The sequence below is a fragment of the Aeromonas sp. BIGb0405 genome (genome assembly GCF_024807335.1).
GTDB classification, from domain to species: Bacteria; Pseudomonadota; Gammaproteobacteria; order Enterobacterales; family Aeromonadaceae; genus Aeromonas; species Aeromonas rivuli.
Genome location: NZ_JANUEP010000002.1, coordinates 691,414 through 749,084, shown reverse-complemented (window position 1 = coordinate 749,084; position 57,671 = coordinate 691,414). Strand labels below are relative to the sequence as shown.

The 57,671-nt window shown below is 60.8% G+C and carries 50 protein-coding genes (1 of these 50 running past the window's edge); 28 read left to right on the top strand and 22 right to left on the bottom strand.

Annotated features, from left to right (window positions below; genetic code table 11):
* From malF to yejK, 3 genes are all read right to left on the bottom strand, one after another.
* Positions 1-608 carry the 5' portion of a maltose ABC transporter permease MalF gene (gene malF, locus M2366_RS08215; RefSeq protein WP_259269414.1) on the bottom strand. It extends 1,042 nt beyond the left edge of the window, so the window shows 608 of its 1,650 coding nt (coding positions 1-608); the start codon lies at positions 606-608; its stop codon lies off the left edge, out of view.
* Between the two features lie 66 nt (positions 609-674).
* A complete protein-coding gene (gene malE / locus M2366_RS08210; protein ID WP_042043462.1) occupies positions 675-1,856 on the bottom strand; it encodes a maltose/maltodextrin ABC transporter substrate-binding protein MalE in 1,182 nt (393 codons plus the stop codon).
* 396 nt (positions 1,857-2,252) lie between these two features.
* Positions 2,253-3,299 carry a nucleoid-associated protein YejK gene (gene yejK, locus M2366_RS08205; protein ID WP_259269413.1) on the bottom strand — a complete coding sequence of 349 codons (1,047 nt, stop codon included), beginning with the start codon at positions 3,297-3,299 and terminating at the stop codon, positions 2,253-2,255.
* 73 nt (positions 3,300-3,372) lie between these two features.
* Here yejK and M2366_RS08200 point away from each other — a divergent pair, with 73 nt between their 5' ends.
* The 10 genes from M2366_RS08200 (at position 3,373) to hdfR (ending at position 16,637) form a co-directional block, all read left to right on the top strand.
* Positions 3,373-3,600: a DUF1414 domain-containing protein gene (locus M2366_RS08200; protein ID WP_005901622.1), complete on the top strand. Its 228-nt coding sequence runs from the start codon at positions 3,373-3,375 to the stop codon at positions 3,598-3,600.
* A gap of 43 nt (positions 3,601-3,643) precedes the next feature.
* Complete coding sequence (locus tag M2366_RS08195; protein WP_259269412.1) at positions 3,644-5,494, top strand: DUF3413 domain-containing protein; 1,851 nt, start codon at positions 3,644-3,646, stop codon at positions 5,492-5,494.
* A gap of 294 nt (positions 5,495-5,788) precedes the next feature.
* Positions 5,789-7,954, top strand: coding sequence for a TonB-dependent hemoglobin/transferrin/lactoferrin family receptor (locus M2366_RS08190; RefSeq protein ID WP_259269411.1), 2,166 nt, complete (start codon positions 5,789-5,791; stop codon positions 7,952-7,954).
* Positions 7,954-9,978: a prolyl oligopeptidase family serine peptidase gene (locus tag M2366_RS08185; RefSeq protein WP_259269410.1), complete on the top strand. Its 2,025-nt coding sequence runs from the start codon at positions 7,954-7,956 to the stop codon at positions 9,976-9,978. Before M2366_RS08190 ends, M2366_RS08185 begins: the two co-directional genes overlap by 1 nt.
* Positions 9,979-10,013: 35 nt before the next feature.
* Complete coding sequence (locus M2366_RS08180) at positions 10,014-12,428, top strand: proprotein convertase P-domain-containing protein (RefSeq protein WP_259269409.1); 2,415 nt, start codon at positions 10,014-10,016, stop codon at positions 12,426-12,428.
* Between the two features lie 52 nt (positions 12,429-12,480).
* Positions 12,481-13,851 (top strand): DUF1566 domain-containing protein, encoded by a 1,371-nt coding sequence (locus M2366_RS08175; protein ID WP_259269408.1) that lies wholly within the window; start codon positions 12,481-12,483, stop codon positions 13,849-13,851.
* The gene (locus M2366_RS08170) at positions 13,848-14,405 is read left to right on the top strand and encodes a DUF1566 domain-containing protein (RefSeq protein ID WP_042043452.1); all 558 of its coding nucleotides are present in this window, start codon (positions 13,848-13,850) and stop codon (positions 14,403-14,405) included. The genes M2366_RS08175 and M2366_RS08170 overlap by 4 nt, the downstream gene beginning before the upstream one ends.
* 210 nt (positions 14,406-14,615) lie before the next feature.
* Positions 14,616-15,098, top strand: coding sequence for a serine protease inhibitor ecotin (gene eco, locus M2366_RS08165; RefSeq protein WP_005901610.1), 483 nt, complete (start codon positions 14,616-14,618; stop codon positions 15,096-15,098).
* Between the two features lie 289 nt (positions 15,099-15,387).
* On the top strand, positions 15,388-15,762 hold the full coding sequence (gene maoP / locus M2366_RS08160) for a DUF413 domain-containing protein (protein ID WP_259269407.1): 375 nt from the start codon (positions 15,388-15,390) through the stop codon (positions 15,760-15,762).
* Positions 15,762-16,637, top strand: a complete 876-nt coding sequence (hdfR, locus tag M2366_RS08155; protein ID WP_042043447.1) for an HTH-type transcriptional regulator HdfR — start codon at positions 15,762-15,764, stop codon at positions 16,635-16,637. The genes maoP and hdfR overlap by 1 nt, the downstream gene beginning before the upstream one ends.
* 75 nt (positions 16,638-16,712) lie before the next feature.
* On the opposite strand, the gene tyrA is transcribed toward hdfR, so the two are convergent.
* From tyrA to glpT, 6 genes are all read right to left on the bottom strand, one after another.
* The gene (gene tyrA, locus M2366_RS08150) at positions 16,713-17,840 is read right to left on the bottom strand and encodes a bifunctional chorismate mutase/prephenate dehydrogenase (RefSeq protein ID WP_259269406.1); all 1,128 of its coding nucleotides are present in this window, start codon (positions 17,838-17,840) and stop codon (positions 16,713-16,715) included.
* 71 nt (positions 17,841-17,911) lie between these two features.
* Positions 17,912-18,985, bottom strand: coding sequence for a 3-deoxy-7-phosphoheptulonate synthase (locus M2366_RS08145; protein WP_042043445.1), 1,074 nt, complete (start codon positions 18,983-18,985; stop codon positions 17,912-17,914).
* A 432-nt stretch (positions 18,986-19,417) separates the two neighbouring features.
* On the bottom strand, positions 19,418-20,500 hold the full coding sequence (gene glpQ, locus M2366_RS08140) for a glycerophosphodiester phosphodiesterase (RefSeq protein ID WP_259269405.1): 1,083 nt from the start codon (positions 20,498-20,500) through the stop codon (positions 19,418-19,420).
* Between the two features lie 212 nt (positions 20,501-20,712).
* Positions 20,713-22,200: a glycerol-3-phosphate dehydrogenase gene (gene glpD / locus M2366_RS08135; protein WP_042043442.1), complete on the bottom strand. Its 1,488-nt coding sequence runs from the start codon at positions 22,198-22,200 to the stop codon at positions 20,713-20,715.
* A gap of 563 nt (positions 22,201-22,763) precedes the next feature.
* Positions 22,764-23,522 (bottom strand): DeoR/GlpR family transcriptional regulator, encoded by a 759-nt coding sequence (locus tag M2366_RS08130; protein WP_005901758.1) that lies wholly within the window; start codon positions 23,520-23,522, stop codon positions 22,764-22,766.
* A 101-nt stretch (positions 23,523-23,623) separates the two neighbouring features.
* Positions 23,624-24,979, bottom strand: a complete 1,356-nt coding sequence (gene glpT, locus M2366_RS08125) for a glycerol-3-phosphate transporter (protein WP_042043440.1) — start codon at positions 24,977-24,979, stop codon at positions 23,624-23,626.
* Positions 24,980-25,465: 486 nt separating this feature from the next.
* On the opposite strand from glpT, the gene M2366_RS08120 reads away from it, so the two are divergent.
* Entirely contained in the window at positions 25,466-26,314 is an 849-nt protein-coding gene (locus tag M2366_RS08120; RefSeq protein WP_042043439.1) for an MIP/aquaporin family protein, read from the top strand.
* Positions 26,315-26,344: 30 nt separating this feature from the next.
* On the top strand, positions 26,345-27,847 hold the full coding sequence (gene glpK, locus M2366_RS08115; RefSeq protein WP_042043437.1) for a glycerol kinase GlpK: 1,503 nt from the start codon (positions 26,345-26,347) through the stop codon (positions 27,845-27,847).
* A 275-nt stretch (positions 27,848-28,122) separates the two neighbouring features.
* Here glpK and M2366_RS08110 read toward each other — a convergent pair whose 3' ends face one another.
* A complete protein-coding gene (locus tag M2366_RS08110; RefSeq protein WP_259269404.1) occupies positions 28,123-29,025 on the bottom strand; it encodes a LysR substrate-binding domain-containing protein in 903 nt (300 codons plus the stop codon).
* Between the two features lie 275 nt (positions 29,026-29,300).
* Here M2366_RS08110 and M2366_RS08105 point away from each other — a divergent pair, with 275 nt between their 5' ends.
* The 6 genes from M2366_RS08105 (at position 29,301) to M2366_RS08080 (ending at position 33,573) form a co-directional block, all read left to right on the top strand.
* Entirely contained in the window at positions 29,301-29,648 is a 348-nt protein-coding gene (locus M2366_RS08105; protein WP_042043435.1) for a GFA family protein, read from the top strand.
* Between the two features lie 204 nt (positions 29,649-29,852).
* Positions 29,853-30,245, top strand: coding sequence for a DUF6404 family protein (locus M2366_RS08100; RefSeq protein ID WP_259269403.1), 393 nt, complete (start codon positions 29,853-29,855; stop codon positions 30,243-30,245).
* Positions 30,246-30,285: 40 nt separating this feature from the next.
* Complete coding sequence (locus M2366_RS08095) at positions 30,286-30,651, top strand: VOC family protein (RefSeq protein ID WP_259269402.1); 366 nt, start codon at positions 30,286-30,288, stop codon at positions 30,649-30,651.
* A 172-nt stretch (positions 30,652-30,823) separates the two neighbouring features.
* Positions 30,824-31,117, top strand: coding sequence for a putative quinol monooxygenase (locus tag M2366_RS08090; RefSeq protein WP_259269401.1), 294 nt, complete (start codon positions 30,824-30,826; stop codon positions 31,115-31,117).
* 108 nt (positions 31,118-31,225) lie between these two features.
* Positions 31,226-32,029, top strand: coding sequence for a 2,5-didehydrogluconate reductase DkgB (gene dkgB, locus M2366_RS08085; RefSeq protein WP_259269400.1), 804 nt, complete (start codon positions 31,226-31,228; stop codon positions 32,027-32,029).
* A gap of 371 nt (positions 32,030-32,400) precedes the next feature.
* Positions 32,401-33,573 carry an MFS transporter gene (locus M2366_RS08080; protein WP_259269399.1) on the top strand — a complete coding sequence of 391 codons (1,173 nt, stop codon included), beginning with the start codon at positions 32,401-32,403 and terminating at the stop codon, positions 33,571-33,573.
* Positions 33,574-33,634: 61 nt separating this feature from the next.
* Here the strand turns inward: M2366_RS08080 and cydX are convergent, their stop codons facing one another.
* From cydX to M2366_RS08065, 3 genes are read right to left on the bottom strand one after another with little or no spacing between them, the layout of a single operon-like run.
* Positions 33,635-33,748 carry a cytochrome bd-I oxidase subunit CydX gene (gene cydX, locus M2366_RS08075; protein WP_259269398.1) on the bottom strand — a complete coding sequence of 38 codons (114 nt, stop codon included), beginning with the start codon at positions 33,746-33,748 and terminating at the stop codon, positions 33,635-33,637.
* Positions 33,749-33,776: 28 nt separating this feature from the next.
* Entirely contained in the window at positions 33,777-34,904 is a 1,128-nt protein-coding gene (gene cydB / locus M2366_RS08070; RefSeq protein ID WP_259269397.1) for a cytochrome d ubiquinol oxidase subunit II, read from the bottom strand.
* Positions 34,904-36,475, bottom strand: coding sequence for a cytochrome ubiquinol oxidase subunit I (locus M2366_RS08065; RefSeq protein ID WP_259269396.1), 1,572 nt, complete (start codon positions 36,473-36,475; stop codon positions 34,904-34,906). The genes cydB and M2366_RS08065 overlap by 1 nt, the downstream gene beginning before the upstream one ends.
* A gap of 120 nt (positions 36,476-36,595) precedes the next feature.
* Between M2366_RS08065 and M2366_RS08060 the strand changes: the two genes are divergently transcribed.
* A complete protein-coding gene (locus M2366_RS08060; protein WP_259269395.1) occupies positions 36,596-38,023 on the top strand; it encodes a PLP-dependent aminotransferase family protein in 1,428 nt (475 codons plus the stop codon).
* Between the two features lie 43 nt (positions 38,024-38,066).
* On the opposite strand, the gene M2366_RS08055 is transcribed toward M2366_RS08060, so the two are convergent.
* Together M2366_RS08055 and M2366_RS08050 are read right to left on the bottom strand one after the other, a co-directional pair.
* Complete coding sequence (locus tag M2366_RS08055) at positions 38,067-38,525, bottom strand: GNAT family N-acetyltransferase (RefSeq protein WP_259269458.1); 459 nt, start codon at positions 38,523-38,525, stop codon at positions 38,067-38,069.
* A 187-nt stretch (positions 38,526-38,712) separates the two neighbouring features.
* The gene (locus tag M2366_RS08050; RefSeq protein WP_224430768.1) at positions 38,713-39,363 is read right to left on the bottom strand and encodes a tellurite resistance TerB family protein; all 651 of its coding nucleotides are present in this window, start codon (positions 39,361-39,363) and stop codon (positions 38,713-38,715) included.
* Positions 39,364-39,425: 62 nt separating this feature from the next.
* Here M2366_RS08050 and M2366_RS08045 point away from each other — a divergent pair, with 62 nt between their 5' ends.
* The 4 genes from M2366_RS08045 to M2366_RS08030 all read left to right on the top strand — a co-directional run bounded on the left by M2366_RS08045 (position 39,426) and on the right by M2366_RS08030 (position 41,546).
* Positions 39,426-40,271: a DMT family transporter gene (locus M2366_RS08045; protein ID WP_259269394.1), complete on the top strand. Its 846-nt coding sequence runs from the start codon at positions 39,426-39,428 to the stop codon at positions 40,269-40,271.
* A gap of 47 nt (positions 40,272-40,318) precedes the next feature.
* On the top strand, positions 40,319-40,786 hold the full coding sequence (locus tag M2366_RS08040) for an acyl-CoA thioesterase (protein ID WP_042043416.1): 468 nt from the start codon (positions 40,319-40,321) through the stop codon (positions 40,784-40,786).
* A gap of 82 nt (positions 40,787-40,868) precedes the next feature.
* Positions 40,869-41,024 carry a pleiotropic regulatory protein RsmS gene (rsmS, locus tag M2366_RS08035; protein WP_224430770.1) on the top strand — a complete coding sequence of 52 codons (156 nt, stop codon included), beginning with the start codon at positions 40,869-40,871 and terminating at the stop codon, positions 41,022-41,024.
* A gap of 54 nt (positions 41,025-41,078) precedes the next feature.
* Positions 41,079-41,546 carry a GyrI-like domain-containing protein gene (locus M2366_RS08030; RefSeq protein ID WP_224430771.1) on the top strand — a complete coding sequence of 156 codons (468 nt, stop codon included), beginning with the start codon at positions 41,079-41,081 and terminating at the stop codon, positions 41,544-41,546.
* A 3-nt stretch (positions 41,547-41,549) separates the two neighbouring features.
* Here the strand turns inward: M2366_RS08030 and M2366_RS08025 are convergent, their stop codons facing one another.
* Positions 41,550-42,401 carry a LysR family transcriptional regulator gene (locus M2366_RS08025; RefSeq protein ID WP_259269393.1) on the bottom strand — a complete coding sequence of 284 codons (852 nt, stop codon included), beginning with the start codon at positions 42,399-42,401 and terminating at the stop codon, positions 41,550-41,552.
* A 106-nt stretch (positions 42,402-42,507) separates the two neighbouring features.
* On the opposite strand from M2366_RS08025, the gene M2366_RS08020 reads away from it, so the two are divergent.
* Together M2366_RS08020 and M2366_RS08015 are read left to right on the top strand one after the other, a co-directional pair.
* A complete protein-coding gene (locus tag M2366_RS08020; RefSeq protein WP_259269392.1) occupies positions 42,508-42,984 on the top strand; it encodes a nucleoside deaminase in 477 nt (158 codons plus the stop codon).
* The gene (locus M2366_RS08015) at positions 42,977-44,221 is read left to right on the top strand and encodes a cyanate transporter (protein WP_259269391.1); all 1,245 of its coding nucleotides are present in this window, start codon (positions 42,977-42,979) and stop codon (positions 44,219-44,221) included. The genes M2366_RS08020 and M2366_RS08015 overlap by 8 nt, the downstream gene beginning before the upstream one ends.
* 43 nt (positions 44,222-44,264) lie before the next feature.
* Here the strand turns inward: M2366_RS08015 and rluF are convergent, their stop codons facing one another.
* Positions 44,265-45,275, bottom strand: a complete 1,011-nt coding sequence (gene rluF / locus M2366_RS08010) for a 23S rRNA pseudouridine(2604) synthase RluF (RefSeq protein ID WP_259269390.1) — start codon at positions 45,273-45,275, stop codon at positions 44,265-44,267.
* Positions 45,276-45,919: 644 nt separating this feature from the next.
* Between rluF and gdhA the strand changes: the two genes are divergently transcribed.
* A complete protein-coding gene (gene gdhA / locus M2366_RS08005) occupies positions 45,920-47,281 on the top strand; it encodes an NADP-specific glutamate dehydrogenase (RefSeq protein WP_259269389.1) in 1,362 nt (453 codons plus the stop codon).
* 364 nt (positions 47,282-47,645) lie between these two features.
* The gene (locus M2366_RS08000) at positions 47,646-50,789 is read left to right on the top strand and encodes a DUF3427 domain-containing protein (protein ID WP_259269388.1); all 3,144 of its coding nucleotides are present in this window, start codon (positions 47,646-47,648) and stop codon (positions 50,787-50,789) included.
* A 200-nt stretch (positions 50,790-50,989) separates the two neighbouring features.
* Here the strand turns inward: M2366_RS08000 and M2366_RS07995 are convergent, their stop codons facing one another.
* The 4 genes from M2366_RS07995 to M2366_RS07980 all read right to left on the bottom strand — a co-directional run bounded on the left by M2366_RS07995 (position 50,990) and on the right by M2366_RS07980 (position 52,840).
* A complete protein-coding gene (locus M2366_RS07995; RefSeq protein ID WP_259269387.1) occupies positions 50,990-51,238 on the bottom strand; it encodes a DUF1272 domain-containing protein in 249 nt (82 codons plus the stop codon).
* Positions 51,239-51,368: 130 nt separating this feature from the next.
* The gene (locus M2366_RS07990) at positions 51,369-51,911 is read right to left on the bottom strand and encodes a DUF4823 domain-containing protein (RefSeq protein ID WP_259269386.1); all 543 of its coding nucleotides are present in this window, start codon (positions 51,909-51,911) and stop codon (positions 51,369-51,371) included.
* Positions 51,912-51,947: 36 nt separating this feature from the next.
* Entirely contained in the window at positions 51,948-52,253 is a 306-nt protein-coding gene (locus M2366_RS07985) for a hypothetical protein (RefSeq protein ID WP_224430779.1), read from the bottom strand.
* 206 nt (positions 52,254-52,459) lie between these two features.
* Positions 52,460-52,840 (bottom strand): VOC family protein, encoded by a 381-nt coding sequence (locus M2366_RS07980; RefSeq protein ID WP_042043402.1) that lies wholly within the window; start codon positions 52,838-52,840, stop codon positions 52,460-52,462.
* Between the two features lie 435 nt (positions 52,841-53,275).
* Here M2366_RS07980 and M2366_RS07975 point away from each other — a divergent pair, with 435 nt between their 5' ends.
* Complete coding sequence (locus M2366_RS07975; RefSeq protein WP_259269385.1) at positions 53,276-55,342, top strand: bifunctional diguanylate cyclase/phosphodiesterase; 2,067 nt, start codon at positions 53,276-53,278, stop codon at positions 55,340-55,342.
* Positions 55,343-55,487: 145 nt separating this feature from the next.
* Here M2366_RS07975 and speA read toward each other — a convergent pair whose 3' ends face one another.
* Positions 55,488-57,392, bottom strand: coding sequence for a biosynthetic arginine decarboxylase (gene speA / locus M2366_RS07970; RefSeq protein WP_259269384.1), 1,905 nt, complete (start codon positions 57,390-57,392; stop codon positions 55,488-55,490).
* Positions 57,393-57,671 lie beyond the last annotated feature (279 nt).

Genomic DNA, 57,671 nt, shown 5'->3' with positions numbered 1-57,671 from the left:
TGGGTCTTGTGGGCGATGATCTCGCGGATCGGCGCTGCCGGCAGGCCAGGCTCCCCTTCGAGGGGGGTCAGTGTGACCTGTTGCTCGGCACCGTTCACCGGGCCTTGCCCCGCGGCCAGGCTACGCGCCTTGTTGTCCATCAGCGTCATCTGCGGGCTGACAAAATGGCGACCATCCTGGGTGAGCAGCAGCTGATACTGGTTGTTCTCACCCTTGAGCAGCGTGAAATCAAACTCGCCACCGGCGACCTTGTAGCTCTTCTTGAGATGGTAATTGCGCGCCTGCTCGACCGAGAGCAAGTTCGCGCCTGAATAGTTGGTAAACGCTATCCCTATGGTGTAAGCCAGCGGGAATATGATGAAGACCACCATGCCTGCCACACCCGGGAAGATGTAACGGTGTGCATAGGTCTTCTTGTTCATGAAGACATAGAGGCCAACGGAGACCACCAGCAGATCGAGCAAGGCAAACACCCACTCGCCACTGGCATACATCATCACGGCCGCATAGCCGTTGAGCACGGCAATCAGCGCCGCCATGGTCCACTTAAGCCAGGTGTGCTTGTCATTGGGACCGGCATAGGATTCGAGAGAAGGTACTACTTCCATGCCAATTAACCTTATTACGCCAAGGAAAGAAGAGGTGGGAGGCCCGCGGGCCTCCCTGGTAGATACTTACTGAACGATACGCTTGGCAGCGGTATCCAGGGCTTCGTCAACGCCTTGACGACCGGACGTCACGTTCTTGAGGGCAGTTTCAAAGGAAGACCAGAAACGGCTCATCTCGGGCACGGACGGCATCGGCTCACCATTCTGGGCGTTCATCATGGTGGCTTTGATGTTGGCATCAGACTCCAGGGTCTTCTGGAAGGACTTGAGTGCCACGGCGCCGAGGGGCTTGTCAGCATTCACTGCGGCCAGACCCTTGTCGGTCAGCAGGTAGTTCTCCAGGAACTCGACGGCCAGATCCTTGTTCGGGCTGGCGGCGTTGATGGTGGCACCCAGTACGCCAACGAAGGCCTTGGCCGGTTTGCCGTTCAGGGTGGGCAGCGGCGCAACGCCATACTTGATGCCGCTCTTGTCCAGGTTGCTCCAGGCCCAGGGACCATTGATCATCATGGCCACTTCACCCTTGTTGAATTTCGCATCCATGACGCCGTAGTCGATGCCCTTCTCCAGGTGACCGGACTTGATCATGTCGGCGATGTAGCCCACCCCCGCCTTGGCACCCGCGTTGTTCACGCCGGTATCCTTGACGTCATATCCGGTCGCGGTCTTCTTGAAGGCATAACCCCCATTGGCAGCCACCAGCGGGTAGCTGAAGTAAGGAGTGTCGTAGGCCCACATGATGGCGCGCTTGCCATCCTTCTTGAGGGTCTCGTCGATCTTGGCGATCTCTTCGAAGGTCTTGGGCGGCTCTGGCAGCAGGTCTTTGTTATAGATCAGGCTCACGGCTTCGACAGCGACCGGATAACCGTAGGTCTTGCCATCAACAGACATGGCATCCCAGGCAAACTGTTCGAACTTGGCTTTCTCGTCGGCATTCGGGGTCACGGGCACCAGCAGACCTGACTTGACCCATTCGCCGTAGCGGTCATGGGCCCACAGGAAGATGTCCGGACCGTTGCCGGTCGCGGCCGCTTGCTGGAATTTCACCTCAACCTGATCCGGGTGAGCCACTGTCACCTTGATGCCGGTTTCGGCTTCAAATTTCTTACCCACTTCGGCCAGACCGTTATATCCCTTGTCACCGTTGATCCAGATCGTCAGCTGACCCTCATCAATGGCGGCGGTGGCAGTGCAAGCCACACCCAGGGTAGCCAAACCAATCAGAGAGGAGAGTAATGTCTTTTTCATGAGCCTTTCCTTGTTGTTGTTCCGCGCTGCAAGAGCATTGTGTGCGGGATGAATATTATCCCAAGCCTCAGATGCCTCACATGACGCAACTCGCATTTTTGAAATGCAATTACGTATTTCCTTCCGGAAAGTTCTGAAAACATTTTCTTGTTTCAGGGGGTTATCGCATTTTATGGCCATTATTTCTGACCATTGGAGAAATTAAGTTACCTTACTGAAACATAATTACATAAATGAAAGGGTTTTCACTCTCATGAAAACCCTTTCATCGTTGATTCATTGTTTAATTTGCTAACTAAAGCACTTGGTCAGTTTCTTGCCTCCCCCGCCCGCCAAATAAAAAGGCACCGCAGCGAACTGCGGTGCCTTTTTACCAGAAACCCGGGCTGGATCACATTATGACGACCGGGTCAGCTGATCCTTCAAATTGGGCGGCACGCCGCGGATAGTCAGGGTATCGGTTTGGGGATCATAGAAGACCCGGCTGCCCAGCAGCTTCTGTTCAAAACTCAGGGTCAGACCGCCACCGGAGCCGACGAACTTGGTCAGCCCCCGCAGGGTGGATCTGTCTGGCGGGAAGCGATCCTCCAACTCATATTCCTTGCCAATAAAGCTATAGAAATCGAGGTCGTTATCGCCGGGTAATTCCGCCGAGAGTTCACGGATCTCGATCTCTTCACCGGCACTGGCCTGTTCGGTGCAATATTTGAAGACCTGCTTCTTGTAATCGTTGCGCTCTTGCGGCTCAAGCTGCTGAGTGGCGCAATAATCCTCTACCGCCTGCAATAGCCCTTTATTTTGCAGCTTGGCATCCATGCCTTCACGGGCACCTAATAAGTCGAGGAAGAAATCCCCCAACTTGCGGCCAACCCGCCCCTTGCTGAAGGTGATATACCGACGCGACTCGGGCTGAGTCTTCCATTCGGTGAGATCGATACGCGCCACCAGATTGAGTTTGCCGATATCCAGATACTGGATATGGCTGAGCTCGAGGGCTTCACTCACCGTCACGCTCTCCTTGCCCTCCAGCAGGGCGACCAACAGATAGTCGACCCCCACATAGTTGTATTTGGCAAACAGCAGCACCCCTTGTTCATCCAGAGCATGGTCGACCAGGATCTTGACCAGGTGCTGGGTCATGGAGACCGAGAAGGGGACGAAGTCGCTCTGTCCGGCGAGCAGCTGTTCGAGGGCGATGCGAAACAGTGGAGAAGCCGGTTTGGGGGCATCATCCCCCTCGGCCGCCTCTGTCCCCTCCTCGCCCTCGGCGAAGTAACCAAATCCTTTGCCGCCTTTGCCGTTATAGATGCGATGCAGCTCCGCCATCAGCCCCTGAACGGCCTCGTCGGGGGTCAGGGTCTGGCTGCGGGTATCGGCCTGGGGCTGACCGTCGCTGCCACTGCGTAGGGAGTGAAGAATGATCTTGTCGATATCGAGACTCATGTCACAAAGCCATAGTGTTAGCCGAAAGGGTGGAGTATTATAAGTCGCTTTGAACTGAGATGAACTGAAGATTATGCCCATCGTATCAAAGTACAATAACGAGCAGTTTGACGCCCTGATGAACGACCTGATCACCGCCCTGGAAAAACACAAGGCGCCGGTGGATCTCAGTCTGATGGTGCTTGGCAACCTGACCACCAATATCATCAATGGTATGGCCCCGGCCCAGCGTCAGGCGATCACCGAAAAATACATCCAGGCGCTCACTGCCTCGGTGGATCACCGTCGCGATGCTCACTGAGTTTCTCCGCATTCTTTGATGTTTTTCAAGTAGATGGATCACTATGGTCGAAACCGGCAACCCCTATCGTGATAACGTTTCCCGCCTGATCACCTGGGGGCATTGGTTCTCCTTCTTCAACATCATCCTGGCCATGCTGATCGCCACCCGCTATCTGGGTGCCATCAGCTGGCCATCGACGACCCTCGGGATCGTCTATCTCATCATCAGCTGGATAGGCCACTTCTCCTTCCTGAGTTTCGTCACCTATCTGCTGACCATATTCCCCCTGAGTTTCGTGCTTCCCAAAGAGAAGGCACTGAGGTTCGTCTCGGCCATAGTGGCGACCCTGGCACTGGTGCTCTTGCTCATCGACACCCAGGTGTTCCGGCTGTTCAAGTTCCACCTCAATGGGCAGGTATGGCAGCTGCTATTGGAGCAAGCCCAGACGGAGCAAGGCTCTATCTGGAGCATCATCTTCGTGGCGGTGCCGACCATCTTCCTGCTGCAACTGCTGCTGTCGGCCTATGTGTGGCGCAAGATCAACAAGCGCAAGCGCCGTCAGTATGGCAGCCATGTGGGCCTGGCCCTGCTCGGCTGCTTTATCCTGACCCACGTGGTCAACAGCTGGGCAGATGCGACCCTGTATCAGCCCATCACCATGCAGAAGGCAAACTTCCCGCTCTCCTACCCCATGACCGCCAAGAGCTTCCTGGCCAAGCATGGCTGGCTGGACCTGGATCAGTACGAGAAAGAGGCCCAGTCCCAGGATGGGGATGGCGAGAGCCGGCTGCGCTATCCGCTGCGCCCGCTCAGCGTCAATGCGCCCAGCAATCATCAAAATCTGCTGATCGTGGTGGTGGACTCGCTGCGCTATGACATGCTCAACAGCATCAATATGCCCAATCTGCAACGCTATGCAGACCAGCACCTCAACTTCCGTCAGCACCTGAGCGGCGGCAACGACGATGTGATGGGCATGTTCAGCCTGTTTTATGGCCTGCCCGGTCACTACTACAACGACATCCGCCTCGACAAGACCCCGCCAGTGCTGCTGGATGAGATGCTGCGCCAGGATTACGAATTCGGTCTGTTTGGCTCCCTTGATGATGCCGATAAGTATCGCCGGAGCATACTCGCCGGCCTGCGCAAGCAGGTGTTTGTCTCCCGCCAGCAGGATGATGGCAAGCTGGTTGCAGACTGGCAACAGTGGCTGGGTGAACGCCCGAACGACAGACCATGGTTCTCGTTTGTCTATCTATCCAGCCCGGGTGCCTATCAGCTACCCGCCGAGATCAAGGGCCCCTTCCAGCCCGAACTGACCAAGTTCAATCCGGCCACCGCCTATCGCGCCGAGAATCGCCAGAAGCTGGAGAACCGTTACAAGAACGCCGTCTTCTACGCCGATCAGCTGCTCGAACAGATGCTGGCTGAGTTGCAGCAAAAAGGGCTCAGCGATGACACCATAGTGGTGATCACCTCTGACCATGGTCAGGAGTTCAACGACACGGATCGCAACAGCTGGGGATCGGGAACCAATTATTCCCGTTACCAGGTGCAGGTCCCTCTGGTGCTGGCCTGGCCGGGCAAGGCCGCGGCAAACATTGATACGGGTACCAGCCATATGGATTTGGTGCCCACCCTGATGCCCAATATGCTGGGGGTGCGCAATCCTGAACGCGACTACAGCAGTGGCCGCAATCTGTTCGATCCTGGCCCGCGCAACTGGCTGCTGGCTGGCGATCAACAGAACTTTGCCATCTATCAGGACAAGACCATCACTGAGTTCAACAAGCAGGGTGACTTCGAGTTGCGTGACTGGGACAGTTATCGCCAGATCAAGCACGGCACTCCGGACATGGGCGCCATGATCCAGGTGATGAACGAGCTGAACCGCTTCTACCGCGCCCCCTGATTGAGCCAGCCCCCTCGACAGAGCCCGCCTCATGGCGGGCTCTGTCGTATGTGCACGGAATCCAACTCCCCTCCCAACCAGTCTCGCCTCTCACCTCCCCGAGTTGCATCGCTATCACTCTCTGCCTTCTTCAATCAGACCAAGCAGCACCACCCCTGATTGAATAACTGTCACAAATATCAATAATATCAACTCAGTACGATGCCAATGATAATTATTATCAACTGTTGATCTGCCCTAATGAGTCTGCAATAATTCGCGCCCTTCAGGCTCAAATAATAATCATTATCAACAATGAAAACACCACTGCACTACTGGCCCATGCTGCTGTCCGGTACAGCCCTGGCCGCCAGCGATCCGGCCAGGATCGACGCCACTGACATCAATCCCACCCTCAAGGCGCGCGAGACCATAGTGGTCAAGGGCCAGCGGATAGAGCAGAAGCTGTCCGACGTCTCGGGCTCCATCACCGTCATCACCGAGGAGGACCTGGATCGCCAGGTGGCCACCGAACTCACCGACCTGTTCAAGAATGAACCCGGTGTCTCGGTGACCGGCTCCGCCGGGCGGCCGCAAAACATCATCATCCGCGGCATGGGCGGCAACCGGGTATTGATCATCAAGGATGGGGTGCGGGTCAGCGATGGCTTCGGCGCCGATGATCTCAACGACAAGGTGGGCCGTTTCAGCTTCGATCTCGATGACGTCAAGCAGATCGAAGTGGCCAAGGGGGCGGGCTCTTCCCTGCACGGCTCCGACGCCATCGGCGGCACCATCGTCATCAGCACCAAGCAGCCGGAAGACTACCTGCAGGGCCAGGATGCCTATCTGAGCAGCAAGATCCTGCACGATGGCAGCAGCGCCAAGCAAAAACTGAGCGCCACCGGCGCCGCCCGCCTGCTGGAGACCGAGCACCTGCTGCGCCTCTCCGGCTGGCAGGGGCACGAGACGGCCAACTATGACGAGAGCCGCATCCCGGCGGATCTGGACGGCCTCAGCGCCTCCACCAGCTCCCGTTTCGAGCTGAATGAACACCACCTGCTGCGCCTCGAACTCGACTACTTCGAGGACAATGCCTACCGGGATCAGGGACCCCGCGAAGTGCCCCAGCCCGACGGCAAGTGGCAGGTACGCGAGTACCGCGAGAATGCGTCGCAAAAGAGCCAGGGCGGCAAGCTGAGCTGGGAGGCGAGCCGCCTCGACAGCCTGCTGGCGGATCGGTTCAGCTGGAACCTCTATGGCAACCACGCCAAGAACACGGCCAACAAGCGCAGCCTGCTGCAAAACGACGAGCTGAGCGGCTACCCGCGCTATCGCAGCGAGCGGGAACTGACCACCTTCACCGAAGAGCGGATCGGCAGCGCGCTGGATGTGCGCCGGGATCTGACCACCGGCGACCTAGCCCACAAGTTGAGCTATGGCATGGAGCTGGAGCGCACCAACCATGAGCGACCGGTGGACAAGCTGAGCCTGGAGGCGGGCGTGCCCCAGCCCCAGCAGTCGGCGCCGTTCAGCCGGGCCCGCACCGACCGGGCCGGGGTCTGGCTCAGCGACGTGGCGACCCTGGGTCAGTGGCAGTTCACCCCGACCCTGCGCATGGATCATCAGTGGCTGCAACCGCTGGATGGCAGCAATGGCGAGAACCACAGCTGGCATATCTCCCCGAGCCTGGCCACCAGCTACCGCTTCAACGACCAGTGGCGCAGCTGGCTCAGCTACGCCAACGGTTTCCGTGCCCCCTCCTATGACAAGGTGTACGGCAACATCCCCCACTACTTTGCCCTGCCACCGTTCGAGATCATCGCCAACACCGAGCTGCAGGAAGAGACCAGCCACAGCTTCGAGTGGGGCCTTGGCGGCGAAGGTGAGCACTGGAGCATCAAACCGGCGCTCTTCTACAACCGTTACTACAACTTCATCGACTGGCGTGAAGTCGGGCTGCGGCTGCGCGACGGCGTCATCCTGCGCCAGTACCGCAACGTGGCCAAGGCCGAGACCTGGGGCGCCGAAGTGGCCGCCAGCTACTGGCTGACCCAGCAATGGGAGCTCGCCACCAAGCTCGGCTGGGTCGATGGGGAAGATAGCGAGGGCGAGGCCTTGCGCACCCTCACCCCGCTGGAGGGCAACACTCGCCTGAGCTATCAGGTCAACGACTGGAGCGTCGGGGTGCAGGCCGACTACGCCGCCGCCATGAGCCGGGTGCCCAGCTGCGGCAGCAGCCTGACCAGCAGCCAGAGTGACTGCCTCAAGAGCGCGGGCTGGTTCAGCCTCGCCATGACCGCCGACTGGCTGATCACCGATGCCCTCAAGGTCAATCTCAAGCTCGATAACCTGTTCGACACCCGCTACACCCGCTATCAGGATGTGGCCGGGCTGGAAGCGGGCACCAATGCCTCCCTCTTCACCCAGACCGGTCGCTCCCTGAGCGCCAGCCTGCGCTACACCTTCGTGGGGATCTGATGCAGCACCTACTGATCCTGGCCGCCCTGCTGGCGGCCCCTGCCTCCCAGGCCTCTGAGGAAACGCCCCCCATCCCCAAACGCCCCTTGCTGATGCAGGGCGAGATTGCTCGGGTCGATCCCTATGGCGGCTGGCGTGACGACAGCCGCCGCTCCCCCGAATTGCTGACGCTGCTGCGCGAGCAGAATCGCTGGACCGAGCACCAGCTCAGCGGCCAGCAAGCACTGGCACAGCAACTGCAAACCGAGTGGCAGGCCAGAGAACGGGGCGAGCCTCTACCAGAGGAGTGGCTGACCGAGGCCGGCAGCCAGTGGCGCATGAAAGCGGACGGCAGCCTGTGGCAGCGGACCGATGAGCAGGCCACCCCCCGCCAGCGGCTGGCCCCGCGTCAACCAGGGGAGGGCTACTACGAGCTCGCCAGCTGGTCGCTGCATCCCGATGGGCGCTGGCTGGCGCTGGCCGAAGATAGCCGTGGCGACAGGGACTACCGCATCACCTTGCTGGATCTGGCGAGCGGCGAGACGCTCGCCTCTTTGCCACACCGCGCCAGCGATCTGCTCTGGAGTCGGGATGGTCGCACCCTCTATACCCTGGCCAACGAGCGCAATACCCTGCGCCCCTGGCAACTGTGGGCCTGGCAAGGGGGCAAGGAGCGGCTGATCCATCAGGAGATGGATGCCGCCTGGCTGCTCAGTCTCTATCGCACCACCGACCAGCGTCACCTCATCTTGCAGAGCAACAACCACAACAGCTCGGAGCAATACCTGCTGGATGATGGTGGCGCCGCCCTGCTCAAGGCCCGCCAACCCGGTGTGGAGTACTACCTCGATACCTTGGGAGAGCGGGTGCTGCTCAAGAGCAACCGGGATGGCGAGCTTGGCCTCTACCAGGCCAGCAGCCTGGCCGAACTGAGGCAAGGCAGGTGGCAGCTGCGTTGGCCCGGTCAGGGCCGCACCCTCGAGAAGTGGCGCCTGTTTGCCAATCACACCGTGCTGCAATACCGCAAGGATGGCGATGACTGGCTCGATGTGCTCGATGCCAACGGCGAACTGCGCCACAGCCTGCCGCTCACCGAAGGGGCGGGTACGGCCTGGATCCAGGGCGCTCAGGATCCGGCCAGCCAGCACCTGTTGATCCGCCGCCAGGGTATGGCCGAGGCCCCGCATCAACGCTGGCTGGATCTGGACTCGGGGCAATGGCTGAGCGATGCCACTCAGGCAGCGGCCTCTGTCTATCAGAGCGAACGGCGCTGGGTCTTGGGCAAGGACGGCGCCCGGGTGCCGGTCTCCCTGGTGTGGCGCAAAGAGATCAAGACCCCCAAGGCGCTGCTGCTCTATGGCTATGGCGCATATGGCACCCCCATGCGCCCCTACTACCAGCCTCAGGTGTTGAGCCTGCTCGATCGTGGTTTCGTCTACGCCATCGCCCATGTGCGCGGCGGCGGTCTGCTGGGAGATGGCTGGTATCAAGACGGCCGGGGTCAGCGCAAACAGCACAGCGTGGATGACTTCCTGGCCGTCGCCGATGCCCTGGCGCGGGATCCCGCCATCGACGCTGCCCGGCTGTTCGCCATGGGCGGCAGCGCTGGCGGCCTGCTGGTGGCGGCGGCGCTCAATCAGGCCCCTACCCGCTTCGCTGGCGCCGTGTTGCAGGTGCCCTTCGTCGACTTGCTCGGCACCATGAGCGATCCCGAACTGCCGCTCACCCGCCAGGAGTATGCCGAGTGGGGCAACCCGGCCAAGCCGGCGGACTATGCCGCCATGCGCAGGCTCAGCCCCTACGACAACCTGCATGCTGCGTCCTACCCGCCCCTCTATGTGACGGCCGGACTCCATGACAGTCAGGTGCCTTACTGGGAGCCGCTGAAGTGGATGGCCCGTCTGCGGGAGCAGAGCACCGCGGCCGGCCCCTATCTGCTCAGCACCGAGCTCGACGGCGGACATCTGGCCAGCGCGGGCACGGCGCAGCAGCAGGCCGCCCGCGAATATGCCTTCCTGCTCTCCCTGGCGGGGGTCCGTCACTGATGTCCGCATTCACCTTTTCTGTTTTGGAGTCACCCATGAAACCCTCCTCTCTGGCTCTCTGGCTGGCGGCGACCCTGCTCGCCCAGCCCCTCTGTGCGGCAGAGCTGCAATTTGTCGATGAGGCGCCGCTGACCGCCACGCCCCGAGCCTGGCTGGAGGCTCGCCTCGGCGTGACCCTTGCCCCCGACTACGACAAGGCCAGCCTGCTCGGCCACCACCATAGCTTCCGCATGCTGGTCAACGGCCTGCCGGTGGCCACCACCCAGGCGGCCGTCAGCATAGACAGCGCCGGCAAGCCCTGGCGCCTCTACCACAACCTGCGCCCTCTCCAGACCAGCCTGCCGGGCTGCGATGCCAGTGGCAATCTGGATCCCTTGCTGACCAGCCTGCGCGATGCCGGTGCCCAGATTGACACCCTCGATGTGGTCGAGGCCTGGTACTGGCGCGATGGCGAGACCCTGGTGCCGGCCCTGCGCCAGCGCATTCGTGAGCACAAGGATGGCAACGCCAAGGCCTCCCATGTGCAGCTGTTTGCCAGCTGTGATGGCACAGAGGAGCTCGGCCGCTGGGGAGACAGGGCAACCACCACGGCGCTACAGGCCCCCGATGCGGGAGATGTTTCCGTCTTGGCCCGGGTATTTGACCCGGATCCCCGCACCCAGTTGCAGGACGCCAGCCTGGTCTGGCACGAATCCCTGGTGCTGGCAGACGCCGCCTACCAGGACAAGGTGGCGCTGCCCGTCACCCTGCAGGGCAGCGACTATCTGCTCAGCGGCCCCCATGCCCGGGTGGTGGATGCCATGGAGCCCAGCACGGCGCCCTACCGCGCCGACAATGCTCAGGCATTTCGCCTGACCCGGGACGATCCGGGCTTCGCCGACATCAACGCCTACTACCACCTGGACCTGGCCCAGCGCCACCTCAAGGCGCTCGGCTTTGCCGACCTCATCCCTGGCGCCCTCGACATCGACACCGATACCGGCTTCCAGGACAACTCCCTCTACGATCCGTTCGAGCGCAGGCTAGAGCTGGGCCGCAGCGGCGTGCCCGATGCCGAAGACCCCATGGTTGTCTGGCACGAGTTTGGTCACGCGGTGCAGCACCACATAGTGCCGGATCTCGGGGAAGAGGGTGACTGGGGCGCCATAGGTGAAGGCTTCAGCGACTATCTGGCGGCCAGTCATCGTCAGCGCAGCGAGACGGGTCGCCAGTTCGAACCGGCCATGGTGTTCAACTGGGATGCCCGCTTCACCGACCGGGCCCCGCGCCAGCTGGACGATCTGCGCGCCCGCTATCACCCGGACTACAACTATCCGGCCCACAGAACCATCAACGGCAGCAACGGTGATCAGCTGTGGGGCACCCCCCTGTTCCAGGCTCTGCTGGCGGCCGTCGCCGAACATGGCGAGGTGGCGCGAGACGAGTTTGATCGCCTCGTCATCGAGTCCCACTTCGGCTTAGGACCCGCCATTCGCATGCCACAGCTGGCCCGCCTCACGGTGGACACGGCCGAGCGGCTCTATCCGGCGCGCCACTATGGTCGCCTGCTGGAACAGGCATTCCGTCAGCACGGCCTGCTGCAGGCACCGGTCAGCCTGGCTCTGGCCGACGGCAGCGCCATCGAGCTCGGTGAGCGCCAGTCGGTAGTACTCAACCTCAGCAACCCCGGCAACACGCCAGTGACCCTGCACAGTCTGACCCTGGCCCTGCCCGGCGGCCTCCAGGCCGAGCCTGTGCAGTGGCAAAGCAGCACCCTGGCACCAGGCGGCCTCATGACCACCACCCTGCGACTGCTGGCCCAGGCTCCGCTCGCCTGTGGCGACGTGGTGGACGTGCCCATCACCCTCGCCCTGACGGGTGCCAGTCCGAGCGAGCGCCAGTGGCAGCAACCGCTGAGCCTGCCGATCGGCACCCCGGTAGTCGCCCGAGCAAGCGGCCAGTCGCTGACCCTCAACGATGCCATCAGCAGTGATGAGAAGGGCTTGAGCGAAACCAGTCTGCTGCTGGAAAAGAGCGATGCCAGGGTGAGCGATCAGTTGCAACTGACCCTGGACTTGCAACACGAGGCCCTGGACGAGCTGGAGATCTGGCTCAACTCCCCCTCCGGCACCCGGGTCCAGATCTGGGACAAAGGCTACAGTCCGCTGCCCCGTCTCAAGGGGGTCTTCCCGACCGAACTGCAATCCCTGCAACCCTTGAGCCTGTTCAACGGCGAACCCTTGTCGGGCAAGTGGACCCTGGAAGTCGTGGACAACGCCCCCGGCAAGCGGGGCCGCCTGAATGGCTGGAGCATCAGCCAGCGCGTCGGCGCCCAATGTGGCAAGCCGGTGGCGCCGCCCAAGGACGGCATCATCCATTTCGACACCGCGGACAGCAGCGGGGGCGGTGCCATCAACCTGTTCTGGCTACTGCCGCTCGCCCTCTGGCGCCGTTTCGTGCGTCGTGGTTAACACAGACCCTATCAATAACAGCGAGGGGCCCTGGCCCCTTTGAGGACAAGAGATGAATCTGAAATACAGCTGGCTTGCCTGTTTGCTGGCTCCCCTGCTCAGCGCCTGCGGTGGCGGCGACTCGGACGAGGCGCCACTGGCCGCACCGGCCTATCGCCTGACGGTCAACCTGCCCCAGGCAGGCACCCTGTGCGTCAATCTCAATCAAAACGATCGTTGTGACGCCGGTGAACCCGAGGTCAATGGCGCCGCAGGCGCTCGCCCGCTGGAGGGGCACTCCCCCACCCTGCTGACCAGCCCTCTGCTATTCATCCCAAGGGATCCCGCCGCGCTGACCCTGACCCACCCGGCGGCGCGCCAGGATGCACAACACCTCACGCCCAGTCCCCTGAGCACCTTGTTGCAGATCCGGATCAGTGAGGGGATACCGCCAGCCCAGGCACTGGCCAAGCTGCTGGCCGACCTGGCACCCCTTCAGCCGGGCCAGGATCTGGCCGCCCTGAGTCAGCTGGAGGCCTTTAACCAGGCCCTCGCCGAGCTGGCACTGGCCGTGCTCAATGATGCCGGCACCCTGCCGGGGATCGCGGTCGATGAGCGCCAACGCCAGATCTGGCAGGGGCTGGTCACCCTGCAGCCCGAGCTCAGTCAGCATTTTTCCGACAGTCCGGAGCTCCTCAGCCTGCAACCCCGACTCGGCGCCGTGTTGCAACAGCAGCAGCCAAGAGCCCTGGTCACCGCCAGCGGCGTCACGACGTACAGCGACGGAGTGGATTATCTGCTGACCAGCGAGCCCGCGGATCACCCGGGCCAGGATGCCAGCCTCAAGCAGGCTCCCCTGCGTTATCGCAAGCTCGACAACAAGGGACAGCCGCTGCCGGACAGCGCAGCTCAATGGGATTGTGTGGAGGATCTCAACACCGGCCTCGTCTGGGAGAAGAAGCTGGATGACCCGGACAGCCCGCGGGATCTGCATCGGGTCTTCGCCTGGGAGTTTGGCAACTACCATCCCCAACAAGCCGAGCTGGACTACGCCTGCCCGAGTGGTGAGGCCATCTGCTCAACCGAGCAATACCGTCAATGGCTCAACAGCCAGCAGCTGTGCGGCATCGCGCACTGGCGTCTGCCCCACGCCCAGGAGCTGATGAGTCTGCAACACTACGGCTCGCTGGCTCAGCAGGATGGGCAGATTGCCACCCTCGATGTGCGCTACTTCCCCGATCTGGGCACCGGTCTCAATGGCTTCGATGGCTATTACTGGAGTCAGACTCTGACCCCCTCCCGTCGCCTCGAGAGTGCGCCGCTCAGTGTCATTGCCCCGCTTTATTGGGGTGAGGACGCTGGCACCGATTACCCGACTCCCGTACAAACCCCTGACGACCCCAATGCCCTGCAACTGCGCCTGGTGGCCGAGGTAACCCGATGAACAAGTTTCTCCTGACCCTGCTGCTTTGTCTGTGCAGCCCGCTGGCACTGGCCATCGCCATCTGCGACGACAGCATGCCCAGAACCAGCCCCAGCTCCCGCTTCCTCGATCACGGCAACGGTACCGTGACGGACCGGGCATCCGGCCTGACCTGGATGCGCTGCCAGCTGGGGCAAACCTGGCAAAATGAGAGCTGCCGTGGCGAGCCGACTCGCCTCTATTGGCAGCAGGCACTGCTGACCGCCGAGCGGATCCGCACCGAATCCAATCACGCCCTCCATGGTTTCGGCGGTCACACCGACTGGCGCCTGCCCACCATCAAGGAGCTGACCAGCATCCTGGAATCCGCCTGCTACAAGCCGGCATTGAACGAGACCATCTTCCCCCGCGCCATGGCGGGCGAGGGCAAAGAGGTCAATGACGGTTACGTCTATCTCTGGTCCTCGACCCCCTTCCCGGCGGGCAAGACGGTGGCTTATCTGGACATCACCAGCGGCGCCGTCGGTCTGCGGGCCCCCAGCGCCTGGGCAAAACAGCTAATACTGGTGCGTTAAGCCCCTGAACTGGCCGACAGCGGACGCACCGCGCACCGCTGTCGGCCAGCAGATATCGCCAAAACAGTACAGTGATTGCGCGCACTGTCAGAAAATAGCCAAATCACGTCATTGTGTGGCCGAACAGGCAGGATTTGCATGGCAGAGCGCTGGTATGAAGGCGGTGAAGCGGTTAGTCTAGCGACGATAGTTCAATCCCATGAGGTACAGATGAAAACCGTATTGCGTTTTAGCCTGCTGGGCGCCTTCTTGCTGAGCGGGCATGCCTTCGCCGCCGAACCGAAAAAATTTGATATCAGCATGTTCCCGGCCGCCGAGATAAACCAGGAACGTGTCGTTGTCCGCCTGCCGGAAGTCGAGAATGAAGCCGACATGATGGTCGAGCTGCAAGTCGGCAAGAAGATGCTGGTGGATTGCAACGTGCCGCGCTTCGCTGGCAACCTGGAGCAGCACAGCGTCAAGGGGTGGGGTTACAACTACCTGACCCTGGGCAAGGTCTCCGACCCCATCAGCACCCTGATGGCCTGCCCGGAAGGCCAGAAGAAAGAGAGTTTCATCCAGATTTATGGCCAAGGCTTCTTCGTGAACTACAACTCCAAGCTGCCTTTCGTCATCTATATACCCCAGGAGTACGAGGTGCGCTATCGCTTGTGGCGTGCAGATGCCCAGGCGCAACCGGCCATGATTGAATGACATTGGCCGGCCAGTTTGGCTCTCAGAATTGAATGACAAGGGCGCCACTGTGCGCCCTTTTCCTTGCCAAAAATGGGCAAAAAAAATGACAACGGGATGACGCGCTGCGTCATAAGTCCGTTATTTTTCTCACTTTTTGGCCAAATTACCCCAACAATCATCACTACAGACAGGGGTAAATAGTTCAATAAAAAAATTTTATCAAGATAGTGAGAAAATTGATTTTGCACTATTTAAAAGCCTGATGATACTTGCCCGCAAAGGTCAAACTAACCAGAACAAGAGCACTATGAGCTTCGAATCAGACAAGCGTTTCAACGACTTCAAACATTTTCCCCGTGGCCTGCGTCGCAGTGGTGAATTCACCGTCGCCGAAGCAGACAGTCTGGAAAAATACGGCACCAGCATGCTGGCCATCTACCAGGGCAACCTGGCGCCGCGCGACGAGGTAGAGACCGCCTTCGCCGAGCAACTCAAGGCAGGTGAACCCGGCAGCAACCCTCACGCCAAGGTGTGGTTCAAGTATCTCAAAGTCATAGGCCCGAAGCGGGTTCATCGCCTCTGCACCGTCGCCGGTGGCGCCAGTGACGAGGCTGCAGGCAGCTTCGGCGGGAGTGGCGGCATAGGCGGTGGCATGGGTGGCGGTGACGAGTCCCTCGACTGATGGATACCGAACTGCTACGCACCTTCATCGAAGTCAGCAAGACCCGTCACTTTGGCCGCGCCGCCGAGAATCTCTATCTGACCCAGTCGGCGGTGAGCTTTCGCATTCGCCAGCTCGAGCAGCAGCTCGGGGTCAGTCTGTTTGCCCGTCATCGCAACAACATCCGTCTGACCGCCTCGGGGGAGCGTCTGCTGCCCTATGCCGACGCCATCTTGCACACCCTGGGCCGTGCCAAGCAGGATGTGGCCCTCTCCCCGGGCTTCAGTCAGCAGCTTGCCATCGGCGCCCCTCCCGTGTTCTGGGAGCTGGATTTCAACGACTGGCTCAATCATGTCTACGCCCTGGCCCCCGGCCTCGCGGTAAGACTCGAGACCGCCTCTCGCGAGCACCTTTGCCGCCAGTTGCTGGAGCGCTCCCTTGACTTGGCGCTGCTCTCCGAGCCGACCAAGATCGACGAAATAGCCCTGCACCCCATTGGTGAGCTGGTGTTCGAGCTGGTGAGCCGGGACCCGGCCGCCAATGCCGACAACCTGATGCAGATGCCGCACATCCATCTCGATTGGGGCACCAGCTTCGAGCCGCAGCCAAGCCGCCTGCAGAGCCTGCAAAAGACCCCGGTGCTGCACTCAAGCTCCGCCAGCATGGCGTTGCAGTTTGTGCTCGCCAACGGTGGGGCCGCCTATCTGCCGCGGCGCATGGTCACCCCCTTCCTGGAGCAGGGGCGCCTGCATCTGGTGGAAGGAGGTCAGCCCCTGCGCCGTCCGCTCTATCTCGCCTATCTGGAAAAATCCGATCGCCGGGAGTTGATCGATGCCCTGCTCACCCTGCCCCTTGGCTGGGACGATGCCGAGCTCTATGTGCCTGCGGCTGACTAAAGGCCATGGTGGTTTCATCACGCCATAACGAAGGGGCCCGCGGGCCCCTTCTGCTATTCATGCTTGCTGTCCAGACTAACCATAATGGCGCCGGTCGTTGGCCTGCGCCAGCAACATGCGGCTCTCCTTGAGGAACTGATCGGCGTGGGGGCCGAAGAAGTCGGACACCTGACGAAATGCCGTGATGAAACCAGCCCTGTCCCCTTGCTCCAGCAGGTGCAACACCTCCCCGAAACGCTCGAAGTAGCGACGCACCATGGCCAGATTCTGGGGTGAAGAGAGGATGATGTCGGCGTAGAGCTCGGGATCCTGGGCAAACAGCCGCCCCACCATGGCCAGTTCCAACCGGTAGATGGGCGAGCTCAAGGCAAGCAGCTGTTCGAGATCCGCCCCCTCCTGGGAGAGATGCCAGCCATAAGCGAAGGTGGCGAAGTGGCGCAGCGCCTGAATGAGGGTCATGGCCTCATCATGGGCCTTGGCCTCTACCTGTTGCAGGCGGGCGCCCCAGATGGTCATCTGCTCGAGCAGCCATTGGCTGGCGGCCGGATCCCGACCCAGGCAGCAGACGATCACCTGCTTGGCAAAGCTGGCCACATCCGGACCGAACATGGGATGCAGACCCAGCACGGGCCCAGTGTGGGTGGCCAGCATATGAGCCAGAGGCTGACTCTTGACGCTGGTCACATCCACCAGCAGGCAATCTGCTGGCAGGGTACCCAACCGGTCGATGATCTGACAGGTGATGTCGATGGGCACCGCCACCATCACCAGTCCCGCATCGGCCAGGATCTCGTCAGAGCGCGGCCAGTCGGCCTGTTCCAGCGTCTCGACCCGGTAGCCGGAGAGCGAGAACATATGACCAAACAGCCGGCCCAGCTGCCCCTCGCCCCCGATAATGACAATCTTGCCCAGGGCAGGATTGATGCACTTGAAGCCGGTATCTTTCTCGCTGGCATAGGATTCGCGCATCACCCGGCGCAGCACGTCTTCAATCAGATCGCCGGGCACCCCCAGCCGTTCGGCCTCGACCCGGCGACCGGCCAACATACTCGCCTCCCTGTCCGGCGCATAGATGGGCAGACCATGACGGCTCTTGACCTCACCCACTTCCCCCACCAGGGCCAGACGCTGGGCCAGCAGATCAAGCAGCTGCCGATCGACTACATCTATCTTGTCCCTGAGGGCATTCAACTCTTCTGCCATGACATCTTCCTGACGGCGTCGCCGGATGCGACGCCCTATTATTCAACATTTTCACACAGTGACTCAATGGCTTAGCCCTGAGCACGCGCCTTGAGCGGGGCCGCCAACTGCTGGTGACAACGATCCAGCAGCGTGGCTGTGGTCTCCCAGTCGATGCAGGCATCGGTAATGGAAACGCCGTAACGCATCTGTGCCTTGGGCTGCTCGCTGGACTGGTTGCCCTCGTTGAGGTGCGATTCCAGCATGACGCCAATGATGGAACTGTTCCCCTCCTGGATCTGGTGGATGACGTTGTCGGCCACCTTGGGCTGCAAGCGGTGATCCTTGCTGGAGTTGCCATGACTGCAATCCACCACCAACCCCGGCAGCAGGCCCGCCTTTTCCAGCGCCTCCTCGGCCAGGGAGACATTGACCGAGTCGTAGTTGGGGTGCTTGCCGCCGCGCAGGATCACGTGGCCATCCGGGTTGCCCTGGGTCTGCAACAGCGCCACCTGGCCCTGCTGATTGATGCCCATGAAGGCATGGGGACTGGATGCCGCCTGCAGGGCATTGATGGCGGTTCCCAGGTTGCCGTCGGTACCGTTCTTGAAACCGACCGGCATGGAGAGGCCGGAAGCCATCTCCCTGTGGGTCTGGGATTCGGTGGTGCGGGCACCGATGGCCGACCAGGAGAAGAGCTCGGCCAGGTATTGCGGGCTGATGGGGTCGAGGGCCTCGGTCGCCAGCGGCAACTCCAGCTCGGCCAGCCAGCAGAGCAGTTCCCGGGCCCGGTGCAGTCCCAGCTCGACATCGAAAGTGCCGTCCAGGTCTGGATCATTGATAAACCCCTTCCAGCCGACCGTGGTGCGGGGTTTCTCGAAGTAGACCCGCATCACTATGTAGAGAGAATCTTGATAGGCGTCATGCAGCGCTTTGAGTCGGGTTGCGTACTCTTTGGCGGCGTCCATGTCATGAATGGAGCAGGGTCCACAGATCACCAGCAGCCGATGATCCCGGCGGTGAATGATGTCGGCTATGGTATTGCGCGCCCCTTGCACGAAGGCCAGGGCCTGCTCCGAGATGGGCAGTCGCTCCTTGAGCTGGGCCGGGGTGATCATGACCTGTTCGGACTGGATGTGGATGTTGTTCAGGGGATCTCTGTGCATGATGTCATTCTCGCTACTGTCTAAGCCAAAAGGGGTGGCGTATCTTTATGTTTACACCAGTTCACCCCTTGTTACGCAACCGCCACCACCTTACCAAGGAAAAACAAACAATCAAGTGTAACCAGCGGTAAAAGCTGTCAATAGCTGGATAAACAACCAATTTGGAATGATAAAGACCTATAAGATAGGCCGTACCACTTGCCATAAAATCATAAATCGTAAATAAAACATTACACTCGCAGCAGCTCAGCCTGACATCATGATGCCACCGCAGTCATGGAGCGGCCCCTCACCCACCAAGGCGGGTACTGCTCCCCCTTCCCCACAGCGTTGCCAGGTCATGCAAACGATCAGACTGCTCGCTTCCCCGTGGCCTGCCCATAACAAAGCGGGGCACCTGGCCCCGCTCGTTCTTCCCTGTTGCGCCCTGATTTACGCTTTGCCGTGGGCCTCGATGACGGCGACCGCCTTGTCCGGGAAATCGCTGAACACCCCATCCACATCGGCCTGGTAGAGGAAGATGTTGAGCAGGTCGGTGAAGTCCTTGGCATAGGCCGGGATCTGGCCCTCGTCCTGGCGGAAGGTATAAGGGTGTACCTTGAGCCCGGCAGCATGGGCGTCCTTGACCATGCTGGTGAACACCGGCTTGCCCGGGGTACCCGGCTCGGTGACTATCATCGGCTTCCAGGGGCCTATGCCGTCGGCGTAGCCGGCGATGGTCTTCATGGCCCCCGGCTTGAACATCCAGTCATAGTCATAGGGGGTCGCCTTGCCCTTGGTGTCGTAGACCATGGTCTCGTTCCAGTCGGTCTCGGCCATCAGCTGCACCAGCTTCACGTCCATGCCGAGGGCGGGCATCAGCTCGCCGTTGATGCGCTTGAGTTCATCGGCATCAAAGCTCTGCAGGTAGACCTTGCTCTGCTTGTCGGTGTAACCGTACTCCTTGAGCACGGAGAGCACCGCCTTGGAGATGTCCTTGCCTTCGTGACGGAAGAACCAGGGCGCCTTGATCTCGGGATAGATACCGACCTGCTTGCCGGTGCTCTTGTTCATGCCCTGGATCATCTCTATCTCTTCCTGGAAGGTGTGGATCCGAAAATCCGACTGCCACAGCGGGAAGCGGGCCGGGTAGACGGGCACCTGTTTGCCATCCACCAGCTGGAAGGGCTCGGTCATGCGCAGGGAGCGCACCTCGGCCAGGGTGAAGTCCACCACATAGTAGCGGCCATCGGCGCGGGCCCGACCGGGGAAACGCGCCGCCACATCGGTGATGCCATCGAGGAAGTGATCGTGCATCACCACCAGCTGGTCATCCTTGGTCATCACCAGATCCTGCTCAAGATAATCCACCCCCATGGCGTAGGCCATGGCCTTGGAGGCCAGGGTGTGCTCGGGCAGATATCCGGAGGCGCCGCGGTGGGCGATGACGACCTTGCCCTCATCGGCAGCCAGTACAGGCAGAGAGAGAGTGGCGCCGAGGGAGAGGGCAAGAAGGGATAAGGCTACTTGTTTCATCTTGGGTGCTCTTGTTGTTATTGAAGGGTCAGGTAGGTAAGTCAAACTGCCAATCGATGGCGCAGGTCAACCTTGGGGTCATATGTCAGACCGCCGTCATGGGGCAGGTCATTGTTATAGAGGGAAAATATGACGAGCAGATGATACCGGCCGGGCCGTGGTGGCCATCTGCTCGTAATGACGGGGGCATGCTCGGGACATGCCCTCATCCTTTACATGGCCTGTGGCAGGGCGTGGTGGAACTGCTCAAGCCAGGCTTGCAGTGCGGCTTGTTGCTGGGCATCCAGACGCAGCCCCAACTTGCTGCGGCGCCACAGGATGTCTTCCAAGCTGTGCGCCCACTCGTGTTCCAGCAGGTAACGCACCTCGGATTCATACAAGCCGGCACCAAAGTGCTCGCCACGATCATGCTGCAACCAGAGACGGGCCTGAGCGCCATAGGCTTCGCTGATGCGCTGGGCACTGCGCTCATCGAGCCAGTCAAACTCGAGTCGATAGGCGCGGGCCAGCTCCTGGGTGCTGCAATCGAACTCGCCGCCGGGCAGGCGGCTGGACGCGGTCCAGTCATCGCCCATCTGGGCAAACCAGGGCTTGAGTTTGTGACAGGCGGCCTGGGCCAGCTTGCGGTAGGTGGTGAGTTTGCCACCAAATACCGAGAGCAGGGGCGCGCCATCGGCATCGCCACTGAGTTCGAGGGTGTAATCCCGGGTCACCGCCTGGGGGGAGTCGGACTCGTCATCGCACAGCGGTCGCACCCCGGAATAGGTCCAGACCACATCGGACGGCGCTATCTTGCGGGTGAAGTGGGCATTGACCACGTTGCACAGGTAGTTCACTTCGGCGTCGCTGATGTGAGCGTCGCGGGCATCGCCCCTGTGCTCCACATCGGTGGTGCCGATGAGGGAGAAATCCTGCTGGTAGGGAATGACGAAGACGATGCGGTGGTCTTCGTTTTGCAGGATATAGGCCTCTTCGCGCTCGTGGATGCGCGGCACTATGATGTGGCTGCCCTTGATGAGTCGGATGCCGCGCGGGGATGTCTCGTGCAGCCCCTCGTCATAGAAGGTCTTGACCCAGGGACCCGCCGCATTGACCAACCCCTTGCAGGTGACGGTGAAACGCTCACCCCCCTCGCGCTCCAGGGTCAGGGTCCATAACTTGGCATCCCGGGTCGCCTTGACGCAGCGGGTGCGGGTCTGCACCTCGGCCCCCTTGCTGCGCGCCATCATGGCATTGATCACCACCAGTCTGGCGTCATCAACCCAGGCATCCGAATATTCGAAGCCCTTGCTGATCCCCGATCTCAAGCCATCTTGCGGCAAGAAGCGCACACCGCAGCTGCCCTTGAGCTTGTCGCGCTTGGCGAGGTTGTCATACAGAAACAGACCGGCGCGGATCATCCAGGCCGGACGCAGATGGGGACGATGGGGCAAACGAAAGCGCATGGGGCGAGCGATATGGGGAGCCATGCCGAGCAACACTTCCCGCTCGGCCAGGGCCTCTTTCACCAGGCGAAACTCATAATGCTCGAGATAACGCAGGCCGCCATGGATAAGCTTGCTGGAGTTGGACGAGGTGGCCGAGGCGAGATCATGAGCCTCAAACAAAGCTACCTTCAGGCCACGGCCGGCCGCATCCGCCGCGATGCCAACCCCATTGATGCCGCCACCGACGACGACCAGATCATAATGTTCGCTCATGTTCACCTACTTTCTTATATTTGCGTTCGCCAAGGCGACAATGTTTGATTTCGCTCATATTAGAGCATAAAAAAACTATAAACGAACATTTAGTGATGAAAGTGTGATCGCGATAGAGGCCAAGCCGCAAAAAAAGGGATCCGGCCTCCCCCTCCTTGCAGCAAGGGGGTGCCACCTGTCTCGATACCAGCAAAAAGCAGACGATGACGCAGCTTGATAGGCGTCAGTTGCCATCCCATGACAGGGGCAACGCCATCAGCGAGGGAGAGGGGAAAGACTGCAAACAATCAGGTGATCGCGCTCCTGTGCCGCAGAGTGCAGAGTGCAGAGTGCAGAGTGCAGGCTAACAGCGAGCGGATAAAGGCGCCATATCAGGGCAAATGGGGAGCAGGCGGGATCAGAGGAGCGGCAACGGCAGCGAGGAGATGCGCAGCAAGCCACCGCAAGAGGGTTGACACACCCTGCAAGCGCACTCCCCCATCAAAACGGCCGCCCGTGGGCGGCCAGACCAAGCACTGCGGGAAAAACGACTCGGCACCGCCGCGGGAGCGGCGCCGGGGTCATCAGCAGATATGACACTCTATCTGATGCTGAGCCATGATGCGCATCAGCTTCTCGGGAGGGGGCTGGTCGGTGAACAGGGCATGTACCTGATTGAGGTGGCCCAGGTTCACCATGGCGTTACGGCCGAATTTGGTGTGATCCGCGGCCAGAAAAACCTGGCGGGAATGGGCGATGATGGCCTGGGCTATCTTCACCTCGTGATAGTCGAAATCGAGCAATGAGCCGTCACCATCGATGCCGGAGATGCCGATGACACCGTAGTCCATGCGGAACTGGCCGATGAAGTCACGGGTCGCCTCCCCCACTATGCCGCCATCTCTGTTGCGGATCTCGCCCCCGGCGATGATGACGGTGAAATCATCCTTGGCGGTCAGAATGCTGGCCACGTTGAGGTTGTTGGTCACGACGCGCAATTCCCGGTGATCGAGCAGTGCCCGGGCAATGGCCTCTGTGGTGGTGCCGATGTCGATAAAGAGGGAGGAGCCGTCGGGAATGTTGGCCGCCACCTCGCGGGCGATGCGCTCTTTCTCCTTGAGCTGCATCACTTTACGGGCGCTGTATGCGGTATTGACGGTACTCGAATGCAATGAGGCGCCGCCATGGTGACGACGTATCTTGTTCTGTTCGGCGAGATCGTTCAGATCCCGGCGTATGGTCTGCGGGCTGACGTCGAAATGGCTCACCAGGTCTTCCGTCGAGACAAATCCCTGCCGCGTCAGGACGTCCAGTATCTCCAGATGTCGTTGGGTTTGTTTCACGCTTGCACTCCGATGATGAAACGAAAAAAGGCCCCGGCAGATGCGGGGCCTTTCGGAGTTTACCTTATCCCCTTTGGGATCGATAAGGTCAGGATCACGTTTTATGCCTTATTGGCGGCCGCCTTGGCTGCCACAGCGATATTTTCATGCTTGAGGGTCATGGCCAGCAAAACGATGGAGATCACGCAAGACGCGGTCAGCACCATGAAACCGCCATCCCAGCCGAAGTGGTCAACCGTGTAGCCCAACATGGCGTTGGCTGCGACTGCGCCGCCCAGGTAACCGAACAGACCGGTGAAGCCCGCTGCGGTACCCGCCGCTTTCTTGGGCGCCAGCTCCAGCGCATACAGACCAATCAGCATGACGGGGCCATAGATCAGGAAGCCGATGGCAACCAGCGCCAACATGTCGATGGTCGGGTTGCCCGCCGGGTTGAGCCAGTAGACCAGCACGGCCAGGGTCACCAGCACCATGAACAGGATGCCAGCCGGGGCACGGCGACCCTGGAACAGCTTGTCGGAGATCCAGCCGCACAGCAGGGTGCCGGGGATACCCGCCCACTCGTAGAGGAAATAGGCCCAGGAGGAGTGATCCACGCTGAAGTCCTTGGCCTCTTTGAGGTAGGTCGGCGCCCAGTCCAGCACACCGTAACGAATGAGGTAGACGAAGGCGTTGGCGATGGCGATATACCACAACAGTTTGTTGTGCAGCACGTACTTCATGAAGATCTCCTTGGCGGAGAACTCCTGCTCGTGACTCTCGTTGTAATCCTTCGGATAGTCGTCCTTGTACTCCTCAATCGGCGGCAGACCGACAGATTGCGGAGTATCACGCATCACGAAGAAGACGATCACCGCGATGGCTGCGGCAGCGGCCGCCGGGACATAGAAGGCACTGCGCCAGTCGTTGAACCAACCCATGCCGAGGATGAACAGCGGGCCTATCATGCCGCCACCCACGTTGTGGGCCACGTTCCAGACCGAGACGACTTCACCCCGCTCCTTCTGGGACCACCAGTGCACCATGGTGCGGCCACAAGGGGGCCATCCCATGCCCTGCACCCAACCGTTCAGGAACAACAGCACGAACATGATGCCGATGCTGGACGTGGCCCAGTGCATGGTCCCCATCATGAACATGATAGCGGCCGAGAGCAGCAAACCCGCCGACAGGAAATAGCGCGCGTTGGAGCGATCCGACACGTTCCCCATCAGGAATTTGGAGAGACCATAGGCAATGGAGACCCCGGACAGGGCCAGGCCCAGATCGCCGCGGGAGAAACCCTGCTCTACCAGGTAGGGCATCGCCAGGCTGAAGTTCTTGCGCACCAGATAGTAACCGGCATATCCGAGGAAGATACCGAAGAACATCTGCCAGCGCATGCGCTTGTAGAAGGGGTCAACCTTGTCAGCCGGCAGACGCTCGATATGAGGCGCGGGCCTGAAAAAACTAAGCATCTTAGTTTCCTTGTCTTGTTGTTATTGAGTGTGGGACCTTGCCCAGTGCACACCGCACGATCAGTACAGCTTGATTCGTAAGCGAGCCAATTATGCGCATTTAGGAACATTTAATCTGTGATGTAACCGAAAATATTACAGATTTATTACAGAAAGTGCGCACTAATGAGCAAACACTCATCAGACCAGAACCATGATAGCAAGGGGCTCTCAGACTAACACCTAAGGGATAGACCACTTGCTACGCCTTGCTTTTCGTCACATTTTATTAGCAATGAATGGGATCTTGCCCACATTTCCCAACAGAGGGATGTGGCGAACAGGCCAGAAAGGTTTATTTTCTCATTCGTCCGAGAACGAGCGTAAACGAGCATAACGTTTGCGCAGACTCCAAAAACAACAAGCAGGTTCTCGGCGCCAATTGGAATGAAAGAAAAAACATGGAACATCAAAACCTGTCTGTGGGTGGATAAGAGGAATAAAGGAATGAGCATACAAAGACCCAATACCCTGCTTGGCGAATGTCTCGCCGAGTTCATCGGCACCGGCCTGCTGATCTTTTTCGGCGTCGGCTGTGTGGCGGCACTGGTGCTGGCTGGCGCCAACTTCGGCCAATGGGAGATCTCCATCACTTGGGGGATCGGCGTTGCCATCGCCATCTATGTGACCGGCGGCATATCAGGTGCCCACCTGAACCCGGCCGTGACCCTGGCACTGATGACCTTCGCCGGTTTTGACAAGCGCAAGGTCGTGCCCTTCATCATCGCCCAGATAGCCGGAGCCTTCAGCGCCGCCGCCCTGGTCTACTTCCTCTACAGCAGCCTGTTCACCCAGTGGGAGCTGACCCATAATGTGGTGCGCGGCAGCCTGGAGAGTCTGGCCACCGCCGGTATCTTCTCTACCTACGCCAACCCGCTGCTCTCCAACCTGCAAGCCTTCGCGGTCGAGCTGGTGATCACCGCCGTGCTGATGCTGGGCATCATGGCACTGGGTGACAACAACAACGGCGCCCCCAAAGGCTTCGCCGCCGCCCTGCTGATTGGTCTGCTCATCGCCGTCATCGGTGCTTCCCTCGGCCCCTTGACCGGTTTCGCCATGAACCCGGCCCGTGACTTTGGTCCCAAGCTGTTCGCCTTCCTGGCGGGCTGGGGCGATGTCGCCATGACGGGTGGCCGTGACAACCCCTACTTCTGGGTACCTATCCTGGGCCCCATCGTCGGCGCCCAGCTCGGCACCGCCCTCTATGTGAAAGTGCTGGCTCCTTGCGTACCGGGCAACCGTGTTGCCGCCACCGAGCAAGCCGCCCAAACTGCTAAAGAAGAGGCCGCCGCTTAAGAGCGGTCCCATCCAAACCTGGAGAACATCATGTCTACTGCACAAAAGTACGTCGTCGCCCTGGACCAAGGCACTACCTCTTCCCGCGCCATCGTCTTCGATCAGGATGCCAACATAGTGGCCGTCTCCCAGCGGGAGTTCACCCAGCACTACCCCAACGCGGGCTGGGTCGAGCACGACCCCATGGAGATCTGGGCGACCCAGTCCTCCGTCTTCACCGAGGTGCTGGCCAAGAGCGGCCTGCACAGCGACCAGATCGCCGCCATCGGCATCACCAACCAGCGCGAAACCACCGTCGTCTGGGAGAAAGCCACCGGCAAGCCCATCTACAACGCCATCGTCTGGCAGTGCCGCCGCACCGCCGCCATCTGTGAAGATCTCAAGGCCCGTGGCCTGGAAGAGTACGTGCGCGACAACACCGGTCTGGTGGTCGATGCCTACTTCTCCGGCACCAAGGTGAAATGGATACTCGACAACGTCGAAGGCGCCCGGGAGCAGGCCATGAACGGCGAGCTGCTGTTTGGCACCATCGACACCTGGCTGCTGTGGAAGATGACCAATGGCGAGGTGCATGTCACCGATCCCACCAACGCGTCGCGCACCATGCTCTACAACATTCGTGATCTGAAATGGGATCAACGCATGCTCGACGAGCTGGGCATCCCGGCCTCCATGCTGCCCGAGGTACGCCCCTCCTCCGAGGTCTATGGCTACACCACCCGTGGCGGCGGCGCGCGCATCCCCATCGCCGGTATCGCCGGTGACCAGCAGGCGGCGCTGTTCGGTCAGCTCTGCTTCGAGAAAGGCATGGCCAAGAACACCTATGGCACCGGCTGCTTTTTGTTGATGAACACTGGCACCGAGCCGGTTCGCTCCAACAACGGCCTGCTGACCACCATCGCCATCGGTCCCAAGGGCGACGTCAACTACGCCCTGGAAGGGGCCGTGTTCATGGGTGGCGCCACCGTCCAGTGGCTGCGTGACGAGATGAAGCTCATTCACGATGCCCGGGACACCGACTACTTCGCCACCAAAGTCGGCGACACCAATGGCGTCTACCTGGTCCCGGCCTTCGTCGGCCTGGGCGCCCCTTACTGGGATCCCTACGCCCGTGGCACCATGGTCGGCCTGACCCGTGGCACCAACCGCAACCACGTGATCCGTGCGGCGCTCGAATCCATCGCCTACCAGAGCCGCGACGTGCTCGATGCCATGCAGCAAGACTCCGGCATCAAGCTGGCGTCTCTGAAGGTGGATGGCGGCGCCGTGGCCAACGACTTCCTGATGCAGTTCCAGTCCGACATGATGCGCACCCCAGTGGTACGCCCGACTCGCATCGAGACCACCGCCATGGGCGCCGCTTTCCTGGCCGGTCTGGCCGTGGGCTTCTGGAAGAGCGCGGATGAGCTCAAAGACAAGTTCAGCGTGGACCGCGAGTTCATCCCGCAAATGGACGACGCCCGCCGCGATCGCCTCTACGGCGGCTGGCAGAAGGCGGTCCAGCGCTCCCTTCGTTGGGCAGAAGAGGATTAACAGTCGGGGCGCGGCGCCCGATCCCGGCTGGCGCAGTCCCCGGGGCCACGCCTGCGGGCATCATCGCCAGGGGATACCAAGCACCACTTGCATCCCTTGCGAGCCAGCCGCTCATCAATAAAAAGTGCATGCAGCGCACACAACAGAGAAAGAGAGACGGGTAATAATCAACGGGCCGACAGCAATGTCGGCCCGTTTCTTTGTGGGGCTGTCAGGCGGTGGCCCGGGGGGCGAGCAGCGTCACGCCCTCCATGATGCCTGCGGTGCGGCGCCCCTCAGAGCGCGTGGCGGCCAATCTGCTCTTTCAGAAAATCGAGCCAGACCCGCAGCCGGATATCCCGCTGGGCATCGGAGTAGAACACAGCATGAATGGGGCGCGAGGCGCCGCTGTTGCTGCGGGCCAGCACCTCCACCAGGGCGCCGCTCGCCCTGTCTTCCCCCGTCATGAAGTCCGACAGACAGACGATACCCTGCCCCCCCAGCGCCAGCTGGCGCAGGGTCTCACCACTACTCGCCCTCAGGGTTGGCGTGATGGCGAACCTGTCTCCCTGCTCCTCGGTGAGCAGGGGCCAGTGATTGAGGTGCTCGGGATTCAAAAAGCCCAGCAGCTCGTGGCCCGCCAGCAGATCCGCCGGCTGGCGCGGGGTGCCCCGCTCGCTCAGGTAAGCGGGGGATGCCAGCAGCCGCAACCGCGTGCGCCCGAGCGACAAGGCGCGCAGGGAGGAGTCGGTCAGCTCGCCGATGCGAATGGCCATGTCCACCCGCCGCTCCATCAAATTGATAAAGCCCTCCGAGCTGTGCAGTTGCAGCTCGATACCGGGATAACGGCGCCGAAACTCGCCGATGAGGGGCACCAGTCGATGCAGGATGAAGGGGGTAGCGGCATCGACCCGCAGTATTCCCTCCGGCTGCTCCTTGCGGCTGAGCAGATGGCTCTCCGCCTCGCTCATCTCGGTCAGCACCCTCACCGCCCGCTGATAGAACCAGCTCCCCTCCTCGGTCAGGCTGACCCGGCGAGTGGTGCGGTTGAGCAGCAGGGTCGCGAGCTTCTCCTCCAGCCGCTTGATGCCGCGGCTCACCACAGAGTTGTCCAGCCCCAGGTTCTCCGCCGCCTGGCGAAAACTGCCCGCCTCCACCACGGCCACAAACAGGGTCAGTTCATCGGAATGGGTCTTCATTGATGTCATCCAAGCAAGAGTCTTTGCTCTTTATAGGCTCAATGCGGGTTAGTTGGCAAGGCAGTCATCCCGGATACGGCGCCTGATCCTGCTCTGTTTTCTTCTTGGAACCCAGGCTCGCGGCCCCCCATGCAGCGCCAGTCTGTCCATCTGCAGCCCTCGATGGGACATGGCTATACTGATGCGGGCCCTTCATCCGGTCGGGATCCGGGGCCGCAAGAGCACAGAGCCGCCTCGGCTCAGGGCCCTGACCATATAACGCAAGGAGTCGGGTGATGAAATACAAGGGAAGCTGCCACTGCGGCAGAGTGGCATTCGAAGCCGATGGTGAACTGACCCAGGCCCTGGCCTGCAACTGCTCCATCTGCCAACGCAAGGGGTCTCTGCTCTGGTTTGTCCCCTGGGAGAAGATGACGTTGCTGACCCCGCCTGAGGCGGCCAGCACCTACACCTTCAACAAACACGTGGTCAAACACAGATTCTGCCCCGTATGCGGCATGCACCCCTATGGTGAGGGGGTGGATCCCGATGGCAACCATGTTGCCGCCATCAATATCCGTTGCCTGGAAGCCATAGATCCCGAGTCCGTGCCTGTGCATCACTATGATGGCCGGGCCCTGTAGCCAGGGAGACCATCTGACGTTGTCAATCAGGCCGGAGGTGCCTCTCTTCCCTCTGGCCTGCCCCTCTACCCCTCTACTGCACGGAACGATGTGATCCGGCGCAAACACCCGAGCCAGCAACAAGGCTACAATCGGCACCACCTTATTGAAGATCGGAGCGCTCCATCGCCCGGCCCTGTCATGCCGTCACACAAGAGAAGCACCATGTTATTTGAACATCGCCTGTTCGCCGCCCATAAAGAGCTGGCTAGCAAGGGCGTGAAGGAGCTCAACTACAACCCGCCGCTATGCCGTCTGCTGCGCCACTTCGGCTGGCAACTGAAACCGCCCCACTATGAGCGCTTTATGATCAACCTGCTCGCGCTGGGGCTACCGACGGGCATCATCTGGGGACTGCTGATGTGGTGCTTCGGTTGGCAGCATGAGGTGAGCCTGGGATATGCCCTGCGTCAGGCCAGTTTCTTCACCCTCTGTTTCGGCCTGCTGATGGCCACCCTCTTTTGGGGGCGCCGCCGGCAACTCAAGCTGATCCCCTGGGAGACACTGCCCTGCTCCACGCCGCGGACCCAGCAGCGCTGGCAGCCCAGACAATCGTGAACCAGTCATCACACATCGTTTGAAACAAGAGGAAGCTGCCATGACCAAGGCCCATGAAAAACTGAATTATGTGGAGTTTGCCGCCAAGGATCTGGCGGCGACCAAGGCCTTCTTTCAGACCGTCTTCGGCTGGCAGTTTGTGGACTATGGCCCTGACTACTGCGCCTTTGAGGGTCAAGGGCTCGATGGTGGCTTCTACCGCGCAGATCTTTGCTGCCACGCGGCTCAGGGGGGCGCCCTGCTGGTGTTCTACAGCGCCGACATTGCCGCGACCCAGGCCAAGGTGTTCCAGCATGGGGGCTCCATCATTCGCCCGCTGTTCGATTTCCCCGGTGGCCGCCGCTTCCACTTCGTCGAGCCCAGCGGCAATGAATTTGCGGTCTGGTCGGAGGCAGCCACGGCCTGATGATATAGCCTGCAAGGCCGCCACTTTCCACACCACATGGGCGCCACTCAATAATCCTTGGCGCCAACCCGCGTTATTGATGCTCAATTATCAATAGTGTTTTGCGACTGCTGCTCTGTTCCCTCCATTTCGCCACGGGCATACTGGCCACCGTTTCCACGAGGAGGTTCGGATGTCATCTGCTGCTGTCGTCGTCATTGCCCAGCTTGAAGCCAAGCCCGCATTCAGTGCCGAGTTCCGAGCCGCCCTGACGCCGCTGGTCGCGGCGAGCGTGCAAGAGCCCGGCTGCCACAGCTACCAGCTGCACCAGAGCCTGGACAGCCCTCACAGCTGGATGCTGTATGAAGTGTGGGAGAGCCAGGACGCGCTCAACGCCCACCAGCAACAGCCCCACTTCATCGCCTTCGTGGCCAACACCCAGGGCTGGTTTGCCAGCAGCACCGTTCGCCGCTATCAGTTGAGCTGACCACCGGCACCACCTTTTCTGCCCAGCAGACCGGCCAACGATGGCTGTCCAGCCTGATGAGCAACCCCGATAAACAAGAACGCAAAAATGCAGAACATGAGGAATTTGATGATGAACATGCCAATGATGGGTCTGGGGACCTTCCGCCTGAAAGAGCAACCCCTGCGCGACTCCCTGCTGCAGGGTCTGGATCTCGGCTATCGCCACATCGATACCGCCCAGATCTATGACAACGAGGCCGAAGTGGGCCAGCTGATGGGCGAAAGCGGCGTGCCCCGCCAGGATATCTACCTGACCACCAAGGTGTGGATCAGCGAGTTTGGTCAGGGCAAGCTCATCCCGAGCCTGGAGCTGAGCCTGGAGAAACTGCGCACCGACTATCTGGACTTGGCGCTTATTCACTGGCCCTCCCCCCAGGATGAGGTGCCGATGGCGGTCTACCTGGAGCAGCTGGCCGAGGCCAAAGCCCGGGGCCTGACCCGGGAGATAGGAGTCTCCAACTTCACGGTCGCCCAGCTCAAACAGGCCATCGACATCCTGGGTACGGGCGCCATCGCCCACCAGCAGGTGGAAATTCACCCGCTGCTGCAAAACCGCAAGGTAGTGGAGTTCTGCCACGAGCAGGGCATCGCCGTCACCGCCTATATGCCGCTCGCCTATGGCAAGGTGCTCGCCGAGCCCCTGATGCAGCAGATCGCCGCACGCCATGGCGTCTCCGCCGCCCAGGTATCCCTGGCCTGGCTGCTGGCCCAGAACATGGCGGTGATCCCGAGCTCCACCAAGCGGGAAAATCTGGCCGCCAACCTGGCCGCCCTCAAGGTGCAACTCAGCCCCGAGGAGATGGCTCAGATTGCCACCCTGGATCGGGGCGAGCGCTGCGCCAATCCGGACTTCGCCCCGGCCTGGGACTAACCGGATTTTTCCCTCTCCCCATGGGAGAGGGCCAGGGTGAGGGTATAGCAGCATCTTTCGCTACCCTATGCCAGTTTTGCAGCATATATAGAATGCCCCCTCATCCCCGCCCCTTCTCCCGCCAGGGGAGAAGGGAGTCAATAACGATCCGGGATATTTATCCAACCCCTAGCGGGAGGCACTGTGCCTCCCGCTTTTTTTGGTTTGGTGCGCTACCAGCCCCCTTACCTCGCCCGATAACACCCGCCGCCCCTCGGTTATTGCTGCTGATTAAGCAAAAGTAATTTGATGTCATCGTCATTTTTGCCAACAAAGCTCTTGGGCATACTGGCCTCCTTCTCCCATAGGGAGCCAATATCCAAGGAGTTTCTATGCCACTGGCATTATTTGCCCTCACCCTGAGTGCCTTCGCGATCGGCACCACCGAATTTGTAATAGTGGGGCTTATCCCCACCATCGCCGAGCAGCTCAATGTCTCACTCCCCTCGGCGGGCCTGCTGGTCAGCCTCTATGCCCTCGGCGTCGCCATCGGTGCGCCGCTGCTGACGGCGCTCACCGGCAAGCTGCCGCGCAAGTGGTTGCTGGTCGGCTTGATGGCGCTGTTCACCATTGGCAACCTGCTGGCCTGGCAGGCGCCGGGTTACGAGAGCCTGATCGTCGCCCGCATCCTCACCGGCCTGGCCCACGGGGTCTTCTTCTCGGTGGGCAGCACCATCGCCACCGGTCTGGTGGCCAAAGAGAAGGCGGCCAGCGCCATCGCCATCATGTTCAGCGGCCTGACCGTCGCCCTGGTGACCGGCGTGCCGCTTGGCACCTGGATTGGTCAACAGTTTGGCTGGCGCGAGACCTTCCTGGTGGTGAGCCTCTTGGGCCTCATCGCCATGGTGGGCAGCCTGCTGCTGATCCCGAGTAACCTGCCCAAAGGTGCTGCTTCCAGCATCCGTGAGCAACTCTCGGTGCTGACCAAGAAGCCGCTGCTGCTGGTCTACGCCAAGACGGCGCTGGGTTACGGCGGCGCCTTCACCGCCTTTACCTTCCTCGCCCCCATCTTGCAGCAGGTGAGCGGCTTCGGTGCCAATGCTGTGAGCCTGATCTTGCTGGTGTACGGAGTCTCGGTTGCGTTCGGCAACATCTGGGGCGGCAAGCTGGCGGACAAGATGGGCCCACTGCCCGCCCTGAAGCTGATGTTTGCCGGGCTGGCGCTCATCTTGTTGCTGCTCACCTTCACCGCGCCCCATCCGGTGCTGGCGGTGCTGACAGTGCTGGTGTGGGGCGCCTTCGCCTTTGGCAACGTGCCGGGCCTGCAGGTGCTGGTGGTGAAACAGGCGGAGATCCATACCCCCAACGCCGTGGACGTGGCCTCCGGCCTCAACATCGCCGCCTTCAACGTCGGCATAGCGCTGGGATCCGTGGTCGGTGGTCTGGTGGTGGAACACCTGGGGTTGATGCACACCCCCTGGATTGGCGCGCTGATCGTGCTGCTGGCCTACGGCCTGACCCACGTCAGCGAGCGGCGCGAGGCCAAATTGGCGCTGGCGGTCTGAGCGCTGACAGATAAAAAAGGCCGACACCTGGTGTCGGCCTTTCTCGTTTTCAGGGGCGGGCTCAAGACTCCTTGATATCCTCGTCCGCGGCCCAGCGGGCCTCCAGCCAGAGCAGATTGACCAGGCCGCAGAGCAGGGCAAAACCCAGCCCCAGAATCCAGGTGAAATACCACATAGTCGAAACTCCCTTGAGGTGAAGACGGTTAATAGAGGCTATGGCCGTGCTGGCGAACCTGATCCGTGCTGACCTTGCCGCGCACCACCCGGTAGACCCAGAGGGTGTAACCGATGTTGATGGGCATCAGCACCCCCACTATCCCCAACATGATGAGCAGGGTGCCCTCGCTGGAGGTGCCGTCCCACAGGGTCAGGCTGCTGGATGGATCCAGGGACGAAGGCAGCACAAAGGGGAACAGGGCGATGGCGATGGTCAGCATCATGCTGGCGCAGGCGCCGCCGCTGGCAAGGATCGCCAGGCGCGCTCTGCCGAGGTGGCTTGCCAAGGTACTCATCAACGGCAGCAGCAGGCCCAAGGCAGGCACAGCCCAGAGCACCGGGTGCGCCACGAAGTTGCCAAGCCAGCCATCCGGCGCCGTCGTCACCTGCTTCATCAGCGGCGTCAGGGCGCCGTTGAGATCGCCAATCTCCGCAATCTGGTATCCCCGCATCTGGCTGAGCCAGAGGCCGCCGAGGGCAAACAGGCCGCTGGCCAGGGGCCCGAGCCAGAGGCTCTGGCGGGCGCAGCGCTCGGCGATCACCCCCTGGGTCTTGCACTGCAGGAAGCTGGCGCCATGCAGCATCAGCAGGGCCAGCGCCGTGCCCATGCAGGTCAGCAGCAGCGGCCAGTTAAAATCGAAAACGCCGTAGTGGATGCGAAGGGCCGAGTCGAAGCGAAACGGCAAGCCTTGCAACAGGAAGCCCAGGGTCGCGCCAAACACCAGGGTCGGCAGCAGGGCGCCGGTCACCAGGGCCCTGTCCCACCAGCGGCGCCACTGGGCCGATTCCAGCTTGCTGCGATAGTCAAAGCCCACCGGGCGCAGGAAGAGGCCGAACAGCAGGAACATGAAGGGCACGTAGAGCGCCGAGAAGGCGGCGGCATAGACCAGGGGCCAGGCGGCGAACAGGGTGCCGGCCCCGGCGATGAGCCACACCTGGTTACCCTCCCACACCGGGCCCACGCTGTTGAGCAGCACCCGTCGCTCCTCATCTGTCTTGCCGACGATGGGCAACAGCAGGCCCACCCCCAGATCGAAGCCGTCCATCACCACGAAGCCGATGAGCATGAACAGCACCAGCCCCCACCAGATCACTTTCAGGGTTTCGTAATCCATCAGAGCGCACTCCCGCTTGCCAAGACTTCACCTTGATAACGACCCGTCTGCAGGCTGGCGGGCCCTTTGCGGATCACATGACGCAACAAGAACAGCTCCACCACCAGCAAGCTGGTGTAGATGAGGCTGATGGAGATGAGGCTGAACCAGATCTGGCCCGGCTGCAGCAAGGAGACCGAGGCCGACACCGGCAACACCTCGCTGATGGTCCAGGGCTGGCGGCCAAACTCGGCCACGAACCAGCCCGCCTCGATGGCGACCCAGGGCAGCGGAATGCACCAGAACAGCGCCTTAAGCAGACGCGGCGACTGCACCAACCGACCTCTACACAGTTGCAGGAAGGCGGCGGCAAAGAGCCCGAGCAACACCACCCCGATGCCCACCATCAGCCGGAAGCTCCAGAACAGCGGTGCTACCTGGGGCACGGAGTCCTCCACCGCCCGCGCGATGGCCCCTTCGTCCGCCTTGGCTATGTCCTTGGCATGAGGGGTGAGCAGCAGACCGTAGCCGAGATCCTGGCGATGCTGCTCGAAGGTGGCGCGGGCGGCGTTGTTGCCACCATCCTGGCGAAGCGCCTCAAGCGCGCCATAAGCCAGCATGCCGCTGCGGATGCGCACCTCGTGCTGCGCCTTGAGATCCTTGATGCCGGTCACCGCCTCATCCAGGGAGCGGGTGGCGATGATGCCCATCAGATAGGGGATCTTGACGGCCCCGTGGGTGGTCTCGGCGTGTTGATCCGGCCAGCCGAACAGGGTGAAGGCCGCCGGGGCGGGCTCTGTCTCCCACTCCGCCTCTATGGCGGCGAGCTTGACCTTCTGCACCTCCCCGGTGCGATAGCCCGACTCGTCCCCCAGCACGATGACAGAGAGGATGGCGGCCAGGCCAAAACCGGAGGCGATGGCGAAGGAGCGCAGGGCGAAGCGCACCTCCATGCGCCGCAGCAGATACCAGCTGCTCACCCCCATCACGAACAGGGAAGCCGCCACGTAACCCGCCGCCACAGTGTGCACGAACTTGACCTGGGCCACCGGGTTGAACAGCACGGCGGTGACGTCGGTCAGCTCCATGCGCATCGTCATGGGGTTGAACTCGGCACCGACCGGGTTCTGCATCCAGCCGTTGGCGATGAGGATCCAGAGGGCGGAGAGGTTGGAGCCGAGCGCCACCAGCGCCGTCACCAGCAGATGCTGGCCCCGGGAGAGCCTGTCCCAGCCGAAGAAGAACAGGCCCACCAGGGTGGACTCCAGGAAGAAGGCCATCAGCCCTTCCACCGCCAAGGGGGCGCCGAAGATGTCGCCGACATAGTGGGAGTAGTAGGCCCAGTTGGTGCCGAATTGAAACTCCAGGGTGATCCCCGTGGTCACCCCCATCACGAAGTTGATACCGAACAGCTTGCCCCAGAAGCGGGTGATGTCCTGGTAGATCACCTTGCCGGTCATCACGTAGGCGGATTCGGCGATCACCAGGATCCAGGACAGCCCCAGGGTGAGGGGCACAAACAGGAAGTGAAACATGGCCGTGGCCCCGAACTGCAATCGGGACAGGCTTACCACATCATCCAGGTTAATCATGCAGGACTCTCTATGTTGCATTTAACAGACAGCTTTTCGCCCGTTAAGTACAACACGCCCCATGACACCTATAACAGATGCAGTTATAGTGAAATACACCTATAACAGTTTAAGCCCACCATGTCCCGCTACGGCCAGCTGGCAGCCCTGCTGCAACAACAAATAGAGACCGGCCTCTGGCAGCCGGGGGAGCGCATCCCCTCCATTCGCCAGAGCTGCAAGACCCACACCCTCAGCCCCATGACGGTGCTGCAGGCCTACCAGCTGCTCGAAAGCCGTGGCCTCATCCTGGCGCGGCCCCAGTCCGGTTACTACGTCAAGGCCGCCACCTCACCGCTGCGAGCCTGCGCCCCGCAACAGGCGCACTACACCGGCTCGGTGGATATCAACGATCTGGTGTTCGAGGTGCTGCAGGCGAGCAAGTCCCGGGCGCTGGTGCCCCTTGGCATGGCGGTGGCGGATCCCGCCCTCTTCCCCCACCCCCAGCTAGGTCGGGCACTGGCGAGCTGCATGCGCCGCCTCGACCCCTTCAGCACGGTCGCGGATCTCCCCCCCGGCAACGAGGCGCTGCGCCGCGCCATCGCCCAGCGTTACGCCAGCGACGGCCTGGCGGTGGACCCTCAGGAGATCATCATCACCACAGGGGCCATGGAGGCGCTATCCCTCAGCCTGCAGGTGTTGACCGAGCCCGGAGACTGGGTGGTGGTGGAGTCCCCTACCTTCTACGGCGCCCTGCAGGCCATCGAGCGCTTGAAGCTCAACGTGGTGGAAATCCCGGTGATCCCCGGGGTGGGCATAGACCTTGCCCTGCTCACCGAGGCCCTCGCCCAACGTCCCATCAAGGCGTGCTGGCTGATGGGCAACGTCCAGCACCCCCTCGGCCACACCATGCCAGATGGCCACAAGCAGGCGCTGATGGCCCTGCTCAACGAACACCGGGTGCCCCTGGTGGAGGACGACGTCTACGCCGAGCTCTATGTTGGCCGGGAGCGGCCTCGCCCCATCAAGCATTGGGACGCCCGGGGCGACAGCCTGCTGTGCGGCTCCTGGACCAAGTGTCTGGCGCCGGGCTTTCGGGTCGGCTGGGTGGTGGCAGGGCCCCATGCCGAGCGCATCCAGCGGCTGCAACTGATGTCGACCCTGTCGACCAATGTGCCGAGCCAGCTGGCGCTGGCCGACATGCTGCGCCAGGGCGGGGTGGATGCCCACTTTCGCCGCCTGCGCCACACCCTGGCCCAGCGCCAGCAGCAGATGCGGGCGGCCCTGCTGCGCCTCTTCCAGGAGGAGGTGCGCATCTCCACCCCGGATGGCGGTTACTTCCTCTGGCTGGAATTTGATGCTCGGCTCGACAGCCGGGCGCTGCATGCCCAGGCGCTGGCCTGCGGTTTCTCGCTGGCGCCCGGAGCGCTGTTCTCGAGCCAGGGCCAGCACAACCACTGCCTGCGTCTCAACAGCTCCCATCCCTGGAGCCCTGAGCTGGAAGCGGCCCTGACCCGGTTGGCAGCACTGATCCACCAACAGCTCGGTCGCCATGAAAGCCTGACATAACAAGGCCCCATGACGGGGCCTTGTCTCCTGAGGGGAGGAGCGCTTATCGGGCGTAAATTTCGGACTGACGGGTGAAACCCAGGGATTCATAAAACGACCTGGCCCTGTCGTTGAAGGACATCACCTCCAGCCGGATTTGGCTCGCATCCTGGGCCTTGGCCCACTGATCGCAATGGGCGATCAATGCCTTGCCGATGCCGCCGGATCTGCGCCGCTCATCGACCACCACTGTGGTGATACGACAGATGGGGAGCTTGCTGATAAAGGGAATGGCTTCATTGGTGTCAATTCTTGCCACCAGAAACCCCAGCACCTGAGCATGCTCCACCGCCACACAAAACAGCCGCTCTTCGCTGCCGATGGCGGCGAGCAGAAAGTCGCGATCCTCAGCAGAGGGACCACAAAACACCTCGGGGACATGTTCAAAATGCATCACGCATATTTGCCGATTCAGTTCCGCGAGGGCGTCGATATCGCGCGCGGTTGCCTTGCGTATTTCCAATGATGGCTCCTTGCCGGTGAGTGACACTTTCATCCCCTGCGATCTCTGGAGAAAGGCCAATCATAGGGGGAGTCAGCCACAACAAAAAGGGTCAATCGCATCCTAAATGGGCCGTGCCGCCAGGCAAGCACAAAACATAACGCCCCGTGATTGGGGCGTTATCGACTATCCCGCTATTTGCCAACGGTCAGCTCGGGGCTCCCAGCTGGGCCACCTGTCGCTCTATGCTGCCCTTGAGGTTGGCATCGAGCTTGAGGGCCCTCGCCAGCTCGTCCAGATAGCCGCGCTCCATGAAGTGATCCGCCTCTATGGTGAGCAGGGAGGCGAGGTAGACCTCGGTGGCCTGCTCCATGTCGGTCACTTCCCGTGCCAGCGCTTGCGGGTCGAGGGGGCGCGCCAGTTCGGCGTCAATCCAGCGCGCCGCATCGCTCTGACCCTGCTCGGTCAGATACTGCTGGATCTTCTGGCGCTCGGCGTCGTCGATGTGACCGTCAGCCCTGGCCGCCGCCACCATGGCGCGCACCAGCAAGGTGGCGCGGGCATCCAGCGCCTGGCCCTGCAGGCTGTCCAGTGGCTGGGTCGGTTGCGCAGCCCCGCCCTGCTGGGCCTGCCAATCCTGATAGAGCTTGTAGGCGAGGCCGCCGAGGGCCGCCGCGCCGCCCACCGCCGCCACCTTGCCGCCATATTTGCGGATCTTCTTGTTACCCAGCAACAAGGCCATGGCCCCGGCGGCCAGGCCACCTTGCGCCATGCCCTTCATCTGCGCCTTGCGGCTGTCACCGCCATCGTTCAGCCAGCTCTTGCCGCTGCCCAGCAGTTGATCGAGTATTTGTTTCATAGGCCCTCCTCGTTGCATAGTGACCCATGCTGGGTCGCGTCCACTGAACTCAAGGTGAATAAATGCCACTGCCACGCCTGCTGCTGCTGACCCTGTTGACGCTGATGGCGTTCGCAGCCAATTCGCTGCTCTGCCGCCTTGCCCTGTTCGACGAGCGGATGGATCCGGCGCTGTTCACCCTGCTGCGCCTGACCAGCGGCGCCCTGATGTTGCTGCTGCTCTGTGCGCTCCGTCGTCCCCCACAGCCCCGCCAGGGGGACTGGGGCGGCGCCCTGGCCCTCATCGGCTATGGCGCGGCCTTCTCTTTTGCCTACCTGACCCTGACCACGGGCACCGGCGCCCTGCTGCTGTTTGCCGCCGTGCAGCTCAGCATGCTGGCCCCGCCCCTGCTACGCGGTGAACGCCTGCCCCCTCGCCAGTGGGCCGGTTTGCTGCTCGCCATGGCGGGACTGATCCTGCTACTGCTGCCCGGCATCACGGCGCCGGATCCTCTGGGGGCGGCTTTGATGATAGCCGCCGGCATCGCCTGGGCCTGCTACACCCTGCGGGCCTCACGCTTTGCCGATCCCATCGCCGCCAATGCCGGCCACTTCCTGCGCGCCAGTCTGCCGGCGGCCCTGCTCTACCTGTGGCTTGGGCACCTTGAGGCCAGCCCGCTGGCCATCGGCTACGCCCTGACCTCGGGGGCGCTGGCCTCCGGGCTCGGCTATGCACTCTGGTATCGGGTGCTGCCCCAGCTGGGCCGCACCCTGGCCGCCAGCGTCCAGCTGCTGGTGCCTCTGCTCGCCGCCCTCGGCGGGCTCATCTGGTTGGATGAGTCATGGTCAATGCGGCTGTTATTGTCATCCATAGCCATCTTGGGGGGCATCGCCCTGGTCATATGGGGACGGCCCTCTCAATCCCAATGATCCGGTGCACACTACGCCCCGGGTAGCATACGAGATAAGGAAGTGCCATGAGTGCCCGTGAACTGACCCTGCAATTTCTCGCCGAGCCCGCCGATGTCAACTTCGGTGGCAAAGTCCATGGCGGCATGGTGATGAAGTGGATCGATCAGGCCGGCTACGCCTGCGCCGCCGGCTGGTGTGGCGGCTATGCCGTCACCGTCTATGTGGGGGGCATTCGCTTTTTGCGTCCCATCCAGATAGGCCAGCTGGTCGAGGTCCATGCCAAGGTGATCCACACTGGTACCACCAGCATGCACCTGGCCGTGGATGTCTATAGCCGCCACCCCACCGACCCGGCTCGCCACAAGACCACCCACTGCATCATCATCTTCGTGGCCATGGACGAGCACGGCAAGCCGAGCCCCGTGCCCCAGTGGCAGCCGGTGAGCGAGCAGGATCTACGCTTGCAGCAGTACGCCAAGAAGCTGATGGCCCTGCGCGAAGAGCTCGACAAGGAGATGCGTCAGCACATGTGACCGCATGCGCCCCGGCCAGCGGGGCGTGTATCCGTCGCTCCGGGCTGTATAATGGCGGGTCCCTTCTATTCGAGAAACCAAGATGTCCCTGGAAAGTGCCCCCGCAGAGGTGCAGCTCGCCGTCGATCTCATCGAGCTGCTGGAAACCAACAAGATAGCCCCCGCCCTGGCCCTGGCGGCGCTCGCCATCGTCCGTCAGGACTATGAGCGCAAGCTGGCCGCAGGGGCCGAGCACTAATCCCAAGACGGTTTTAGCCCGAGACCGCCCCCATTCCCGTCGAGGAAGCGCAGCATGAGCCAACCCCAGCGTTTCGAACAAGGCCGTCCTATGTTGCTCGGCGGCCTGCGCCGTCAGCACGACGCAGCCAGTGCAGACATTGGGCGCCAATGGCGGGATGCCGGTCAGCTCTGGCCCCTGCCCGGCCAACTCGGTGAATATGCCTACGGGGTGATGTGCGGGGGCGATGACAGCCGTTTCGAATATATGTGCGCCCTGGAAGTGGCCAGCCTGGCGGCGCTGCCCGCGGGGCTGGGGCGGATGCGGATCGAGGCCCAGACCTACGCGGTATTCTGCCATCAGGGCCATGTCAGCGCCCTGCCTGCCCGCTGGCAAGAGGCGCTGGCCTGGCTGGCAGCGTCTCAATATCAATCAGCCCATAAACCCGATTTCGAGCGCTATTCCCCGCAGTTTGATGGCATCAACGGCATCGGCGAGATGGAGATCTGGCTCGCCGTGGTGCCACGTCAACAGCTGGCCTGAGCCTCAATGCCGGTCATTCATTGTCATCACCTCATCGCACAGGGTGATCAGCGCCTCGGCGAGCCGGGCCAGGGGCTCGCCCCGCTCAGCGCTCACATGCAGGGCCAGCTCGACCGGGGCGAGGGCGGGCCAGTCACTCAGGCTAACCTGCCCCTCCTGCAACAGCCGCTGGGGTAACAAACTGACCCCGATCCCGGCGCTCACCGCCCCCTGCAAGCTAGCCAGGCTGGCACTGACATAGGCAATGCGCCAGCGCAGCCCCATGGCGTCCAGCGCCGCCGTCATCTCGTCGCGATAGAGTCCTGCGCTTGGAAAGGCCACCAACGGCAGGGGATCCCGTCCTGCCGCAGGCCAGTCGCGGCTGTCGACCCAGGCGATCAGTTCGGGCCAGATTGCCCTGGGTTGGCCCTGGCCCCGCCTCTGCTTGACCAGCGCCAGATCCAGCTCCCCTGCGGCAAAGCGTTGCCACAGCTCATGGCTGAGTCCGCTCATCACCTCGAGCCGCACCTGGGGATAGTCCCGAGCGAAGCGGGCCAACACCCGGGTCATGGCGCCTGCGGCAAAATCTTCCGGCACTCCCAGCGTGAGCTGCTGGCTCGCCTCTGCCACCTGTTGCTCCGCCTGGGCGAGCAGATTCAGGATGCGCCGCGCCGTGCCAAGCAGGGTCTCCCCCTGAGCCGTCGCAGTGACCTGACCGCCGCGCCTGTCCAACAAGGCGCAACCGAGTTGAGTCTCGAGTCGCCGCATCTGCTGGCTGATGGTGGATTGGGTCAGATGAACCCGTTCACCGGCGCGGGTGAAACTGCCGGTATCGACGATGGCAACGAAGCTGCGCAGCAATTGGGGATCCAGCATGGGTGACTCCATTTGAAAAATTACTGATTGGCATTGAATCATTTAATTTCCCCATAATAGCGCGAGCGGCTAGCCTGTCACCAGACTCCACAAGCGGCCACTTCATATGACTGACACTTCCATACCCGATGGCTCCCTGGCGACCCATCAAGCCTGGCTGGTACAAACGGTCGAACTTGCCCTTGATCACCGACGCCAGGGGGGGCGCCCCTTCGCGGCCCTGCTGGTACGCGATGGTCAACTGCTGGCCAGCGCCGTCAATTTGATGCACCTGGCCGGGGATCCCACCCGCCATGCCGAACTCGAAGCGCTGCGCACCGCCAGCCAGCACGGCGCCCTCAAGGGCGCCGTGGTCTACGCCAGCGGCCACCCCTGCCCCATGTGCCTGAGCGCGTTGGTGATGAACGGCATCAGCGCCGTCTACTACGCCTTCGACAATCAGGATGCAGCCCCCTTCGGCTTTGACAGCGCCGCCAGCTACGCCCGGCTAAAGATCCCCCTGTCGCCCCCGCCGCTACCGCTCATCAAGCTGCCGAGCCCCATCAGTGCCGCCGCCCTCTACGGCCCTGACGCCGATGAGTAAGCCATCTATTCAGGAAGGCCGCGGTGCCCTGCTGGTGCTGGTGATGCTGATTGGCATCAACCTGCGCCCCTTCCTCACCGCCATCGGCCCGCTGGTGGGACGGATCGACGGGCGCCTCGCGCTTGGCATGGACAATCTCGCCTGGGTAACCCTGCTGCCGCTGCTGCTGATCGGGGTCGGTGTGCTGTTCACCCCGGCCCTGCTGCGCCTGGCCAGCCCGCGCCAGCTGCTGGCCACGGCGTTGCTGTTGCTGGCACTCGGCAGCGCCCTGCGCTTCGATGTGAGCAGCGGCGCCCTGCTCATCGCCAGCGCCGCCCTCTGTGGCCTCGGCTCGGCCCTGGTGCAGGGGGTGTTGCCCGGTCTCATCAAGGGGGCCTTCGCCCAGCGGGTCCCGCTGGTGATGGGGATTTTTTCTGCCTGCATGATGGGGGGCGGGGCGCTCGGCGCCATCCTCAGCCCCCAACTCGCGAGCCAGCTGGAGTGGTCGCGGGTGCTCGCCCTGTGGAGCCTGCCGGTGCTGCTGGCGCTGATCTGGCTCGGCTGGCGGGTACGATTACCTGTGGTGGCCAAGGCCCTGCCACCCCGGGGGGAACCGCGACTGATAGGCCTGCCCCGCAGCTGGCTGCTGATCGGCTGCTTTGGCATCATCAACAGCGGCTATGGCATCGTCGTGGCCTGGCTGGCACCGGCCTACATGGCGCAGGGCCTGAGTGCCCAGCAAGGGGGAGAACTGGTGGCCTGGCTGGCGCTGGCCCAGACCCTGAGTGGTCTCGGCCTGCCCATGCTGGCGGCGCGCAAGGAGGACAGGCGCCCCTGGATGGGGCTCGCCATCTTGTTGCAGGTCGCGGGATTTGGCGGCCTCTGGCTCGCCCCGGAGTCCGCCCCTATCCTCTGGTGCATGCTGTGCGGCGCCGGGCTCGGCGGCAGCTTCTCCCTCATCATGGTGATAGCGCTCGATCACCTGCCAGACCCTAGACGCGCCGGTAGCCTGAGCGCCCTGATGCAGGGGGTCGGCTTCATACTGGCGGCCACCGGCCCCTGGGTGGCGGCGCGCCTGCACCACTTGAGCGGAGACTTCGCCGCCGCCTGGCAGTGGCAGCTCGGCGGATTGGCGCTGATGAGCCTGCTGGTGCTGCGCCTCAACCCCTCGCACTACCCGAGCGCGATGCGACTGCCCGCAGTGCCCGAGAGTGATGCCCCGGCCCCGCTGCCCGCCCATAGCAATACACCGGCCTGAGGTCGGTGTATTGGGAGAGATCACTATGGGATGAGGGGCGAGCTTAGCGCCCCTTCTTCTGCCGTCCGGCCTGGGGGGAACGCGGTTTGCCCGCAGCCGGTTTGCCACCCTTGGCCGGAGCGCCCTTGCCAGCGGCGCCTTTACCGGCAGTCACCTTGCCTGCTCCGCCCTTGCCCGCTGGGCTCTTGTTCTCAAACGCCGAGGGGCCCGGCACATTGGGGCGTCCGCCAATCTCGTGGTCATCGTCCCGGCGGGGCTTCTTGCCCTGGGCCGATTTGGCGGTTTGCGCCGCCGGGGTCTTGGGCTTCTCCCCCTTGGCCGGTTTCACCTCAGAGGAGGAGTCTTCAATCAGCTTGAACAGCTCGATCAGCTCGTCGTCGGTGAGATCGCGCCACTCCCCCACCGGCAGCCCCTTGAGGCTGACGTTCATGATGCGGATGCGTTCTAGCTTGGTGACCTCGAAACCGAAATGTTCGCACATGCGGCGGATCTGGCGATTGAGCCCCTGCACCAGGGTGATGCGGAACACGAAGGGAGCCTCTCTCTTCACCTTGCACTTCTTGGTGATGGCACCGAGGATCGGCACCCCGGCGCCCATGCCGCGGATGAACTCATCGGTCACCGGCTTGTCGACGGTCACCAGGTACTCTTTCTCGTGATCGTTGCCCGCCCGCAGGATCTTGTTGACCAGATCCCCGTGGTTGGTCAGGAAGATGAGCCCCTGGGAGTCCTTGTCGAGTCGGCCGATGGGGAAGATACGGGTGCTGTGGTTGACGAAGTCGACGATGTTGTCCTTCTCCCCCGCCTCCGTGGTGGAGACGATGCCCACCGGCTTGTTGAGCACGATGAACACCAGGCTGTCGGCTTCTCGCGCCTCGATCACCTGACCGTTGACCAAGACCCGATCCCCGGCAAACACCTGATCGCCGATCCCGGCCCGCTTGCCATTGATGAAGACCTGGCCCTGCTCGATGAAGCGATCGGCCTCACGACGGGAGCAGATGCCGCTCTCGCTGATGTATTTGTTCAGGCGCATGGATTCATCAGCCAGCATGGGTCACCTGCCAGAATATGGGGTTGAGGAGGGTTGTCGGCTGAGTCAGCCATGTCATCGGGTTAGTCTGCATACTGTTCCATCTACAAAAAGCATCTGCAAAAAAGCGTCTTCAAAAGGGTCAAAGCCTGCGCATTCTTCAAAAAAGCGCCGCTACAGTAGCATATTGCCCCGATCCATTCGCCGGATACTTCTCCCCCGCCCTCCCCAATAACGCGATCGCAAGGCCCGATATGAGGCCCACAACGGCACAAGCACCCACTCCCACATTCAGCGGAACACAGAGTGCGGCCAACAATGGGCACATCAAGACGCGGTGCAGGCCGACGACCTTGCCCGCACTCCTCGCACGAGACGCATTCACTGGCTATGCAGCCAGCTTGCCCCTGTGTCACTTGGCACCAAAAAAAACTTGCTATTTATTAATCAAAAATGCATAAAAAGATTTTCGTTCACGCGAATTATCTTGCTGTAAGCGCCACGATCGCCGTGGCTTCGGGCCTAAATAAAATATTTTTTTTAAAACGGGCCATGGATTCGAATATTTACCCGCACTGACTACCAATTAAAAAATAACCTTTCATGCGGGGCCTGACTCGCTTTCTGACAGACGCCTATTTCATCATCCCATACAGGAGTTACCGATGAGCCATTCCCTTTCCCAGACGGATTTCCTGGCCCAGCTGGCCAACCGCAATCCTCATCAGCCCGAGTTCATCCAGGCCGTGAGTGAGGTGGTTGCCTCCATCTGGCCCTTCATCGAACGTCACCCCCACTATTTGCAGCACGGCCTGTTGGAGCGGCTGGTAGAGCCGGAGCGCTTGATCCAGTTTCGAGTGAGTTGGGTGGATGATCGGGGTCAGGTGCGGGTCAACCGTGGCTATCGTATCCAGCACAACTCGGCCATCGGCCCCTTCAAGGGGGGCATGCGTTTTCACCCCTCGGTGGATCTCTCGGTGCTCAAGTTCCTCGCCTTCGAGCAGACCTTCAAGAATGCCCTCACCACCCTGCCCATGGGCGGCGGCAAGGGCGGCAGTGATTTCGATCCCAAAGGCAAGAGCGAGGGAGAAGTGATGCGTTTTTGCCAGGCGCTGATGCTGGAACTCTATCGCCACCTGGGCGCCAACACCGATGTGCCAGCCGGTGACATCGGCGTCGGCGGGCGCGAGGTGAGCTACATGGCGGGCATGATGAAGAAGCTCACCAACAGCGCCGAGTGCGTCTTCACCGGCAAGGGACTCTCCTTTGGCGGCAGCCTCATTCGCCCCGAAGCCACCGGCTACGGCCTGCTCTACTTCGCCCAAGCCATGCTGGCCAATCGCGGACAATCCCTCGCAGGCATGACGGTCTCGGTATCGGGTTCCGGCAACGTGGCGCAATACGCCATCGAGAAGGCGATGGCACTCGGCGCCCGGGTCATCACCGCCTCCGACTCCGGCGGCACCGTCTTTGATCCCGACGGCTTCACCCCCGAGAAACTGGCTCGCCTGATGACGCTCAAGAACGAGCAGCGCAAGCGGGTCGCCGATTACGCCCACGAGCTGGGGCTGGAGTTCTTCACCGGCCGCTCCCCCTGGCACTTGCCGACTCAGGTCGCCCTGCCCTGCGCCACCCAGAACGAGTTGGGGGAAGAGGATGCCGCAACCCTCATCACCAACGGCGTGCAGCTGGTGGCGGAGGGCGCCAACATGCCAAGCAGCGCTGCCGCCATTCAGCTCTTCCATGAGGCCAGGGTACTGTTTGCCCCGGGCAAGGCGGCCAACGCGGGGGGCGTGGCCACTTCGGGCCTGGAGATGAGCCAGAATGCCCAGCGCCTCTCCTGGAGCCGGGACGAGGTCGATGCGCGCCTCAAGGAGATCATGACCAGCATTCACGCCACCTGCGTGCGCTATGGCCAACATGGACAGGGCCAGGATGACGAGGCCCACGTGAACTACGAGAGCGGCGCCAATATCGCCGGCTTCGTCAAGGTCGCCGACGCCATGCTGGCGCAAGGGGTCTGCTGACAGAGACCATGGCCGGACAAAATGAACAACGCGGCAGCCCTTGGGCTGCCGCGTTTTTTATGTCAGCCAACGTGGGACTATCACTGGGGGCTACAGACGTTTTCAGCTGATTTGTCAGAACTGAAAGAGAGCGACTCATCCTCATCGTTAGTTCACCATAAGCGTTTGGACTCGGTGCCTGAATCGCCCCAGTTCCCTAGAAACCGGAACCATCACCTCCTCCTTGTCGCTAGCTACCGTCTGTTTGTACCGCTAGCAATCAGATTGATTTTCAAAGGAGTAGTATAAGAGAACAGCTTACTGATTTAGTTACAAAAAATGATATTCTGCTCTCCCTTATGCACAAGACTCAAGGTCAGCAGCGATGCAACAATGTGGTATTTATGAACAACTCATCACTCAACTGCTGACATCTCGACTCGACCGCGAGCGCTTTTACGTAGGGGAACGCCGGCTTGAATCAACCGAAGCGGCCGTCTGGTTATCACGTTTTCTTAGCCGGGTTTTGGAATACGCGGTGGGCTCGGTCACGGGAGAGGATCAGCTACAACGGCAGATTGAACTGGCTAACCAGTTATTACTGTGGCTAAAAGATCGCACGCAAGACCCGGACTTTATTAGCGAGAATCTCATCGATAGTCAGGGGAAAATACTGACAGCGCTCTACCAGTTGGATAACCCTATTTCCGCCAATTTAAAACAATATGCCGAAGATGTTTTTCCTCTAACGGGCCTGACCCAGAGTGAGCTTTTTTGCGGCAGCAATGCGGGTTTGTCGATGGAATCAGAGATCAAACGAGAGATATTATCGGCAGATAGCATCTGCTGGCTGGTCTCATTTATCAAATGGGCAGGTATCCGTATTTTCCGCCATGAGCTCGAGGAGTTCACCCGCAGTGGCCGCCAATTAAAAGTGATTACCACTTCTTATATGGGGGCAACCGACGCCAAGACAGTTGAATTTTTAGCCAGCCTGCCCAACACCGAAGTCAAACTCAGCTACAACACCCAGCGCGAGCGGTTGCATGCCAAGAGCTATCTCTTTTGCCGAAATACCGGCTTTCATACCGGCTATATAGGTTCATCCAACCTATCTCATTCTGCCCTCACCAGTGGCTTGGAGTGGAACCTAAAAATCACCTCGCAAGAGATCCCTCATATTATCGAGAAATCCCTGAGTACCTTTGAAACCTATTGGGAATCCGATGATTTTGAACTGTTTGATGGCAAGCTAGAAAGCCGCACAAAATTACAGCATGCGCTGCAAGAGGCCCGTGGGGATGGGGATAAAAATAGTCCTGCCTATTTCTTTGATATCACGCCGTTTCCCCATCAACAGGAGATCCTTGAGCAATTGGCGATGGAGCGCTCTATACATCAGCGCTTTCGTAACTTGGTTGTGGCGGCCACCGGTACGGGAAAAACCCTGATCTCCGCCTTTGATTTTGCGCGTTTTCTGAAAACAAAACCCGACGCCAAGTTTCTGTTTATCGCCCACAAAGAGGAGATCTTGCGCCAGGCATTGGCCTCCTACCGCGGTGTGCTCAAGCAATCCAATTTTGGTGAACTCTTGGTCGGTGGCGCCGTGCCTACCCACTACCATCAGCTTTTTGCCTCGGTGCAATCCTTGAATAATCAGCTGACTAATTTTCGTCTTAGCCCAAACTATTTCGATTACATCGTCATCGATGAGGTTCACCATATTGCGGCAGACAGTTATCGTGGCTTGCTCGCCGCCTTTTCCCCTCACATTCTCTTGGGATTGACCGCCACGCCTGAGCGCCACGATGGCGGTGATATTCTTGCGGACTTTTGTGGCGTGATCGCAGCCGAAATCCGCCTACCAGAAGCCATCAATCGTCGCCATCTTTGTCCATTCCAATATTTTGGCATCGACGATGATACAGATTTACGCCAAGTCGCTTGGAAAAATGGCCGCTATGACATCACAGAACTCACCAATCTCTATACCCATAATCAGCAACGGGTGCAGAAGATAGTCCAGAGCCTCGATGAGATCGTCACCGATATTACCAAGATCAAAGCACTGGCATTTTGCGTGAGCCGGGACCATGCCGCCTTTATGTGTAAGGCCTTTTTACTCAAGGGCATCAAGGCGGACATTCTCACCAGCGATAACCGCGACGAGCGGCATAGTAAACAACAAGGTTTGCGCACAGGCGTTATCAACATTCTCTGCGTAGTGGATATTTTCAACGAAGGTGTCGATATCCCGGAAGTCGATACCTTGCTGTTTTTACGGCCAACGGAAAGCCTCACCATCTTCTTACAGCAATTAGGGCGTGGCCTGCGACTGGCAAACGATAAAGAGTGCTGCACAGTGTTGGACTTTGTCGGCAATGCCCGTGCGGAGTATGACTTTGCCCAGAAATTCCGAGCATTTGTGGGTAAAACCAATAAGGCAATTAGCCACGAAATCAAACAGGGCTTCCCCCATGCCCCCTTGGGATGCCGCATCGAGCTCTCGAAGCAAACTCAAGAGTTGATCCTGAGCAATATCAAGAAGGCGACCCTCAATACCTCGCGACTCATGGGCCTGATCCGCCGTTTCTCACAGGATTGCGATTTACCGCTGACCCTGGCGAACTTTTTGAACTTTTACCCTCATATCAGCCTTGAGGAGATCTACAAGCGCGGTAACTGGAACGCCTTGGTCAAAGAGGCTCACAACCACACCGTTTCTGAATTCACCGATGAGAAGTTGCACACCCTCTACACCCGTGCCATCAAAACCCGGCTGTTGGGCTGTGATGCGCTCCATTACCTTCAGTTCCTGCAGGCTTTGGTCGCAGGACACTTTGCACTCACTCCTGATCTGGATGAACGCATGGCCCTGATGTGCCATTACGACTTCTGGCAACAGAGCGGTCCCAAGGCGGGTTTTGCCACCCTGGCGCAGAGCCTTAAGCGGCTCGAACACTCGGAGCTCAGGGCTGAACTGGCAGACCTGTTACCCCTGTTGATCAATCGGGTTCAACACGAGCAGTTAGCAATGCCCCACCTTCCCGACAATCCGCTACGGCTACATGCCCGTTATGCCAGAGAGCAGGTGTTAGTTGGTTTTGGTGCCACCAATTTCGAACAGCAACCGTCAGCTCGTGAAGGGGTGTTTGTTATTGCAGAGCAGAATATTGAGCTGCTGTTTGTGACCCTAAACAAAACGGAGCAGCACTTCTCTCCCACCACCCGTTATCACGACTACGCCATCAACGAGTCGCTGTTCCATTGGCAAAGCCAAAATAGCGCTCGTCCAGATCGTGGTAAGGGGTTGAGTTATATCCAGCACAGAGATAGCGGTAAACGCATGTTTTTGTTTGTCCGTGAGCAGAGCAACGATGAGTTTGGCCGCACTCTTGGCTTCGTGAACTTTGGAGAGGTGGAGTTCGTCTCCCACAGCGGCAGCCAGCCAATGAACATTAAATGGCACCTCACCACTCCGATGCCACCCTTTATGTGGAAAGAAGCGGCCAAACTGGCAGTTGGTTAACTCCTGTTAGATAAATACCTCGCTCATCCGCGAGGTGTTTTCATGAGGGCTGGTACCCAATCATGTCGATACTGTCATCGATCAGTTTGCAGAAGATATTTTGCGGCAACTTTTGTACCTAGGTTGTGACATAGTCGAGGTCAACATCGCCGCTAAGCAGACCAAATAACGATAGATCGGTCCCCATTAACCCCTCTCCTCTATCCTTGCTTGGCGCAGCCGGTGGCCTTGAGCACTCGCCGACTGGAGGCTGGGTCTTTGAGCAGCCGCGCCGCCGGGCGAATAGGCCGTGCCACCAGGTTGCCGCCACAGTTAGGGCAGATCCCCCCAAGCCGCTGCTCGGCGCAGGAGGCGCAGAAGGTACATTCATAGCTGCAAATCAGCGCCTGATCCGACTCAGGGGGCAAATCCCGATCGCAGCACTCACAGTTGGGTCTCAGTTCCAGCATCTTGACTCCTGAACCACCCCTTGAGGGCGACTGGTTGCTAAGGGCTATGGCTTCATGTGTATCAATTCCATCCCATCACCGCCGGACAGAATATCAGGCGAACGTCCGATGAAGGAGGCAGGGAGCCTCCTCAGAACAGGCTGTCTGTAAACGCCTCAAGGGGCGCGGGCAAGAGATCCTGGGGATGATCCCCCCCAAAAGTAGCGAGACCACTCTGGCCTTCAATCAGGGCCGAACGCAGCGTATTGGCACTGGCCACCTCGAACAGGGTCAGTTTGACGGTCACCTTGTCGGAGCGGGCGGACCACTCGGTAGCCCTGTCTTCCCAGTGCAGGATCTGGGGGTAGCAGAGCAGGTCATATCCCCCCTTTCGGGCACTAGACAGGGCTTCATTCAGGTTCTCTGTATGACGCGCCAACTCGACCCGGGTTAGCCGCTTGAGCAGCGGCGTGGCTATCGCCTGACTCAACATCAGACCGGAGCCCGGGTAATGGTGCTCTCCATAAGCGCCATCTCTGGCGAGGGCCACATAGAGGCTCTGCCCGGCCTGGATCCTGGGAGATGGCAGCTCTGGGGAGAGGTGCACCTGATGGCTGTCGGCACATCCCGTCAGCAGTTGGCCGACCCACACCAAGGCAAGCCAGCACCCAATATTGTTCGCAATCTGCCTCATCACGCCTCCTTGGCCATCATTGATGATGTCTGTTAGCTACTCAATACCGTCACATAACGTGTCGCGTCGAGCCAGCAGTCGCTCATCCGCAGAGTTCATGGCCACGAGGATTGCCTGATTGCAGGCACGCTCTGCCGCTTGCTCTGACGTGGTACTGGCGCGACCAATCTCGGCGATCATGGGTTTGTCATTCAGGGCGGCGTGGCAATAGATCCGCTTGATGTTGGGGCTGACCGCGTCCTGTTTGGCTGTCAGCGTCTGACAACGCTCGCCAAAGAGCGAGGCCGCCTTGACGGTGCACTGGCTAAACCGCACCACATCCTGCTCGTAGCGGCGGCACACGCTCTGCTCATTGACCCGCCAACGCACAGGTAGGAGAAGGGCACCTGCTCCCCTTGATATTCCACTACCTGAGTATTGAGTTCGGTTCCCATGCTATCGGTCAGCTGCTGCACCAGATTGAGATACGCCGAAAACAGATAACTGACCGGATCCACCCTCACCTCCTTGTGCATGACGCTCGGACAACCCGCGTCACTGTGCGCCCATTAGTTCCGAGACTCAGGATAGACGCTCACTTCGATCAGGTTGGCATCGGGGTCGAGGAAATAGACTGAACAGATCTCTCCCATGGCACCGGACTTGGTCACCGGCCCCTCAATCAGAGGGATCCCCTGCTCACTCAGATGGCGCATCACCTCACCAAGGGGCCATTGGCTGATGAGGCAGAGATCCCCCGAACCTACCTGTGCCCGGTTGCGCGGCTCCTGCCCCAGCAGTTGCAGATTGATCTTCTGGTTGCCAAAGCGCAGCGCCCGCCGTCCCGCTCCGAAGGTGATGGGCTCCATCTTGAAGACGCGGCTGTAAAACCCCACCGCCCGCTCTATGTCGCTGACCGTCAATACCAGATGGTCGATGTGACTGATCATGATGACTCCTTGTCTGCTCCGGTTACACCCTCTGCCATCATAACGACTCCGCAATCCCGGCGTCAGCTCACAATCGACGCCGAGACTGAAATAACGGCGCAGCGCGTCGGCCTATCTATTTGTCACCAAACAGTGAGCGCAGCGCAATAACCATTTATTTCCAGTGGGAATATTTGGAACCCAGCAACCAGCAGTGCCACTGCCAAATATAAAAAGCCATGTAAAAGCGGTGATAATGAATATTAAATGTCATTAATATCAACTAGATGTGCAATACCTTCCGAAAGATGCTTTAAAGTCACTCTCCGCCTCTATATCTCGCTGATTTATACCCGGCCTGGTGTACAATCGCCGCCCAATTTGCCAGATCACCTTTGCCATGGCTCAGGCCGGTTATTCATCCCAGGGTTATTAGACGTGCTCATGACGCCTCCCATGCTCGACAGTTATTACAGCCAGGAACTGGTCTTTTTCTCCATTCTGGTGGCGGTGCTCGCCTCCTATACGGCGCTGAACATGACGAGCCGGGTCAGCCAGAGTCAGGGGCGCGCAGCCGCTTTCTGGCTCACCGGGGGCGCCTTTGCCATGGGGCTTGGCATCTGGTCCATGCATTTCATCGGCATGCTCGCCTTCAAGCTGCCCATCGCCCTCGGTTACGATCTGGCATTGACCGGTCTCTCCCTCATCACGGCCATCGGCTCGTCCGCCTTCGCGCTCTGGCTGGTGAGCCGCGCCACCCTGCCCTTGAGCCATATTGCAGGCGGCGCCCTCCTGATGGGGCTGGGCATCGCCGCCATGCACTACATCGGCATGGCGGCGATGATGATGACCCCCGCCATTCACTATCTGCCGAGCCTGTTCGCACTCTCTATTGTCATCGCCGTGCTCGCCTCCGGCGCCGCGCTCTGGATAGCCTTTCGCCTGCGAGAGCACACCCAGCGCGCCTTCTTCAGCAAGGCGCTCGCCTCCCTGGTGATGGGATTTGCCATCATCGGCATGCACTACACCGGCATGGCGGCGGCCCAGTTCCCGGTCGATAGCCTGTGCGGCGCCCTCTATACCGGGCTGGATGCCAAGTGGCTGGCCCTGGTGGTCATCATCGTGACCCTGACGGTGTTTGCCATCGCCCTCATTCTCTCCATGCTGGATGTGCAAAATGCCCGCCTCTCCTCCTCCTTGCACCAGGCTCACGACGAACTGGTCAAGCTGGCGCTCCATGACAGCCTGACCCGCCTGCCAAACCGCTTGTTGTTTGCCGATCGGCTGGCCCAGAGCATCAAGCGCTGCCAGCACAGTCGGCAGCGCTTCGCCCTGCTGTTTCTCGATCTCGACGGCTTCAAGATCATCAACGACGCCCACGGTCATCACACCGGCGATCTGTTGCTGCTCGAAGTCACTGAACGCATCAAGGGGTTGCTCGGCAGCGGCGATACCGCCTCGCGCTTTGGGGGGGACGAGTTCGTGCTGGCCCTGGCGCCGGGAGAGATGGCCCAGACCCGCTTGTTCGCCAAGCGACTGCTGGCCGAGATAGCCAGACCCTATCAGCTCGAACACCACCACCTGCACATCACGGTCAGCATCGGCATCGCCATTTATCCGGATAATGGCACCAGCCTGCACGAGCTGACCCTCAATGCCGATGCCGCCATGTATTACGCCAAGGAGCGGGGCCGCAACGACTACTTCTTCTTCGACAGCGCCATGAACGCCAATGCCCACCAGCAGTTTTTGCTGCAACAGGATTTGAGCCACGCCCTGGAGCGGGGCGAGCTGGCACTGCACTATCAACCCAAGTACGAGGCCAAGGGGGGCCAGGTGATCGGCGTCGAGGCGCTGCTGCGCTGGCAGCATCCCATCCATGGTGCCATCTCCCCCGCCACTTTCCTGCCGCTGGCGGAGAAGACCCGGCTCATCATTCCCATCGGCAACTGGGTCATCGATGAAGCCTGCCGCCAGATGAGCCGCTGGCTGGCGGCAGGCCATGAGCAGTGGAGCCTGGCGGTGAACCTCTCCACCATACAGCTGGCCAGTCCGGGATTGCTGGGGGTGGTCGAAGAGGCCCTGTGCCGTCACCGGCTGGAGGCCCGCCACCTGACCCTGGAGATCACCGAGTCCACCGCCATGGAGAATGCCGAGGAGAGTCTGCTCATCCTCAACCGGCTGGCCGAGCTGGGCGTCAAAATATCCATCGATGATTTCGGCACCGGCTACTCCAGCCTGCTCTATCTCAAACGCTTCCCCGCCAATGAGCTCAAGATAGACAAGGGGTTCATCACCTCCCTCGGCCAGACGGGAGAGGATGCCGCCATCGTCAGCGCCATCATCGCCCTCGGCCACACCCTGGGGATGCGGATAGTGGCGGAAGGGGTGGAGACGACCCAGCAGCAGGCGCTGCTGGTGCGCCTTGGCTGCGACACCCTGCAAGGTTATCTGCTCGGCCGCCCCATGCCCGCAGACCGCTTGCTGGCCCACTGCGCCGCCAACGAAGCCATCCCGGCCTGAGGCTGGGCCCTTGTCCAGACTCGCAACCACTGACCTGCTGCTTGCTTTGCCATGAGCCAAATGTTCAGGCCATAAAAAACGGCGCCAAGAGGCGCCGTTTTTGATCCCCGTCTTTCTACCGTGACGGGATGAACAAGCCGCTGGCTTATTCGTCTTCCAGATAGGCATAGCCTTGCAGACCCAGATCCAGCTCTTCGAGCAGGGCCTTGCGGGTCTCATCGTCCAGGGACGGATGGGAGACGATGCGCTGATAGCTCTCGCGGATCACGGAAGGATCGATGTTGACGTAACGCAGCAGCTGCTCGACGGTATCGCCGCGCACCACGTTACGGATGTCCATCTTGCCTTCGTCATCCAGCCACACTTCCGCGCAGTGGGTGTCGCCGAACAGGTTGTGCAGATCCCCCAGGATCTCCTGATAGGCGCCGACCAGGAAGAAGCCGACGTGGCACTCTTCGTGCTCGCCATATTCCGGCATCGGCAGGGTGCTCTCCACCCCCAGGCCATCCACATAGTGTTCGACCTGACCGTCGGAGTCGCAGGTGATATCCATCAGGATACCGCGACGGGTCAGCGGGCGATCCAGGCCAGCCAGGGGCATGACAGGGAACACCTGACCTATGCCCCAGGCATCGGGCAGAGACTGGAACAGGGAGAAGTTGGCGAAACACTTGTCGGCCAGCTTCTCGTTCAAGTCATCGGCCAGGGCGCGGTGGCTGCGGTTCACCGGGTTGAGCTTCTCTTTGAGCTTCAAGCAGGTGTTCTGGTGCAGCGTCTCGGCCCAGGCCCGTTGCTCCAGGTTGAGCAGACCCATGGTGTACTGGGCGTTGACGTCGGTCAGGTCGGCCAGGGAGTCATGGAACAGCTCCAGCAGGGAGGGATCTTCCTCGTGGTTGAGCTCAAGCCAGCCTTTCCACATGTTCTGCAGCAGGGTAGGCGCATCCGCATCAGGCGCATGTACCTCGCTCATCTCGGCCCCTTCGGCGCCGATGATGTTGGTAACCAGCACCGCATGGTGGGCGGTCAGTGCCCGGCCAGATTCACTGATGATGGTCGGGTGCGGCAGGTCGAACTCGCGGCAGACGTCGCCGATGCCCCACACCACGTTGTTGGCGTATTCGGACAGGCTGTAGTTGGCGGAGCAGTGGCTCTGGGAGCGGGTGCCCTCATAGTCCACACCCAGGCCACCGCCCACATCGACCACGTCGATATCGGCGCCCAGACGACGCAGCTCGGCGTAGAAGCGGCCGCACTCGCGGATGCCACCCTGGATGTCACGGATATTGGCAATCTGTGAGCCCAGGTGGAAGTGCAGCAATTGCAGGCAGTCAAGCTGGCCCAGGCCGCGCAGACGCTCGACCAGCGCCAGGATCTGGGAGGCGGAGAGACCGAACTTGGACATGGCGCCGCCGCTCGATTCCCACATGCCGGAACCGGTGGAGGCCAGACGGGCACGCACACCTATGTTCGGCTTGATGTTGAGGCGCTTGGCTTCATCGAGCACCAGCTCCAGCTCGGAGGGCTTCTCGACCACGATGTAGACCTTGTGGCCCATCAGGTTGCCGAGCAGGGCGTGACGCACGTATTCACGGTCTTTGTAACCGTTGCAGACGATGACGGAGCCGCGATCGTGATGATGGGACAAGACGGCCAGCAGTTCGGGCTTGGAGCCCGCTTCCAGACCCAGACGCGGTTTGTCGCTATAAGACTGGCTGATGGTTTCGATGACGCGGCGCTGCTGGTTGACCTTGATCGGGTAAACACAGAGGTAGTCGCCCTCATAGCCTGACTTCTCGATGGCCTGACCGAAGGCGTTGAACAGGGCATCGACCCGGCTCTTGAGAATGTCGGGGAAACGCAGCAACACAGGAGTGGTCAAGCCAGATTGACGCAGCTGCTCGATGGCGTCAGACAATACTATCTGTGCCTCGGGGCGAGTCTTGTCGGGCGAAACGGTCACATGACCGGCGTCGTTGATATTGAAGAAACCCGCACCCCAGTAGGGAACGTTGTACACCTTCAAAGAGTCCTTGCTGGACCAGTTAGTCATGGGCTATGCCTCGCAAATGAGCGGCGTGAAGCCGCCTTCGTTACCCTCAATCACATCCAGACCATCGATTGCAAATAGTGGCAAGCCAAGCTGCCTGCTGGGGCGAATAACGTAACGCGTCTTGCAAGGGCGGTTGGCCGCCGTCTTGATCACGACTGTTGACGTCTGTCACATCCAGACTATCTATTCACCCATCGCGGCGAGCCAAGGCTGCCTGGTGGATTTTGGGAAGTAACGAGTCTTGATGTGGGGCTTGTGGCTTTACATCAAGCTCAACGG

Bases quoted from the DNA above. Each gene is read 5' to 3' on its own strand.
- M2366_RS08015 (WP_259269391.1), top strand. From the start codon at position 42,977: ATGAGTAAGCCATCTATTCAGGAAGGCCGCGGTGCCCTGCTGGTGCTG.
- M2366_RS07980 (WP_042043402.1), bottom strand. From the start codon at position 52,840: ATGATCAGTCACATCGACCATCTGGTATTGACGGTCAGCGACATAGAG.
- M2366_RS08110 (WP_259269404.1), bottom strand. From the start codon at position 29,025: ATGAAGACCCATTCCGATGAACTGACCCTGTTTGTGGCCGTGGTGGAG.
- hdfR (WP_042043447.1), top strand. From the start codon at position 15,762: ATGGATACCGAACTGCTACGCACCTTCATCGAAGTCAGCAAGACCCGT.
- M2366_RS08200 (WP_005901622.1), top strand. From the start codon at position 3,373: ATGCCCATCGTATCAAAGTACAATAACGAGCAGTTTGACGCCCTGATG.
- M2366_RS08000 (WP_259269388.1), top strand. From the start codon at position 47,646: ATGCAACAATGTGGTATTTATGAACAACTCATCACTCAACTGCTGACA.
- M2366_RS08100 (WP_259269403.1), top strand. From the start codon at position 29,853: ATGTTATTTGAACATCGCCTGTTCGCCGCCCATAAAGAGCTGGCTAGC.
- speA (WP_259269384.1), bottom strand. From the start codon at position 57,392: ATGACTAACTGGTCCAGCAAGGACTCTTTGAAGGTGTACAACGTTCCC.
- eco (WP_005901610.1), top strand. From the start codon at position 14,616: ATGAAAACCGTATTGCGTTTTAGCCTGCTGGGCGCCTTCTTGCTGAGC.
- M2366_RS07990 (WP_259269386.1), bottom strand. From the start codon at position 51,911: ATGAGGCAGATTGCGAACAATATTGGGTGCTGGCTTGCCTTGGTGTGG.
- M2366_RS08080 (WP_259269399.1), top strand. From the start codon at position 32,401: ATGCCACTGGCATTATTTGCCCTCACCCTGAGTGCCTTCGCGATCGGC.
- malE (WP_042043462.1), bottom strand. From the start codon at position 1,856: ATGAAAAAGACATTACTCTCCTCTCTGATTGGTTTGGCTACCCTGGGT.
- tyrA (WP_259269406.1), bottom strand. From the start codon at position 17,840: ATGGCAGAAGAGTTGAATGCCCTCAGGGACAAGATAGATGTAGTCGAT.
- M2366_RS08050 (WP_224430768.1), bottom strand. From the start codon at position 39,363: ATGAAACAAATACTCGATCAACTGCTGGGCAGCGGCAAGAGCTGGCTG.
- M2366_RS08180 (WP_259269409.1), top strand. From the start codon at position 10,014: ATGAAACCCTCCTCTCTGGCTCTCTGGCTGGCGGCGACCCTGCTCGCC.
- M2366_RS08095 (WP_259269402.1), top strand. From the start codon at position 30,286: ATGACCAAGGCCCATGAAAAACTGAATTATGTGGAGTTTGCCGCCAAG.
- M2366_RS08105 (WP_042043435.1), top strand. From the start codon at position 29,301: ATGAAATACAAGGGAAGCTGCCACTGCGGCAGAGTGGCATTCGAAGCC.
- rluF (WP_259269390.1), bottom strand. From the start codon at position 45,275: ATGCTGGCTGATGAATCCATGCGCCTGAACAAATACATCAGCGAGAGC.
- M2366_RS08060 (WP_259269395.1), top strand. From the start codon at position 36,596: ATGTCCCGCTACGGCCAGCTGGCAGCCCTGCTGCAACAACAAATAGAG.
- M2366_RS08145 (WP_042043445.1), bottom strand. From the start codon at position 18,985: ATGCACAGAGATCCCCTGAACAACATCCACATCCAGTCCGAACAGGTC.
- M2366_RS08120 (WP_042043439.1), top strand. From the start codon at position 25,466: ATGAGCATACAAAGACCCAATACCCTGCTTGGCGAATGTCTCGCCGAG.
- M2366_RS08195 (WP_259269412.1), top strand. From the start codon at position 3,644: ATGGTCGAAACCGGCAACCCCTATCGTGATAACGTTTCCCGCCTGATC.
- M2366_RS08030 (WP_224430771.1), top strand. From the start codon at position 41,079: ATGAGCCAACCCCAGCGTTTCGAACAAGGCCGTCCTATGTTGCTCGGC.
- gdhA (WP_259269389.1), top strand. From the start codon at position 45,920: ATGAGCCATTCCCTTTCCCAGACGGATTTCCTGGCCCAGCTGGCCAAC.
- M2366_RS08025 (WP_259269393.1), bottom strand. From the start codon at position 42,401: ATGCTGGATCCCCAATTGCTGCGCAGCTTCGTTGCCATCGTCGATACC.
- dkgB (WP_259269400.1), top strand. From the start codon at position 31,226: ATGATGAACATGCCAATGATGGGTCTGGGGACCTTCCGCCTGAAAGAG.
- M2366_RS08170 (WP_042043452.1), top strand. From the start codon at position 13,848: ATGAACAAGTTTCTCCTGACCCTGCTGCTTTGTCTGTGCAGCCCGCTG.
- glpQ (WP_259269405.1), bottom strand. From the start codon at position 20,500: ATGAAACAAGTAGCCTTATCCCTTCTTGCCCTCTCCCTCGGCGCCACT.
- yejK (WP_259269413.1), bottom strand. From the start codon at position 3,299: ATGAGTCTCGATATCGACAAGATCATTCTTCACTCCCTACGCAGTGGC.
- M2366_RS08045 (WP_259269394.1), top strand. From the start codon at position 39,426: ATGCCACTGCCACGCCTGCTGCTGCTGACCCTGTTGACGCTGATGGCG.
- M2366_RS08190 (WP_259269411.1), top strand. From the start codon at position 5,789: ATGAAAACACCACTGCACTACTGGCCCATGCTGCTGTCCGGTACAGCC.
- M2366_RS07975 (WP_259269385.1), top strand. From the start codon at position 53,276: ATGCTCGACAGTTATTACAGCCAGGAACTGGTCTTTTTCTCCATTCTG.
- cydB (WP_259269397.1), bottom strand. From the start codon at position 34,904: ATGGATTACGAAACCCTGAAAGTGATCTGGTGGGGGCTGGTGCTGTTC.
- M2366_RS08040 (WP_042043416.1), top strand. From the start codon at position 40,319: ATGAGTGCCCGTGAACTGACCCTGCAATTTCTCGCCGAGCCCGCCGAT.
- glpT (WP_042043440.1), bottom strand. From the start codon at position 24,979: ATGCTTAGTTTTTTCAGGCCCGCGCCTCATATCGAGCGTCTGCCGGCT.
- M2366_RS07995 (WP_259269387.1), bottom strand. From the start codon at position 51,238: ATGCTGGAACTGAGACCCAACTGTGAGTGCTGCGATCGGGATTTGCCC.
- M2366_RS08090 (WP_259269401.1), top strand. From the start codon at position 30,824: ATGTCATCTGCTGCTGTCGTCGTCATTGCCCAGCTTGAAGCCAAGCCC.
- M2366_RS08065 (WP_259269396.1), bottom strand. From the start codon at position 36,475: ATGATTAACCTGGATGATGTGGTAAGCCTGTCCCGATTGCAGTTCGGG.
- M2366_RS08020 (WP_259269392.1), top strand. From the start codon at position 42,508: ATGACTGACACTTCCATACCCGATGGCTCCCTGGCGACCCATCAAGCC.
- glpK (WP_042043437.1), top strand. From the start codon at position 26,345: ATGTCTACTGCACAAAAGTACGTCGTCGCCCTGGACCAAGGCACTACC.
- glpD (WP_042043442.1), bottom strand. From the start codon at position 22,200: ATGAGCGAACATTATGATCTGGTCGTCGTCGGTGGCGGCATCAATGGG.
- maoP (WP_259269407.1), top strand. From the start codon at position 15,388: ATGAGCTTCGAATCAGACAAGCGTTTCAACGACTTCAAACATTTTCCC.
- rsmS (WP_224430770.1), top strand. From the start codon at position 40,869: ATGTCCCTGGAAAGTGCCCCCGCAGAGGTGCAGCTCGCCGTCGATCTC.
- M2366_RS08175 (WP_259269408.1), top strand. From the start codon at position 12,481: ATGAATCTGAAATACAGCTGGCTTGCCTGTTTGCTGGCTCCCCTGCTC.
- M2366_RS08185 (WP_259269410.1), top strand. From the start codon at position 7,954: ATGCAGCACCTACTGATCCTGGCCGCCCTGCTGGCGGCCCCTGCCTCC.
- cydX (WP_259269398.1), bottom strand. From the start codon at position 33,748: ATGTGGTATTTCACCTGGATTCTGGGGCTGGGTTTTGCCCTGCTCTGC.